Here is a 41,136-nt window from a genome sequence, read left to right on the forward strand (position 1 = left end):
GAAGGGGGTGCGGAACTCCGCCATCCAGGCGCGGTAGAGCCGTTCGGGCTGCGCCGACAGGATGTCCTGCCGGAAGAGCCGCAGGTAGCGCCAGAGCGAGACGCGCTCGGCGCGCGCAGGCGGCTTGGGCGGGATCATGCGGCGCGGCTGGTGTATTTCGACAGCGGCCGCTCGATGCGCGAGCGCGAGGGCGCGCGCCCGGCAAAGCGCGCGGCCAGGGTGCGGGGGCCGGCCGTGACGCGGAAGTAGTCGTAGTCGCCGGGCCGGTCGAAGGCGCAGAGATACTGGAAATGCAGCCGGAAGAAGCGCCAGCGCAGCGCGCGCCAGCGCTCCGGGCTCAGCGTCTGCGTGAAAGCGGCCGAGATCACCAGCGGCCAGCGCTTGGCCGGCCCCGCCACGCCCGATACGGCGACCGGATCGCAGAGCGCAAAGGCGCAGCCGTCGCCGGGGGCGGTCACGTCGACCCAGGTGAGCGCATCGCTTTCGGACAGGAAGGCCAGGTCGGCGCGCAGCCGCTGCGCCCGTGGCAGGAAGGACATCATCGGCACGACCTGCCCCAGCGAGAGGAACCCCAGCGCCGGACCGTCGGCGGGCACGCGGCCCGTGCGGACCAGGTCGGCCAGCACCGAGACGGCCAGATGCGCACCCGAGGAATGGCCGACCACCAGCACCTCGTCCCAGTCCTCGGCCAGCGCCTCGGCGATACGGTCCGTGAACTCGGCCAGCCGGCGTTCCAGCGCGGGCGGGTTCGCGCCCCGCCAGTGCGCCGAGAACGCGTAGTCGTGCATCAGGTAATGGGCATAGACGCGACCGTCCTGCCGCTTGAACCATGCAAGGATCGGCCAGACGACGGCGAGGCCCGCCCAGGCGGCCAGAGGGTGGACGAGCCGCGCAAGCAGGCTGCCGAGCGCCCAGGCCGCGAGGAGGGCAAGGCCGAGTTGCCCCAGCAGCATCGCGACCGGGTAGAAGGCCGCGATGACCGGCCCCTTGCGCAGCCGCATCAGCCGCCAGAGCGCGCCGGTGGCGCCGTAGATCCACGCCGTGCGCACGAGCTGGCCGTAGGTCGCCGGCACCCCCTGCGCCATGCTGCCGCGCACGATGTCCGACCAGACGAGCACCTCGAATTCGGCGTGCACCTCCGCGCCGTCGATCCGCGCGTCGACGCCCCAGCCGGCGCCGCGCCGCGCCTCGCGCGGGGCGAGGGCGATCTCGTGGCCTGAGAGCGCCGCCTGTTCGGCCGCCTCGCGGCGGTAGAGCTCGCGGTAGCGCCGCGGCGGAAAGGGGTCGTAGCCGGGAATGTAGAACACCCGGCGCCGCGCCACCTGTCTGTCCGTGCTTCCGCCCATGCCCTTGGCCTCTTGCGTGGCGAAAAGCCTAGCGTGGTAATCGGGCGAGAGTAAGGCTTGCCGCGCGCGTCGCCCGTGCGGCAGCGGAGGGCGGCGCGGCAAGCCTGCGCCGCGGTAAGCCGCTTGCAAGCGGCTTCCGCCGCCAGGGGATGGCAGATGCCGGGATCGGGGCGCGGCTCAGCCGAGCGCCGCGAGGGCCGGAAACGTCTCGAGCAGCCAGAAGGAGAAGGCCGAGAAGCCCCCCGTCAGCATCAGCAGCCCGATGGTCCAGAGCAGCAGGCCCATCGCCGTCTCGATCCGGTCCATGTGCCGCTTCATCCAGCCCATCAGACCGCCCAGCCGCGGCAGGAAGGCCGCAACCAGCAGGAAGGGCACGCCAAGCCCCACCGCGTAGACGCCCAGAAGGGTGGTGCCGCGCGCCATGTCGGCCTCGGTCGCGGCCAGCGAGAGGATCGCGCCCAGCTGCGGGCCGATGCAGGGCGTCCAGCCGAAGGCGAAGGCAAGGCCCAGCACATAGGCGCCGAAGGCGCTGCCGCTGCGGTCGCCCGCGTCGAGCCGTGCCTCGCGGTCGAGAAACCCGATCCTGTAGAGACCCACGAAATGCGCGCCAAAGCCCATCACGATCAGGCCTGCGATCGTGTTGAACCAGCCCTGATAGGCCAGAAAGGCCCGTCCCGCCGCCGACGCCGCGAAGCCCAGGAACAGGAACACCGTCGACAGGCCCAGAACGAAGAAGAAGGCAGGCAGAAGCGCGCGCGACCGCCCCCGCTCCTCCGACAACTCGCCCAGCGAGACACCGGACATGTAGGCGAGATAGGGCGGCACGATCGGCAGAACGCAGGGCGACAGGAACGAGATCACGCCGGCCAGCAGCGCCACGGTCATTGCGGGGATCAGCCCCGCGTCGATGATCTCGATCCCGAACATGATTCCCGCTTAGCGCCCTTCTCCGGTCGCGTCACGCGGCGCGCGCTCACATCTTCGCGCGCCGCGTTGCCGGTCCGGCGTGCCGCGCCCGCGCCTCAGCGCGGACCCAGCATCCACCAGCCGCGTTTCTTCGGCTTGTCGTCGGGCCTCTCCTCGCCTTCGGAGGCGCCGACGGGTTCGGGAACCTTGTCCGGAGTGTCCGTTCCGGTCTTCGGGGCCGGCCTTTCGCTCTTGCGCGCAGGGGCTGCTTCGGAGCGGGGCGCGGTCTCTTCGCTCTCTGCCTCCACAACCTCTGCCTCCACGACGGGCGCTTCTGCCTCCGCCGAGGCTGGGGGGGCCGCATCGGCCGGCTCCGCGGCCGCATCGGACGCGGCTTCCGCCGGTCCGGCCTCTTGCGATTCGGCGTCCCGCGGCGGCTGTGCCCCCGTCGTCGCAGGGGCCTCGCTCGCGGCAGCTGCATCCGGCGCGGCCTCGGCCGGCTTCGGCGGGCTCTTCTTCGAGCTTCCGCCGCGCTTTCGGCTGCGCGCGGGCTTCGCGGCTGGGGCCTCCGCCTGCGTCGCGGCCTCTTCCGCAGCAGGCTCGGCGTGCGCCGGTTCCGACTCGGCCGCGGGTGTCTCCGCGTCCCGATCCGGCGCATCGGCCTCCAGAGGTTCGCCCGCCTCGGCCGGACTTTGCGCCCCGGCAGCTTCCGACAGCGATTCGTCGCGTTGATCGTCTCCGCCCGAGGGCTTCTTGCGGCGGCGGCGGCGGCGCTTCTTCTTCGGCCTGGGCTCTCCCTCGCCGTCGGCCTGTGCGGGCGCCGGCGGCGCCTCTGTCGCGTCCGGTTCGGGCGCGGCCTCCTCTTCGTCTTCCGCCGTGGCGGCGGAGACGCTGAGCGAGACGACGGGCACCGCGGGCTCGGGCACCGCGCGTGTCGCCTGCTTGAACTTCTCCAGCACAAAGTCGGGGCTGACCAGCATCGGGTCGCCCTCGACCCGCACGGCCAGGCCATAGCGCGCCTCGATCACCGCGATGTGCTCGCGCTTCTGGTTCATCAGGTAGTTGGCGATGGCCACCGGCGCCTTGACCAGCACCTCGCCCGAGCGGCCGCGCACCCCCTCTTCCTCGATCTGGCGCAGGATGGCGAGCGCAAGGTTGTCGTCCGAGCGGATAAGGCCCGTGCCGTGGCAGGCCGCGCAGGGCTGGGTCGTGGCCTCGATCATGCCGGGGCGCAGGCGCTGGCGGCTCATCTCCAGCAGGCCGAAGCCCGAGATGCGGCCCACCTGGATGCGCGCGCGGTCGGTCTTGAGCTTGTCCTTGAGCTTCTTCTCGACGGCGGTGTTGTTCTTGCGCTCGTCCATGTCGATGAAATCGATCACGATCAGCCCGGCAAGGTCGCGCAGCCGCAGCTGGCGCGCGATCTCTTCGGCGGCCTCGAGGTTGGTCTTGAGGGCTGTTTCCTCGATCGAGCCTTCCTTGGTCGCGCGGCCCGAGTTCACGTCGATCGCCACCAGCGCCTCGGTCACGCCGATCACGATGTAACCGCCGGACTTGAGCTGCACCGTCGGGTTGAACATCGAGCCCAGGTAGCTTTCGACCTGGAAGCGCGCGAAGAGCGGAAGCGTGTCCTGGTAATGCTTCACGTTCTTGGCGTGGGACGGCATGATCATCTTCATGAAGTCCTTGGCATTGCGGTAGCCCGCCTCGCCCTCGACCAGGACTTCGTCGATCTCGCGGTTGTAGAGGTCGCGGATCGAGCGCTTGATCAGGTCGCCCTCCTCGTAGATCTTCGCGGGCGCGATCGACTTCAGGGTCAGTTCGCGGATCTGCTCCCACAGCCGCTGCAGATATTCGTAGTCGCGCTTGATCTCGGCCTTGGTGCGGTTGGCGCCGGCCGTGCGGATGATGAGGCCCGCACCGCGCGGCACGTCGAGTTCGCCCGCGATCTCCTTGAGCTTCTTGCGGTCGGCGGCGTTGGTGATCTTGCGGCTGATGCCGCCGCCGCGCGCGGTGTTGGGCATCAGCACGCAGTAGCGGCCGGCGAGCGAGAGATAGGTTGTCAGCGCGGCGCCCTTGTTGCCGCGCTCTTCCTTGACGACCTGGACCAGCATGATCTGCCGGACCTTGATCACCTCCTGGATCTTGTACTTGCGCGGCCGCGGCTTGCGCGGCGGGCGGATGTCCTCCTGGTCGTCGATCTCGGAGACCGCCTCGATGGTCTCGTCCCGCTCGGCGGCGTGGTCGGCGGCGACGAAGGGCTGTTCCTCGTCGTCCTCGCTGCCTGACGTGTTGCCGTTTTCCTCGGGTTCCTCGACGGGGGTGTCGCCCACGCGCTCCATCGGAGAGACGCCTTCGTCCTCGTCGCCAAGGTCGATGGTCTCCATCCCCTCGATGGTAGCGGTCGTCGTCTCCGCCCTGGCCACCGCGTCGTCGCTTTCCGTCTTCGCGGCTTTGGACCGGCTGCGCGAGCGGGTCGAGCGGCGGGGCTTCTTCGGCTCCTCCTCGTCCTCGTCGCGGGCGCGCTGCGCTTCGGCATAGGCGCGCTCTTCCTCCATCAGCGCCTCGCGGTCGGCGACGGGGATCTGGTAGTAGTCCGGATGGATTTCCGAGAAGGCGAGAAAGCCGTGGCGGTTGCCGCCATAGTCGACGAAGGCCGCCTGCAGCGACGGCTCCACGCGCGTGACCTTTGCGAGATAGATGTTGCCGGCTAGCTGACGCTTGTTGACCGACTCGAAATCGAATTCCTCGACCTTGTTTCCGTCCACCACCACGACGCGGGTTTCTTCCGCGTGGGTGGCGTCGATGAGCATTTTCTTTGCCATGTCGTCCGTTTGCACGGGGACCGCCGGCGCGCGCCTGTCTCGCGCTGCGCCGGGCGCCCGTGACTTGTCTGTGCGATTGCTGTGGTGCGGCAGAGCGCGGGATTTCCCGGTGACCTGTCGTCTCGATCAAGTCCTCTGCGCGTCATCGCGGTTTCACTCCGACACCCCCTTTCGGGAGCATCCGCTGGGGGCCCTCCGCGGGTGCGGTCCGGGCAATCTTGCCGGCACGAGGCCGGGACGGTCTGTTCCGGATCGTCGGGCCGGCAGGGCCGGGAGCGTCTGAAACAGAGAAACTTAGGGGCGAAGCCGGCCGTGGCGGCCGGACGCCTGCAGGGCACCATAAAGGCAGCCGCACGGCGAATACAATGGCAAAATCGTTAACATGACAAGAAGCGCGGCGCAGTCCGCTCATCAGCGCTGGCGCGCCTCTTCGCAGCGATGACGCCCGAGAGGGCGGAAGAGCGGCCCGTGACGCGCGTGCCTCACAGGTAGTCGGCGCGCTGCAGGCCATATTTCGCCATCTTCTCGTTCAGCGTGCGGCGCGGCAGCGACAACTCGTCCATCACCGCCGCGATCGAGCCCTTGTGCCGGCGCATGGTGTTGTCGAGCAGCATCCGCTCGAAGGCCTCGACGTATTCCTTCAGCGGCTTGCCCTCGGTCGTCATCACCGGGCGCATCTCGTCGTGGTCGTTCATCAGCAGCGATGCGATCGAGCCCTGTCCGCGGCGCGCCTGCAGCACCGCCCGTTCGGCCAGGTTGATCAGCTGGCGCACGTTGCCGGGCCATGGCGCCTGCAGGAGCTGTGCGGCCTCCTGCGCGCTGACGTTCGGTGTCTCGCAGCCGTATTCCTCCGCGAACTGCTCGGTCAGGCGGGCGAACAGCGTCAGGATGTCCTCGCCACGCGCCCGAAGCGGCGGCACCACGATCCGGAGCGCGGCGAGACGGTAGTACAGATCGGGGCGCAGCATCGTCTCGCAGGTCTTGCCCTCGTCCTGCAGGTTCGAAATCGCGACGATCCGCGTCTCGGGCGGCGTGCCCTCGTCGTTGATGACCGACAGCAGCCGCGCCTGGCCGGTCTCCGACAGCGTCTCGATGTCCTCCAGTACCAGTGTCCCGCCGCGCGCCTCCTCGATCGCCGGCAGGCGGCTGTCGTCGGGCTGGACCGGGCCGAACAGCCGCCGCATCAGCGCGCTTTCCTCGAAGGCGCCGCAGGACACCAGCACGAAGCGTCGGCCGGCGCGGCTGCCCACCGCGTGCAGCGCGTGGGCCACCAGCGTCTTGCCGGTGCCGGTCTCGCCCTCGATCAGCACGTGCCCGTCGGCCTGACCCAGGTCCAGGATATCCTCGCGCAGCCTCTCCATCGCCGGGCTGGAGCCCATCAGCTTGTTCATGATCTGCCCGCCCTCGGCCAGTTCCCGGCGCAGCGCGCGGGTATCCAGCGTCAGGCGCCGGGCATTCGACGCGCGCTTGGCAAGTTCCGTCATCCGGTCCGGGTTGAACGGCTTTTCCAGGAAGTCGAAGGCGCCCAGGCGCATCGCCTCGACCGCCATCGGCACGTCGCCATGCCCGGTGATCATGATGACCGGCAGCGCGCTGTCCATCCCCATCAGCTTGCGCAGGAACTGCATCCCGTCCAGCCCGGGCATCCGGATGTCGGTGATCACGATGCCGGGATAGTCGGGACCCACCGCCTTCAGCGCCTCCTCGGCGCAGGGGAAGGCCTCCGTGTCGAAGCCCGACAGCGCCAGCCACTGGCTGATCGACTGACGCATGTCGCGCTCGTCGTCCACGATGGCGATCTTCATTGCCTTGGCCATGAATGGCTACTCCGCTGCTCTTGTCTCTTCGGCGAGGACGGGCAACTGCATCTCGAAGACCGCGCCCCCGCCCGTGGCGTTGCGCGCGGTCAGCCGCCCGCCCAGGTCCGTAACGATGCCGGACGAGATGGCAAGGCCCAGGCCCACGCCCTCGCCCGGCTGCTTCGTGGTGTAGAAGGGTTCGAAGAGCGCATCGAGGTCCTCGATCCCGTCGCCGTTGTCGCGCACGGTCAGCACCGCCGTCTCGCCGCGGGCAAGGATGATGTCGATCTCGGGGCTGGCCACGCTCTTGACGGCGTCGAAGGCGTTGCGGATCAGGTTCACCATCACCTGTTCGATCCGAACCCGGTCGCCCATCACCGTGACGGGTCCTTCGGGCAGGACCCGGTTGATCCGCACCTGCCGTTCCCGCAGCTGCGGCTCCATCATCGACAGCGCAGAGGTCAGCGCCTCGGCAAGATCGACGGGCGCGAGCTGCTCCGCCCCCTTGCTCGCGTAGGACTTGAGCTGCCGCGTGATCGCGCCCATCCGCTCGATCAGCCCGTCGATGCGGTGAAAGGCGGTCAACGCCTCGTCGGGCCTGTTGCGCTGCAACAGCAGGCGCGCGCCGGCCAGATAGGTCTTCATCGCCGCGAGCGGCTGATTCAGCTCGTGGCTGACGGCGGCCGACATCTCGCCCAGCACGGCGAGCTTGGAGCTTTGGGCAAGGCTCTGCTCGGCCACGGCCAGCGTCTGCTGCATGCGCTCGCGCTCGGCGATCTCGCGCTGCAGGCGGGCGTTCAGGTCGCGCAGCTCGGCCGATTCGCGCTGGAAAAGCGCCATGCGCACCGCGGTCTTGCGGTTCAGAAGATAGAAGGCCCCCGCCAGAAGGATCGCGAAGCCCATGATCTCCAGCGCCAGGACCGCGTTCACCTGGTCGCGGACGCTGGCATATGTGGTGAAGCTGGCCATGCGCCACCCGCGGAACGGAATGCGCGTCTCCATCCGCATCACCGCTTGTCCTTCCAGGTAGGCGTCGGCAGGGATCGTCGCCCAGTCCACCGCCTCCTGAAGGGCGCGTGCGATGGCGGTCATCGGCGGCTCTCGCTCCAGCGCCCCGGCTTCGGTCAGGCCACGCCAGCGGGGTTCCGTGGACAGGATGATCGTTCCTTCGCTGTCGGTGACCAGCACCGCATCCGAGATCCCTGCCCAGGCCCGCTCGAACTTGGCGAGGTCCACTTCCACCACGATCACGCCAAGCGCGCCGGACAGCCCGTCGATCCGACGCGAATAGGTGAAGCGGTAGCCGCCCTCTTCGCGCGGGAGCGAGGTGAAGACCGTGCCGGAGGAGCGGAGCGCCTCGACGAAGTAGGGCTCCGACCGATGGGTGGAGCCCAGCCGGTTGCGATTGGTCGCCGCTACCGCGCGCGCCTCCCGGTCGAGCAGCATCAGCGAGGCTGCGCCGATTTCGTCCACGAAGCCCATCAGGCGCTGGGTGGACTGGGAATAATCGGACGAGTTCAGCGCCGCGATCAGCGCCGGGTCGCGCGCCAGAAGCTGCGGCACGATGGCGTTGCGTCGAAGTTCGGAGACGAGGTTGCCGGAATAGAGCGCCAGCCGCACCTCGGCACGGTTGCGGGTGGTCTCCGTGAAGCGCTCGGTGAGAAACGCGTTGGTGAACCAGACGATCGCGACCGCAAGGCCGACCAGCGCAACCAGCGCCAGCCGAACAGGCCACCCGGGCGGTGCGCTGCGCCGCCGCTCCGTCCGTGTGATCACGAGATCCCGCATGGCAGGAGGATAAGGCCCACCCGCGGACGGCTCAAGTCAGGCAATCGCCAGCGCGCCCACGAGCGAGCGGAAGAGCGCTACACCGTCCGTGCCGCCATGCACCGGGTCCACCGCACGCTCGGGGTGTGGCATCAGGCCCAGCACGCGCCGGTTCTCCGACAGGATGCCCGCGATGTCGCGGGCCGATCCGTTGGGGTTGTTCGCATAGGTGAAGGCCACGCGCCCCTCGCCTTCGAGCCGGTCAAGCTCTTCCTCCGTGGCGGTGTAGTTGCCGTCGTGGTGGGCGATGGGAAAGACCACCTCCTGACCCTCGGAATAGCCGGCCGTGAAGTCCGAGCCGGTGCTGCGCACCATCAGCGTCTCGGGCCGGCAGAGGAAGGTGAGGCCCGCGTTTCGCATCAGCACGCCCGGCAGCAGCCGCATCTCGGTCAGCACCTGGAACCCGTTGCAGATGCCAAGGACATGCCCGCCGCGCGCCGCGTGGTCCGCAACCGCGCGGCAGACCGGCGATTGCGCCGCGATCGCCCCGCAGCGCAGGTAGTCGCCATAGGAAAAGCCGCCCGGCACGGCGACGAGGTCCGTCCGATCGGGCAGCGCGGTTTCCTTGTGCCAGACCATCTCGACCTGCGCGCCCGCCGCGCGCAGCGCCACCGCCAGGTCGCGGTCGCAGTTGGAGCCGGGAAAGACGAGAACGGCGGCGCGCATGATAGGGTCTCCGGTCTGTTGAGGCATGCCGGGGGACCGGTTGCCGCAGTCGTCAGATAAGACGATCCGTAGTCTTTCGCCAGTCCTCTCCGAACAGTCGTGCCAGTGCTGGTTCGCTCTTTCGCCGGCCCACAATAGCAAACCGCGAGAGATGCGGCAGCCGGATCAACCGGAGATCCGCGCCCTCCCAAACACCAGCGGTGACGTCTCCCCACTCCACGCGCTCCTCGCGGGCCAGCCGAAGACCGAGTTCGCCCGCGAGGGTGTCGCCAGCGGTGCGGCCCAGAACGATCACGAGACGCGGGCGCGCACTGTCAAGAATGTCCCGCCACAGCGCCACGCCAAAGCGCGTCGCCCCGGACTTGTCGCGCAGCGCCGACCAACTCGGCGAGCGAAACGGTATCAGGTTGCCCGCAAGAACATGCTCCGGTTGCACCCCAAGTGCATCGAAGAGCGCGCTTACTTGCTGCTGCAGCGGACTCTTTCCCGCCGGATCGTTCGACCAGCTCTCGGTCAAGTAGGCGCTGCCGGAGGGCATCGCGAACTCTGCATGCCCAGGCGGCGCATGATCGCCGCCGGGGTTCAGTCCGACGAAGGCCACCTCCGCCCCGTCCAGCACCGCCTCGGGACTGTAGAGCAGGCGCCAGCCCAGCCGGTCGCCGCGTGCCGCATACTCGGCCTCGATCCTTGCGCGAAGACTGTCCCGGTCCAGACGGCGTGCCATGATCGAATGCTAGACCGGAGTGTCGCGCAGGTCACCCCGCGAAATCGGTCACCACCGCGACCCCCGGCGGCGCTGGCGCGTCGAAGGCGGCGAGTTCCTCCGTGACCTGCGAGAGCCCGATCCGCCGCGTGACCAGCGGCGAGAGGTCTACCCGCCCCGCGGCGATCAGGTCCAGCAGCGGCGGATAACGCCAGGCCGGCATCCCGCGCGTGCCGTAGACGGCGAGCTGGCCGGAATAGACCGTGTCCCAGGGCAGGGTCATCGCCGCGTGATCGCCCGCGGGCATCCCCACCTGCACCATGCGGCCCAGCTTGCGCAGCGATTTCAGTGCCGTGGCCGTCGTCTCCGCCACGCCCAGCGCCTCGACGGCCACATGCGCGCCGCCTCCGGTCAGGTCGCGCACCGCCTGCGCCGCGTCGCCTTTGGCCGCGTTCACCACCGCGTCGGCCCCGAGGCTTCGGGCGAAGGCAAGCTTCTCCTCGACCACGTCCACCACGACCACCCGCGCCCCCAGCGCCCGGCCGAGGATCAGCGCGGCCACCCCCACCCCGCCGCCGCCGATCACGGCAAGCCATTCGCCCGCCGCCAGCGCCGCGCGCCCCGTCAGCGCATGCCAGGCCGTCGTCACCCGGCAGCCCAGCGCCGCGGCAAGCTCGGGCGCCACCGCCTCCGGCAGGCGCGTCAGGTTGGCGTCGGCGTGGGGCACCGCGACGAGTTCCGCGAAGGCCCCCGGCGCGGTGAACCCCGGCAGCACCTGCCGCGCGCAGATCGTCTGGTGGCCCGCCGCGCAGTCCGGGCAGGCGCCGCAGGCAAGGATGAAGGGCGCGATCACCCGGTCGCCCTCGCGCCAGCGGCTGACGCCCGTGCCCACGGCCACCACCTCGCCGCAGAACTCGTGGCCGGGGATATGCGGCAGCGACACGTCAGGGTCCGCGCCGGTCCAGACGTGCCAGTCGGAGCGGCAGACGCCGCAGGCCAGCACGCGCAGCACCACGCCGCCGGCCGCGGGCGCGGGATCGGACGCCGCGATCAGCTCCAGCGGCGCGCGCCAGGCCGTCAGCCGGGCGGCCCGCATCAGGCCAGCTCGATCTCGTAGCGTTCGATCACGGTGTTGGCGAGCAGCGCCTCGCACATGCGCTCGACCTCGTCGCGGCCCATGCCCTCGGCCAGGTCGAGCTCGATCACCTTGCCCTGGCGCACCCCCGCGACGCCGGCGAACCCGAGCGCGCCCAGCGCATGGCGCACCGCCTCGCCCTGCGGGTCCAGAACGCCGTCCTTCAGCATCACCGTGACCCGTGCCTTCATCGCGCGTCCCGTCCTTTCAATGGTCCGAAAATACCCATGCCGCCGCTGCAGCCGGCGCCGCGCCTCAGTTGATGAGATGCGGCTTCGTCATACCGGTCGCGTTCTTGGGCATGACGCCCAGTCGCCGCGCCACCTCCGTATAGGCGTCGCTCAGGTTGCCCAGGTCGCGGCGGAAGACGTCCTTGTCCAGCCGCTGGCCGGTCTGCACGTCCCACAGCCGGCAGGAGTCGGGGCTGATCTCGTCGGCCACGATCAGGCGCTGGAAATCGCCGTCGTAGACCCGCCCGACCTCGATCTTGAAGTCGACCAGCCGGATGCCGACCGCCATCATCACGCCGGAGAGGAAGTCGTTGACGCGCAGGGCAAGGCTCACGACGTCGTCCATGTCCTGCTGGCTGGCCCAGCCGAAGGCGGCGATATGCTCTTCGGTCACCATCGGGTCGCCCAGCTTGTCGTCCTTGTAGTAGTATTCGACGATCGGGCGGGGCAGGGGCGTGCCCTCCTCGATGCCCAGGCGCTTGGCCATCGAGCCTGCGGCGAAATTGCGCACCACCACCTCGAGCGGGATGATCTCGCAGGCGCGCACGAGCTGCTCGCGCATGTTGAGGCGGCGGATGAAGTGGGTGGGCACGCCGATGTTGTTGAGCCCGGTCATGAAGAACTCGGACAGCCGGTTGTTCAGCACGCCCTTGCCGTCGATCACCTCGTGCTTCTCGGCGTTGAAGGCGGTCGCGTCGTCCTTGAAGTACTGCACCAGCGTGCCGGGCTCGGGGCCTTCGTACAGGATCTTGGCCTTGCCCTCGTAGATCTTCTTGCGCCGCGCCATCGGGACTCCATCGAAAAAAGCGCCGGAGACCCGCTCCGACGGCTTGCGCCGACATAAGCGATGCAGCCCCCTGCCGCAAGCGCGGCCGCCCCGTGCCAGGCCCGCTTCCCCTTGCGGCGCGCGGCCGGCGCGGGCATATCTGTGCACGACATGCGGGCCGGCCCCGCGCAGCCTTCCTGAGGGACCGAGCGATGAGCACCTTCGAAGACCGCGAGCACGCCTTCGAGGCGAAGTTCGCCCACGACGCCGAGATGCAGTTCAAGGCCGAGGCGCGGCGCAACAAGCTTCTGGGCCTCTGGGCCGCGGACAAGCTGGGCAAGACCGGCGATGACGCCCAGGCCTACGCGCGAGAAGTGGTCAAGGCCGACTTCGAGGAGGCCGGGCACGAGGACGTGGTGCGCAAGGTCGCGGGCGATCTTGGCAACCTGTCCAGCCCCGAGGAGATCCGCGCCAAGATGGCCGAGCTTCTGGCCGAGGCCAAGGGCCAGCTGTTGCAGGAGAACTGATCCGCCGGAGCGGCGCGGATCGCCTTTGTGCGGCGCGTCGTCGCGAGCGAATGGCGCCGTGTCGTCCCCGTTTCGGCGCCGGAGCGCATTTTCATGTCCGACCCTCTGACCCGCCTTCTGGATCAGCGCGAGTGGCTTCTGGCCGACGGCGCCACCGGCACCACGCTCTTCAACATGGGGCTGATGTCCGGCGACGCGCCGGAGCTCTGGAACGTCGATCACCCCGACCGGATCCGTGCCCTCTATCGCGGGGCGGTGAAGGCGGGCAGCGACCTGTTCCTCACGAACTCCTTCGGCGGCAACGCCTCGCGGCTCAAGCTGCACGCGGCGCAGGACCGGGTGTTCGAGCTCAACCGCGCCGCCGCCGAACTGGGCCGCGAGGTGGCCGATGCGGCGGGCCGTCCCGTCGTGGTGGCGGGCTCCGTCGGCCCCACGGGCGACATCATGGAACCGGTGGGCAGCCTGAGCCACGCCGAGGCGGTCGAGATGTTCCACGAGCAGGCAGAGGGGCTGAAGGCGGGTGGCGTGGATATCCTGTGGCTGGAGACGATCTCGGCGCCCGAGGAATACCGCGCGGCGGCAGAGGCCTTCGCGCGGGCAGCGATGCCGTGGTGTGGGACGATGAGCTTCGACACCGCCGGGCGCACGATGATGGGCGTCACCGCGCCGGCGATGGCGGAGCTGGTCGAGAGCCTGCCCAATCCGCCCATCGCCTTCGGCGCGAACTGCGGCACCGGCGCGGCCGACCTGTTGCGCACCGTGCTGGGTTTCGCCGAGGCGGGCCCGACGCGCCCGCTGATCGCCAAGGGCAACGCCGGCATCCCGAAATACGTGGACGGGCATATCCACTACGACGGGACGCCCGCCCTGATGGCCGATTATGCCGTGCTCGCGCGCGACGCGGGCGCGCGGATCATCGGCGGCTGCTGCGGCACCCAGCCCGAACACCTCAGGCGGATGCGCGAGGCGCTGGAGACCCGGCCAAAGGGGCCGCGCCCGACGCTCGAGCAGATCGTGGCGGCGCTGGGCGACTTTTCCTCCGTCTCCGACGGCACGGGCGCGGACGCGGGGACCGAGCGCCGCAGCCGCCGCCGGCGCCGCGGCTGACCCTCAGAACAGCCGCAACTGGTCCGGCCCGCCGGTGAGCGGCGCGAAACGGTCGGTCCGCAGCGGCGGCAGGGGCCCTGCCAGCCCCACGCGCTTCGCGGCACGCGCGAATCGCTGCGCGATCATCTGCGCGTGCAGTCCTTCGCCCCGCATCCGGTGCCCCCACTGCGGGTCGTAGTCGCGCCCGCCGTGCATCTCGCGCAGGCGGGCCATCACACGCGCCGCGCGGTCAGGCCGGTGTTCGGCCAGCCACTCCTGCCAGAGCTCCGAGACCTCGCGCGGCAGGCGCAGCATCACCCAGCTTGCCGCCACCGCGCCGGCCTTCGCCGCCTCCGACAGGATCTTTTCGACCTCGTGATCGGTCAGGCCCGGCACGATCGGCGAGACCATGACGCGCACCGGCACGCCCGCGTCCGACAGCCGCCGGATCGCCGCCAGCCGCCGCGCGGGCGAGGGCGCGCGCGGCTCCATCCGCCGGGCAAGGTCGGGGTCCAGCGTGGTGACCGAGAACCCCACCCGCGCGATCCCCTGCGCCGCCATCCGCGACAGGATGTCTGTGTCGCGCTCCACCAGCGCGCCCTTGGTCACCACGCCCACAGGGTGGGCCGCCGCCTCCAGCACCTCGAGGCAGGCGCGGGTCAGCCGCCGTTCGCGCTCCACCGGCTGATAGGGGTCGGTCGCGGTGCCCAGCGCCAGGGCCGCGGGCCGGTAGCGCGGGTTGCCCAGTTCCTTCGTCAGCACCTCGGCGATGTTGGGCCGGGCCACCAGCCGCGTCTCGAAATCCAGCCCCGGCGACAGGCCCAGATAGGCATGAGTGGGCCGCGCGAAGCAGTAGATGCAGCCATGCTCGCAGCCCCGGTAGGGATTGAGCGAGCGGTCGAAGGGCACGTCGGGCGAGGTGTTGCGCGCAATCGCGCTTTGCACCCGTTCTTCCGTGACCTGTGTGCGGAGCGGAGGCAGGGGGTCGTCCAGCGTGCCCCAGCCGTCGTCAACGATCTCGCGCGACGGCTCGAAGCGGCCGGGCCGTGCGCTGATGGCGCCGCGTCCGCGGCGGCGGCCCGGATCGATCCGGTCGGATGAGGCCGTGTTGCACGCGCGGGTCATTTCCGAAGACTGGAACATAACACGAACAAATGCAATCGCTGCGACAGCTCGCCCGCACTGCGTCACAATTTCGCACCGCGTCGGCTTCGGCAGCGCGAGTGTCGCGAAACGCCAAGAGCATCTTTCGCATTTCTCCCAAACACGCCCGGACAGGCGCCCGCGGCAGAGGCGGCGGGTGCGACCCAGGGAAGCGCGCCATGGCCGAAGACGAAGACGACATCATCCTTTCCGAACTGGACGACGAAGAGCTTGTCCAGCAGATGTTCGACGATCTCTACGACGGTCTCCGGGAAGAGATCGAGGAAGGCGTCAACATCCTTCTCGAGCGCGGGTGGGAGCCCTACGCCATCCTGACCGAGGCGCTGGTGGGCGGCATGACCATCGTCGGCAAGGACTTTCGCGACGGCATCCTCTTCGTGCCCGAGGTTCTGCTGGCCGCCAACGCGATGAAGGCCGGCATGTCGATCCTGAAGCCGCTTCTGGCCGAGACCGGCGCGCCGCGCGTGGGCAAGATGGTGATCGGCACGGTCAAGGGCGACATCCACGACATCGGCAAGAACCTTGTCTCGATGATGATGGAGGGCGCGGGCTTCGAGGTGGTGGACCTCGGGATCAACAACCCTGTCGAGAACTATCTCGAGGCGCTGGAGACCGAACAGCCCGACATCCTGGGCATGTCCGCGCTGCTGACCACGACGATGCCCTACATGAAGGTCGTGATCGACACGATGGTCGAGCAGGGCATCCGCGACGATTACATCGTGCTCGTGGGCGGTGCGCCCCTGAACGAGGAATTCGGCCGCGCGATCGGCGCCGACGCCTACTGCCGCGATGCTGCCGTGGCGGTCGAGACCGCCAAGACCCTCGTCGCGCGCAAGCACAACCAGATGGTAGCGGGCTGAACGCCGCCGCAAGGCCGCAAGGGATGAATGCGAACGCACCCGACGACCAGATCCTGACGCAGGCGGGTCTCCCGCCCGCCCGCATGGGGCGCATCCTGCTGATCGCCTGTGGCGCGCTGGCCCGAGAGATCCTTGCCCTGCGCGATGCGAACGGCTGGACACACCTGGATCTGCACTGTCTTCCGGCGATCCTGCACAATCACCCCGAGCGCATACCCGAGGCCGTGCGCGCGGCGGTGACGCAGCACGCGCCGGATTACGACCAGGTCCATGTCGTCTATGCCGACTGCGGCACCGGCGGCCGTCTGCAGGAGCTGTGCAACGACCTTGGCGTGGGCATGGTCGCCGGGCCGCACTGCTACGCCTTTTTCGAGGGCGTGGAGGCCTTCGCGCGACGGGCGGAGGAGGAGTTCACTGCCTTCTACCTGACCGATTTCCTCGTCCGGCAGTTCGACGCCTTCGTCTGGAAGCCTCTCGGTCTCGACCGGCATCCGGACCTGCGCGACGTCTATTTCGGCCACTACGAGAAGCTCGTCTATCAGGCGCAGACCGACGATCCCGCATTGACCGAAAAGGCGCGCGACTGCGCCGCGCGGCTGGGGCTGGCCTTCGAGCGGCGCGTCACGGGTTACGGGGATCTTGCGACCGCGCTTCGGACCTGGGCGGCGCGCTGAGGCGGCGGATCGCCGGAGCGCGGTGGGCGCCCGCCCTGCGCCCGTCGCGATCTGTCCTTCCTGCAAGGTGCAGCAGGGGAAGCCCGCGGGCCCCCCTGCCGGAAGATCAGGCGCTGGCCTTGGCCTCGGCGGCGTATTGGCGGATGCGCTCGATCATCGCGCGCAATCCGTTCGACCGCTGCGCCGAGAGATGATCGTGCAGCGCGAGCCGGCCCAGTTCGGCGCGCGCATCGACGGACAGCACCTCGTCGAGCGTGAGCCCGTCATAGAGCCGGTGCAGGAGCGCGATCAGCCCGCGCACGATCATCGCGTCGCTGTCGCCCTCGAAATGAAACCGCCCGCCTTCGATCCGGGGGTGCAGCCAGACCTGGCTGGCGCAGCCCTCGACCTTGGTCGCGGGCACCTTGAGCGCGTCGTCCAGCGGCGCCATCGCCTTGCCTTCCTCGATCACCAGGCGATAGCGATCCTCCCAGTCGTCGAGGAACCCGAAATCCTCCACGATCTCTTCGAAGGCTTCGTTTGCCATGCCCGTGCCGCTCCTGTCGTTCGTGCTGCCGCATCTGCCTTGTCATGGCAGACCTAGGCGCCACGGCGCACCGAATCCAGCCCGGCTTGACGCTTTTCAAGGGCCGGGCGATGCGGTAACCCGATAGGCGACCGGGCAAGGGGGACGGGCCATGCGCGCATCGGTGACGGGGCTTCTGGCGGTGACCCTCGTGGTCGCGGGTTGCGCGACGATCCGCGACTCCCGTCTCAATCCCGGCAACTGGTTCGGCCCGAGCCGGGAGGTGGTCGTGACCGAACCCGATGGCAATCCGCTGATCCCGCGGCGCAGCGCGCTTTCCCGGCCCGAGCAGGCCTACGAGGGGCGGCCGATCGACCGGATCACCGATCTGACGATCGAGCCTCTGCCGGGCGGTGCCGTGCTGCGTGCCTCCGGGGTGGCCGCCCGGCAGGGGCCCTACGCGGTGCAGCTCACCCCTGTGGAAGAGGCCTCCACCGACGAAGTGCTCGTCTTCACCTTCGACCGTCTGCTGCCGGGCAGGAACACGCCCGTCGGCCCCGAACGGACGCGCGTGGCGGAGGTGGCCACCCGTCTGAGCGACCTCGATCTTGAAGGTGTGCGCATGATCCGTGTGGAGGCCGCGCGCAACGCCAGGGAACTCAGGCGCTGAACCGCGCTCAGTCGATCGGCACGACCTCGACATTGCGCCCCTTGGCGGCGAGCGCGATCCGCCCCTCGCACAGCCTGAGCGCATCCTCGCCAAAGACCTCCCGCCGCCAGCCCGTCAGCGCCGGCAGATCGCGTTCGCCCGCGGCGATGGCATCCAGATCGGCGGCCTGCGCGATGAGCTTCGAGGCGACGCCTGCGCTTTCGGTCTTTGCCTTGAGAAGCACACGCAGCAGATCCGCGAGCGCAGGGTTGGGCTGACCCCTGTCGCGCGCCCGCTCGACGCGCGGCAGATCCTCCTCGGGGCAGTCGAGTCCGGCCTTGACGGCGGCCAGGATGCCTTCGGCGATGTCGCCCTTGCGCGCCTCGCGCAACAGCAGGCGCGAGCGCGAGAGCTCCGACATGTCGCGCGGCCTGGTGGAGGCCAGTTCGAGCAGCGCATCGTCCTTGAAGACGCGGTTGCGCGGGATGTCACGCGCCTGCGCATAAGATTCGCGGAAGCGCGCGAGTTCGCGCACGATGGCGAGAAACCGGGGCTGATCGTTGCGCGTGCGGATACGCTTCCAGGCGTCCTCGGGGTGTGACTCGTAGGTTTCGGGCGCGGTGAGCGCCGCGATTTCCTCGGCGACCCAGCGATCGCGCCCCGTCTCGGCCAGCCGCGCCGCGAGATGCTCGTAGATGTCGCGCAGATGCGTGACATCGGCCAGGGCATAGGCTTTCTGGGCCTCCGACAGCGGTCGGCGCGACCAGTCGGTGAAGCGCGATGTCTTGTCGAGGCCGGCCTTCGCGATCCGCTTGACCAGCGTCTCGTAGCCCACCTGTTCGCCGAAGCCGCAGACCATCGCCGCCACCTGCGTGTCGAAGAGCGGCGTCGGGATCACGCCGGCATCAACATAGAAGATCTCGAGATCCTGCCGGGCGGCGTGAAAGACCTTTACGGTGCTTTCGTCGCGGAAGAGGTCGTAGAGCGGCGCAAGGTCCAGATCGCCCTCGATCGGATCGACCAGAACCGCAGTGTCCTCGCCACTCCCCGGGATCGCCATCTGCAGCAGGCAGAGTTTCGAATAGTAGCTGCGCTCGCGCATGAACTCGGTGTCGACCGTGACGTAGGGCGCTGCCTGCGCGCGGCGGCAAAAGGCGGCCAACGCCTGGGTGTCGGTGATCACCGGGATGGAAACGGCTTCGCCGGAAGAACGGGACCTCATGCCGCGGGGAGATAGGCAAGACGGGCAGGAAAGGAAAGGGAAATCGCCGCGAATTGGAATGGTCACCGGAGTCGCCGTTTCCGATGTAGCCTGCCGGCTGCCCGGTGTCTTCCAGCACCGTCAGGCGCGTGCGGTGGGCATGGCGCGCGGCAAGGACCCACGGGGAGGCAAGGCTGACAACCGGGTCATGGGCGCCATGCACCAGATGCACCGCCACTCCCGATCCTTCCACCAGCGCCGGCCCGTCGCGCACCCTCCGGTGGCCCCTTTGGTCTTGCACGCGGCGTGTCCCGGTCGGAGATGCGGATGGCCGAGATCCCGGGAGCCTGCGCCGGGCCGGGCCGATGCTCTGCCGTGACCCGCATCGGGGCAGGCCACAGCCGGACCAGCGCGGCCTGCCCCCGCAGCGCGTCGCGGCAAGAATCGCCCTGATCTGGGTTCACACGGTCGCAACCGACAAAGACAGCCCGGCAGACAGCCGCGAGGCGCTTGTGACCCTTGCGCATACGGTCAACGCGATCACAGGTTGAAACGACCTGCTGACCGTCGCAGCGAAGCTGCCCGAGGGGCGCGCGGGCCTGGAGCGAGCCCTGACCGCGGACAGGCCACAGCGACGCGGATCAGGTCGCGCGTGCCGACGCGGGCGCGCGCAGACCGCCGAGGTCGCGCAGGATGGCCACCGCGTCCGCCGCCCCCTCACCGTTGCGCAGGGCGGCAAAGACCGTGGGGCGGCCCTCGCGCGTCTCGGCCGCGTCCCGGCGCATCATGTCGAGATCGACGCCGACGTAGGGGGCGAGATCGGTCTTGTTGATCACCAGCAGGTCGGACTTGCGCAGTGCCGGCCCCTTCTTGCGCGGGATGTCCTGCCCCATGGCCACGTCGATCATGTAGATCGTCAGGTCGGCAAGTTCCGGGCTGAAACTGGCGGCGAGGTTGTCGCCGCCCGATTCGATCAGCACCACCTCGATCCCGGGGTGCCGGCGTTCCAGTTCCGCCACGGCGGCAAGGTTGATCGAGGCGTCCTCGCGGATCGCGGTGTGCGGGCAGCCGCCGGTCTCGACCCCGATCACCCGGCTTTCGGGCAGGATCTGCTGGCGCAGCAGCGCCTCGGCGTCCTCGCGGGTGTAGATGTCGTTGGTGATCACGCCGATGGAATGATCGGGCGCGAGCGCGCGGGCGAGCGCGGCGGTCAGCGTGGTCTTGCCGGCGCCGACGGGGCCGCCGATGCCGATCCGAAGGGGGCCGTTCATCATGAGCGAAAGAGCCTCGGTTGCAGGGTTTCATGGCGCATGGCGGCGATGTCGGCCGCCCATGCGGCGGAGGACAGGTCGTCCCGCGCAAGCGCCTGTGCATCGTCGGCCAGGCGCGCGCAGAGCGGTGCCAGCCGGGCGACCGCGCCCTGCGCCTCGGTCTGGCCCAGCGGCACCAGGCGCTGCGCGGCGGAGGCGAGACTGGCCGCGACCGCGTGGAGGTAGAGCGCAAGCGTGTCGCAAAGCGGCAGGCCCGTGAGTGCCGCGGCACGGCCCACCGCGACCGGGTGGGCGAGCGGCGGAAGGTCGAGGCCCCAGACGGCGGCGGTGGTGCGGGCGAAGGCCGCGCCCTGCTCCACCGTCTCGGCCTGACGTTCGGCCGAGGGGGCGAAGGCGCGCGCCTCGGTGTCGAGCGCGGCGATCTCGTCCGCAGACCCGGCGCGCCAGGCTTCGGCCAGCAGCACCGCGTCGGCACGGGCGAGGCCGTGTTCGAGGACGTCCGCCAGCCAGACGGCGAAGCTTTCCGCGTCGGTCACGCGCCCCTCGGCCACCTCGGTCTCCAGCCCGTGCGACCAGGCGAAGCCGCCGGTCGGATAGGCAGGCGACAGCCATTGCGCGAGCGTCAGGCGGGCGTCAGTGGCTGTGGTCATGGGTGCGTCCGTGGCCATAGGCGCCGCCCTCGGGGGTGAAGGGGGCCTCCACCTCGTGCAGGTCGGCCCCAAGCTTCTGCAGCATCTCCTGCAGGACATGGTCGCGGCGGATCAGCAGGCGGTCGGGCTCGACCTGACAGGGGGTGTGGCGGTTGCCGATGTGCCAGGCCAGCCGCGGCAGGTCGCCGCGGACCTCGCAGAGCGGCTCGGGCGCGGCGATCACCTCGATCAGCCGGCCGTCCGCCAGTTCCAGCGCATCGCCATGATCGAGCGAGACGGTCTGCGGCAGATCGACGAGGAAGGGGGCTCCCGCCCCGGTCTCCAGCCGCTTGCGGCGCAGGAAGCGCGCCTCGTAATCCAGCCGCACCCAGTCGGCGGGGCCGTGCCAGTGGCCCTTGCGGTGCAGGGTCTGCGCGATGGGAAGCTCGGTCATCTTTCGCCCTCAGAACAGGAAATAGCGTTGCGCCATGGGGACCACCTCCACCGGCGCGCAGGTCAGAAGCTCGCCGTCGGCGCGCACCTCGTAGGTCTCGGGGTGCACCTCCATCGCGGGCAGCGCATCGTTCAGGATCAGGTCGCGCTTGGTGACACCGCGGATGCCGCGCACCGCGGCCGTGTCCTTGGCAAGGCCCAGCGCGTCGCGGATGCCCGCGGCCTGCGCCGCCTGGCTCACGAAGGTCACGGCGCTGCGTTCGACCGAGCGGCCATAGGCGCCCCACATCGGCCGGGTATAGACCGGCTGCGGCGTGGGGATGGAGGCGTTGGGGTCCCCCATCTGCGCGCAGACGATGGTTCCGCCGATCAGCACGAGGTCCGGTTTCACCCCGAAGAAGGCGGGCTGCCACAGCACCAGATCGGCGCGCTTGCCCTCCTCGATCGAGCCGATCTCATGCGCGATGCCATGCGCGATCGCCGGGTTGATGGTGTATTTCGCCACGTAGCGGCGGACGCGGAAGTTGTCGTTCTCGCCCGTCTCCTCGGGCAGGCGGCCGCGCTGGCGCTTCATCTTGTCGGCGGTCTGCCAGGTGCGGATGATGACCTCTCCCACGCGGCCCATCGCCTGGCTGTCGCTCGCGATGATGCTGAAGGCGCCCATGTCGTGCAGGATGTCCTCTGCCGCGATGGTCTCGCGCCGGATGCGGCTTTCGGCAAAGGCCACGTCCTCGGGGATCGACTTGTCGAGGTGGTGGCAGACCATGAGCATGTCGAGATGCTCTTCGACGGTGTTCACCGTGAAGGGCCGCGTCGGGTTGGTGGAGGAGGGCAGGACGAACTCCTCTCCGCAGATCTTGATGATGTCCGGGGCGTGCCCGCCGCCTGCTCCTTCCGTGTGGAAGGCGTGGATTGTGCGCCCCTTCATCGCCGCGACGGTGTTCTCGACGAAACCGCTCTCGTTCAGCGTGTCGGTGTGGATCATCACCTGAATGTCGTGATCGTCGGCGACCGACAGGCAGCAGTCGATGGCGGCGGGGGTCGTCCCCCAGTCCTCGTGCAGCTTGAGCGCGCAGGCGCCGGCCTCCACCTGTTCGACCAGCGCCTGGGGGAGCGAGGCGTTGCCCTTGCCCGCGAAGGCAAGGTTCATCGGAAAGGCGTCGGCCGCCTGCAGCATCCGCCCGATGTGCCACGGCCCCGGCGTGCAGGTGGTGGCCATGGTGCCGGTGGCCGGGCCGGTGCCGCCGCCGAGCATGGTGGTGATGCCGGAGTGCAGCGCGTCCTCCACCTGCTGCGGGCAGATGAAGTGGATGTGACTGTCGAAGCCGCCGGCGGTCAGGATCCTGCCCTCGCCCGCGATGGCCTCTGTCCCGGGGCCCACGACGATGTCGACGCCCGGCTGCACGTCCGGGTTGCCGGCCTTGCCGATCTTCGCGATGCGCCCGTCCTTCAACCCGACGTCGGCCTTGTAGATGCCGGTGGCGTCCACGATCAGCGCGTTGGTGATGACGGTGTCCACCGCCCCTTCGGCGCGGGTGGCCTGGCACTGGCCCATGCCGTCGCGGATCACCTTGCCGCCGCCGAACTTCACCTCCTCCCCGTAGGTGGTCAGGTCGCGCTCGACCTCGATGAAAAGCTCGGTGTCGGCCAGGCGCACGCGGTCGCCGGTGGTGGGGCCGAACATCGCGGCGTAGTCGGATCGCGGAATGCGTGCGGGCATGAACGCTCCCTTTCTGGTGCGCGCCGCCCCGGCGGGGCGGCGCCGCGGTTTCAGTTCACCTCGCCGAAGAGGCGCAGATCCTCTGTCCGCTGCCGCGTCAGGCGCTCGCGGCAGGCGTAGACGAGCATCGGCATCATGCTGCCGCCCCAGGCCATGTGGCTTTCCGCGGCGCAGGCAAGATCGCGGAACTCGATCCAGACCCGCTGGGCGCGGCGCAGATCCTCCTCGATGTCCACGGGCGCGTCGGCGGGCAGCGCCGACTGGATCGCCCGCGCCTCGTCGATGGCCAGCCTCCAGGCGAGGTTGAGGTCCTCGTCGGCCGCGCGCCAGGCCTGTTCCGCGCAATAGGTCATCTCGATCTGTGTCACCGTCTCGGCGCAGTTCACGTCCTGCGCCGCGGCAGGCGCGGCCAGCAGAAAAAGGGCAAGCGCGGCCTCAGACCTTGAAGGCATCGTCCACCTCGACTTGCATCGCGGTCACCAGCCCGTTGGTCTGCATGGCCATGCCGATCACGGCCAGAAGCTCGGCGTGCATCTCCTCGGTCATGCCCTTCGCCTTTGCCGCGGCAGTGTGGGAGTGGATGCAGTAGCTGCAGGAATTGGCGGTGGAGACGGCCAGATAGACCATCTCCTTCACCATCGGATCGAGCGCGCCGGGCGCCATCACCGTCTTCAGACGGTCCCAGGTCGCGCGCAGCTGCGCCGGATCGTGCGCCAGCGCGCGCCAGAAGTTGTTGACGTAGTCGGTCCCCCGCGCGGCGCGGATCTCCTCGAAGACCTCCACCGCCTCCGCCGTTAGCTCGTCGTCGGCCATCAGACGCACGGTCGCCATCAGACGAGCCCCATGATCCGTGCCGGGCCGCCGGTGCCGTTCCTGACCTTGGGCGCACCGACCATGAGCGTCGCGCCGGTCTCGGGCATCCGGTCGAGCCCGGCGAGGCATTCGATCCCGTAGCGCCCCGCGGGGAGCCACGCATAATGCACCGCGAAGTCGGGCGACGGCCCGTGATCGAGCGACAGCGTGTCCACCGCGATCGCCGCCGCGTTCGTCTCGTCCAGCAGCATCTGCGCCGCTTCCACGTGGAAGCCGGGGAAATGCATCGTGCCGGGGCGCGCCGAATCGGCGTTGCGGAAACCGTCGGTGCCCACCTTGTCCGCCCAGCCAGAGTTCATCGCCACGCAGGCCCCGTCGGGGATATCGCCATTGCGCCCGATCCACGCCTGAAGGTCGTCGGGCGTGACCTGCGCGTCCGGGTTCTCGGCGGCCTTCGCGCGAATGTCGATCACGCAGAGCGGGCAGGCAAGATCCTCCACCGGGATCTCGGCCACCGAGCGTCCGTCGGCGCTGAAGTGCAGCGGCGCGTCGATGTGGGTGCCGGTGTGCTCGTTGATCGAGAGAACGTAGAGGTTGTAGCCGTCGCCCTCGAAATCGAACTGCTTGTCATAGCTGATGCCCGGCGAGCCGCCGAAGGTCGGAAACTCGGCCGACAGCTCGTGCGTCATGTCCACCACCTGTCGCGCGGGCTGCGCCAGAACCGGCCGGGGCGCGGCGCTCATGCCCGCAGCCGCGGCCGTCGCCGCCGCGCCGGCGAAAAAGCCGCGCCGGCTGAGCATCTTTTCCTTCACCGAGTTGACCACGCAAATGTCGCACATCGGGTATCCCTCCCTGTTGCAATGGCTGCTCAGAGGTCGCCCATCACCTGCCCGTTGAAGCCGTAGACGCGCCGCGCTCCTGCATAGGGGATCAGCGTCACTTCCCGCGTCTGGCCCGGCTCGAAGCGTACGGCGGAGCCGGCGGCGATGTCGAGACGTTTGCCGCGCGCCGCCGCGCGGTCGAACGCCAGCGCCGGATTCGCCTCGGCGAAGTGATAGTGGCTGCCCACCTGCACCGGCCGGTCGCCGGTATTGGCGACCTGCAGGCGCGTGACCTCGCGGCCCGCGTTGAGTTCGATCTCGCCCTCGGGCGTCTGCAGCTCTCCGGGGATCATGGCTCAGACCCCCCTGGCGGGCGCGGCGCCCGCCGCGGCCACCAGCCCGCCGGCCAGGCGCGGGGCCGAGCGCCCGGCGCGCGCCAGCGCGTGGCCCGGCAGCAATCCGACCCCGTGCAGCGCGGCCGTGGCCAGCGCGAAGCCCGCCAGATAGGGCAGCGCGCCCGCCACCCACATCTCGGTCCCGTGGGCGTGCCCGTGGAACAGCGCGAAGGCGCCGACCAGCGCGGCACCCGCCGCGACGGGCAGCCGCAGGCCCAGCGCGACGACGAGGCCCAGCACCACGACGGAGGCAAGGATCGCCGGCTCGACCAGCGGCAGTGCCAGACCGCCCAGCGCCAGCGCGAAACCCAGCACCATCAAGCCCACGAAGGCCGCCGGCACCGCCCAGACCGCGCGCTCGCCCAGCATTCCGGCCCAGAGGCCCACCGCCACCATGGCCAGCACGTGATCGGCCCCGAAGATCGGGTGGGTCGCCCCGGCCAGGAAGGAATTGTGCTCAAGCGGTGCGACATGGGCCAGCGCGGGGCCGGCGGCCAGCACCATCGGCACGGCGGCGATCAGGCGTCTCATCGGCAGTCTCCTCTCAGCGGATCGGGTTGTGGACGGTGACAAGCTTGGTGCCGTCGGGAAAGGTGGCCTCGACCTGCACCTCGGCGATCATCTCCGGCACGCCCTCCATGCACATCTCGCGGGTGACGACCTGCGCACCCGCCTCCATCATCTCGGCCACCGACCGGCCGTCGCGCGCGCCCTCGACGACGGCATCGGTGATCAGGGCGATCGCCTCGGGGTGGTTCAGCTTCACGCCTCGGGACAGGCGCCGGCGCGCCACCTCGGCCGCCATGGCGACCATCAGCTTGTCCTTCTCGCGGGGGGTCAGCATCATCGGGTCACAGTCTCCATGCCTTGGGAAGCGCGCCGCCCGTCAGCCGGTCAAGCACCGGCAGCAGGGTGGCGCGCAGCGCCTGACCGTCGCGCGCCAGAAGCCGCAGGACAAGCAGATCAGGCGAGAGCAGGCTCGCCCCGCCCGTCGCCGGCAGCAGGGCGCGCACCGGCGCAAGCTCCGCCTCGGCCTCCGGCCCGACCAGCACCAGGCTCGCCATGGCACCCGCGCCACCGGCCACGCCGGGGCGCGCCAGCGTGGTCGCGATGTCGCCCGCCAGCGTCACGCCGTCGCGGTAGAGCGGCCGCCCCCCGCGCGTTACGGCAATCCGGTCGCGAAAGCGGCCGCTGGTGAGCGTTTCGCCCATGGCCCTGCGCCCGAAGATCAGCGGCTCGACCATCAGCAGTCGCGCGCCGGGGGCAAGGTCGATCTCCAGCCGCCGGTCGAGCGACGCGCCGTCGTAGAGGATCGTTTCCTGCGGCAGCCAGTCGAGACGCGCCTCCGGCCCGGCAGCAAGCCGCACCGCCAGTCGCCCGGTCGATCCCGGCGGCGCGCGGTAGGCCCGTTCGCAGGCCTGCGTCGAAAGCGTCAGCGCCGCGCCCGCCTCGGCCCGGGCCTCGACCTCGAACCGGTCGCCGCCGGTGATCCCGCCGGCGGTATTGACAAGGATCGCCTCCACCCCCGCGCCCGGCCGGGGACGCGGAAACACCGCGCGCAGCGAGCCCTGGTGCCGGAACGCGGAGAGCGCGCTGCCACCCCGCGCCGCACGCACGGACAGGCGCACCGCGCCGCGGGCGCGCGGTTGCGCCGGCACCTCCTGCCTGCGCGCCTCCGACATCGACGCCGTCTGGAGAATCGGCCCCTCCGTTCCTTGCCGCCGCGGATGCGCGGCATCGCGACGGCCGCCCGCGCGGCGCTTGCCGGCACAGGCGGTCTCCTCGCATTCCGGACGGATCAGAGGCGCCACCCGCGGGCGTGTCCAGCGCAATGACCCCGGGCGCGCTGAAACCGACAGGACTCGCGCCCGTTTTTGCGCCGACTTGCCCAAAACTTCGGCAACATGTTTGATGATGACACCCGCGGCGCGCTGAAGCACGATTCTCTCGTGACGACCCCGCGCCGGACAAGCGAGTTGGGCGAGAGCCACAGACAGACCAGCAGGAGAGATGCCCAAGTGTTCTACCGTGCGATCCTGACCGCCGCTGCCGCCACGCTCGCCGCGAGCGCCGCCGCGGCACAGACAGAGATGCCCTTCGCCCTCGACTGGAAGTTCGAGGGGCCGGCCGCGCCCTATTTCGTCGCCATCGACAAGGGCTACTTCGCCGATGCCGGGCTGGAGGTCGAGGTCACCGCCGGGCAGGGCTCGCTCGACGCGATCCCGAAGGTCGCGACCGGCGCCTTCCCGGTGGGCTTTGCCGACATCAACAGCCTGATCAAGTTCCTCGACCAGAACCCGGGTGCGCCGGTGACGGCGGTGATGATGGTCTACGACAAGCCGCCCTTCGCGGTGGTGGGCCGCAAGAGCCAGGGCGTCGAGGCGCCCAAGGATCTCGAAGGCCGCGTGCTGGGCGCGCCGCCGCCCGACGGCGCATGGGCGCAGTTCCCGATCTTCGCCGCCGAGAACGACCTCGACATGGACGCGATCACCGTGGACCCCGTGGGCTTTCCCACGCGCGAGCCGATGCTGGCCGAGGGCGAGGTGGACGCGGTGACGGGATTTTCCTTCTCGTCCTTCCTGAACCTAGTGCGCCTCGGCGTTGACGAGGACGACATCTCGACGATCCTGATGGCGGATCATGGCGTGCAACTCTATGGCAACGCGGTCATCGTGAACACGGCGTTTGCCGAGGAGAACCCCGAACTGGTCTCGGGCTTCCTGTCGGCCGTGGCGCAGGGCTGGACCGATGCCATCGCCGATCCGGCAGCGGCGATCGAGAGCCTGATCGAGCGCAACCCGGCCGCCGATGCGGATCTCGAACAGCGCCGCCTGCAGCTCGCCATCGACGCCAACGTGGTCACGGACTGGACCCGGGCCAACGGCATGGGCATCATCGACCCCGCGCGCATGGCGGAGGCGCTGGAGCAGATCAAGCTCACCTACGAGTTCGAAAATGCCCCGGACGCGGCGCTCTACTTCACCGACGCCTACCTGCCCGAGGGCGGCTTCCCGCTGCAATGACGACCCGCCGCGGGCGGACTCCGCCCGCGGCCAGCGCCCCGGAGGACGCTTGGAAAACCTCATCGATATCCGCGGCGTGTGCCACACCTTCCGCACCCGCACAGGGCCATTGCCCGTCCTCGACGGGCTGGAGGTTGCCGTGGACGAGGGCGGCTTCACCGCCGTCGTCGGGCCATCCGGCTGCGGCAAGTCCACCCTGACGCGGCTGATCGCCGGCCTTCTGATCCCCGACGCGGGCGAGGTCCGCGTTCACGGCGAACGCGTCACCGGCCCGCGCGCGAACGTCGGCATGGCCTTCCAGAACCCCGTGCTGCTGGAATGGCGCACGATCCTCAGGAACGTGCTCCTGCCGCTCGAGATCGTGCCCACGAAGCTGCCGAAGAGGGATCAGGAGGCCCGCGCGCGCCGACTTCTGTCGCTCGTGGGGCTCGAGGGGTTCGAGGACAAGCGCCCCTCGGAACTCTCGGGGGGGATGCGCCAGCGTGCCTCGCTCTGCCGGGCGCTCATCCACCAGCCGGAGGTGCTGATCCTGGACGAACCCTTCGGCGCGCTCGACGCCTTCACGCGCGAGGACCTGTGGCAGACCATGCACGAGGTCAAGCGCAACGAGCCTTTTACCGGCGTGCTGATCACCCACGACCTGCGCGAGGCGATCTTTCTCGCCGACCGGGTGGTCGTCCTGTCGGGGCGGCCTGCGCGCACGCAATACGTCCTCGACGTGCCCGACACCGGCCCGCGCGACCTCGACCACCTCTACACCCCCGAGGCGACCGAGATGCTCAACATCCTGCGCCACCAGATCGAGATCGCGCAGGGCCGCGCCGCAGAGGAACCGGCGACCGCGCATCCCGCCCCGCCCCCCGGCGCGGCCGCCCGCGGCATGCACTGAGACAGGAGACCGGGTTGACCGACACCACCACCGCGCCCACCCCCGTCACCCGGCCCGAAGAGGCCGCACGCCCCTCGCTCGGCCGCCGCGTCGCCAGGGCGATGAGCAACCGCGCCGTGCTCGCCCCCGTGATCGCCACCCTCGTGCTGATCGCGCTCTGGGAGGCGCTCGTCTGGGTCAACGGCTGGCCCGACTACGTCATGGCCTCGCCCTCGGACCTCGTGCCGGCCTACGCGCAGTACTGGGACCGCTTCATCGTCATGGGCTGGCAGACGCTCTGGCGCACGGTGCTGGGCCTGCTGCTCGCTGTGATCGTGGGCGTGGCGCTCGGCATGGTCATGGGCTTCTCGCGCACCATGCGCGACGCGCTCTATCCCCTTCTGGTGGGCTTCAACGCGATCCCCAAGGCGACCGTGGTGCCCATCGTCGCGCTTATGTTCGTGGGCGCACACGACTTCAACACCGTGCTCATCGCCTTCATGATCTCCTTCTTCCCGATCGCCGTCTCGGTCTCGATCGGCCTCTCGACGCTCGAGCCCGAGTACCGCGACATCCTGCGCAGCCTCGGCGCCTCGCAATCCACAATCTTCTGGAAGATCGCGCTGCCCAAGACGCTGCCGGAGTTCTTCGGCGCGCTGAAGGTCGCCGTGACGCTCGCCTTCATCGGCACCAACCTGATGGAGATCGTCTCGCCCCACGGCCGCGGGCTGGGCGCGCTCTTCGATTCGGGCAAGACGAATTCCGACTATCCGCTGATGTTCGCCGTGCTCATCGCGCTCGCGCTGCTCGGCATCCTGCTCTATTATGTCGTCATCGTGCTGGAAAAGACCTTCGCCGGCTGGGCAGATCGCAGCCCCGGGTGAAGGCACCGGGCCCCGCGGCACCCCGCCTCTTGCCAAAGCGGCGGCGGAAATGCAGGATTTCAGGCGGCGCCCGAACTGCCGGCCCCTTCTACGCCGCCTCGAAGGGGAGCGCCCCGGCCAACGGGTATCGCGGCGATGCTGACCTGACATGCGCACAGCCTTCCTGCTCAACGGCACCCCCGTCGAGACACGCACCGCTCCGACCGAAACCCTGCTCGACTGGCTGCGCGACGCCCGCGGCCTCACCGGCACCAAGGAGGGCTGCAACGAGGGCGACTGCGGCGCCTGCACCGTCGTCGTCACCGACGCAGAGCACGGCGCGCGCGCGCTCAACGCCTGCATCCTTTTCATGCCCCAGCTACACGGTCGCGCGGTGCGCACCGTCGAGGGCCTGGGCGATGCGGGCGCCCCCCACCCCGCGCAGGACGCCATGGTCGCCCATCACGGCAGCCAGTGCGGCTTCTGCACGCCCGGCATCATGGCCGCCATGGCCGCCGCGCACGCGCAGGGCCGCACGGACCACACCGATGCGCTCGCAGGCAACCTTTGCCGCTGCACGGGCTACGCGCCGATCCTGAAGGCCGCGCAAGCCATCGAAACCGCGCCCCGGCCTGCATGGGTCGCGGCCGACCGCGCCGCGCTCGACACCCACCGGTCCTTCCTCTTGCCCGAAATACCCTCGGGGGGTGAGGCGGCGCAGCCGCCGAGGGGGGCAGACAGCCCCCCTGGCCCCGCCTGCATCCTGCCCGAGAGCTCCGATCAGCTCGCCGCGTGGTACGCCGCGCACCCCGACGCCACGCTGATCGGCGGCGCCACGGACGTCGGGCTCTGGGTGACGAAGGACCTGCGACGGCTCGGGCCGGTGGCCTTCCTGCACCGCTGCCGCGACCTGCAGAAGATCGAGGTGGGCGCGCGCGAGATCCGCATCGGCGCCGCCGTCACCCTCGACCGGGTCCGCGCGCTGATGGCAGAGCATCACCCCTCCTTCGCCGAGCTTCTCCGGCGCTACGGCTCGGCGCAGGTGCGCGCGGCGGCGACACTCGGGGGCAACATCGCCAACGGCTCGCCCATCGGCGACAGCCCGCCGCCGCTCATCGCGCTGGGCGCCCAGCTTCACCTGCGCCATGCCAGGACCCGGCGCAGCCTGCCGCTCGAGGACTTCTTCCTCGATTACGGCCGGCAGGACCGCGCGCCCGGCGAATTCGTCGAGGCGGTGACGATCCCGCGGCAGCCCGACCGGCTGCGCGTCTGGAAGGTCTCCAAGCGCTTCGACCAGGACATCTCGGCGGTCTGCGGCGCCTTCGACCTGACGGTCGAGGACGGCCGCATCGTCGCGGCGCGCATCGCCTTCGGCGGCATGGCCGCCACGCCGAAGCGCGCCCGCGCGGTGGAGGCCGCGCTCGTCGGCCGCCCTCTCACGTCCGAGGGCGTCGCCGCCGCCGATGCCGCCTGGACGGAGGACTTCCGCCCGATCTCGGACATGCGCGCCTCGGCGGACTACCGGCTGCAGGTCGCCCGCAACCTGCTCATCCGCTACGCGCTCGACCACGCCGGGGCGCTGACCAGCGTGCTGGAGGTGCGCCCGTGACCGTCGCGAAGCCCGTGCCCCACGACGCAGCCCACCGCCATGTCGACGGCACCGCGCGCTACGTCGACGACATTCCGGTGCCCGCGGGCACGCTGCACCTGTGCTTCGGCACGAGCACGGTGGCGAGGGGCCGCGTGACCGCCATGGACCTCGGCCCGGTGCGTGCCGCCGAGGGCGTGGTCGCCGTGCTGTCGGCCGACGATCTGCCCTTCGACAGTGACGTGGCCCCCGTCGCCCATGACGAGCCGCTCCTCTCGGACGGCACGGTGCACTACGCCGGTCAGCCCCTCTTTATCGTCGTGGCCGAGAGCCACCTTCAGGCACGCAAGGCCGCGCGGCTGGGGCAGGTGAGCTACGAAGAGGAGCCCCCGATCCTCACGGTCGAGCAGGCGCTCGCCGCCGGGTCGCGCTTCGAGGAGGGGCCGCGCGTCTACGGTCGCGGCGACGTGGAGGCCGCGCTCGCCGCCGCGCCGCATTTCACCGAGGGCGAGATCGAGATCGGCGGGCAGGAGCACTTCTACCTCGAGGGGCAGGCGGCGCTGGCGCTGCCGCAGGAAGGCGGCGACATGATCGTGCACGCCTCGTCCCAGCATCCGACCGAGATCCAGCACAAGGTCGCCGACGCGCTCGGCCTGCCGATGCATGCCGTCCGCGTCGAGGTGCGGCGCATGGGCGGCGGCTTTGGCGGCAAGGAGAGCCAGGGCAACGCGCTTGCGGTGGCCTGCGCACTGGCCGCTCGCGCCACGGGGCGCCCCTGCAAGATGCGCTACGATCGCGACGACGACTTCATCATCACCGGCAAGCGCCATCCCTTCGTCATCCGCTACCGCGCGGGCCACGACGCCGAAGGCCGTCTGCTGGCGGTGGATTTCGTGCAATACGCGCTCTGCGGCTGGTCGCAGGACCTGAGCCTCGCGGTTGCGGACCGGGCTATGCTGCACGCCGACAACGCCTATTTCATCCCGGCCGTGCGGATCGAGAGCCACCGGCTGCGCACCAATCACCAGTCGCATACCGCCTTCCGCGGCTTCGGCGGGCCGCAGGGCATGGTGGGCATCGAGCGGGTGCTGGATCACGTCGCCCACCGGGTGGGCCGCGACCCGGTCGCGGTGCGCCGGCTGAATTACTACGCGGAGGCGGAGGAAGGGGGGCCGTCGGCCCCCCTCGGCGGCTTTGCCGCCTCACCCCCCGAGGGTATTTCAGGCAAGAGGAAGGACCTGCGGGAGCGCCGCGTGACGCCCTACGGGCAGGTCGTGGAGGATTTCATCCTGGGCGCGATGACGGAGCGCCTGCTGGAGACCAGCGGGTATGCGGCGCGGCGGGCAGCGGTCGCGGCGTGGAATGCGGAAAACACGGTGATCCGGCGGGGGCTTGCCATGACGCCGGTGAAGTTCGGCATCTCCTTCACGCTGACCCATCTCAACCAGGCGGGTGCGCTGGTGCATGTCTACCAGGACGGCTCGGTCTCTCTGAACCACGGCGGGACCGAGATGGGGCAGGGCCTGTTCCAGAAGGTGGCGCAGGTGGCCGCCCAGGTCTTCGGCCTGCCGATGGCGGCGGTGCGGATCACCGCGACGGACACGGCCAAGGTGCCCAACACCTCTGCCACCGCGGCATCCTCCGGGTCGGACCTGAACGGCATGGCGGTGCGGCTGGCCTGCGAGGAGATCGCGGGGCGGATGGCCGGATTCCTTGCCGAGCGGCATCAGGCGAAGCCCGCCGAGGTGCGGTTTCGCGACGGGCGCGTCGAGGTGGGCGCGGAGAGCTACACCTTCGCCGAGGCGGCGAAGGCCTGCTGGATGGGGCGCGTGAGCCTGTCGGCCACGGGCTACTACCGCACGCCGGGCATCTCCTGGGACCGGATCAAGGGCGAGGGGCGGCCCTTCTTCTACTTCGCATATGGTGCGGCGGTGAGCGAGGTGGCCGTGGACACGCTGACCGGCGAATACCGTATCCTGCGTGCCGACATCCTGCACGATGCGGGCGCCAGCCTGAACCCGGCGATCGACCGCGGGCAGGTCGAGGGCGGCTATGTGCAGGGAGCGGGCTGGCTCACGACGGAGGAGCTCGTCTGGGACGGGGAGGGGCGGCTCCGGACACATGCGCCCTCGACCTACAAGATTCCCGCCGCCTCGGATGCGCCTGCCGTGTTCAACGTGGATTTCTGGAAAGGAGAAAACCGGGCGGAGACGATCCATCGCTCGAAGGCGGTGGGCGAGCCGCCGCTGATGCTTGGGATTTCCGTGCTGATGGCGCTGTCGGACGCTGTGGCGTCCTGCGGGCCGGGCTATCCCGCGCTTGACGCCCCTGCCACGCCCGAGCGGGTCCTGGCCGCCATCGCGCGGGTTCGGGCGGGATGAGCGGGGCGGCCGGCGGCGCGGCGCGGTCCCTGCCCTTCGACCGCGCGGCGCTTGCCCGCGCCGTGGCGCGGAAGGGGCGGGTCGTGCGCGTGGCAGTGATCCAGACGCGCGGGTCGGTCCCGCGCGAGGCCGGCGCGGCGATGCTGGTCTGGGACGGCGGACAGGAGGGGACCATCGGCGGCGGCGCGCTGGAATGGGAGGCGGCCGCTCGGGCGCGCGAGTGCCTTGGCCGCGGACGCGATGCGGTGGGGGCGATGCCGCTCGGCCCGGCGCTGGGTCAGTGCTGCGGCGGGGCCGTGCGGCTGCTGTGGGAGGTCTATGACGCCGACCGCCTTGCGCAGGTGCCTGAACGGGGCCGCTACGCGCGCCCGCTGCCCGGCACAGATGGCGCCACCCTTGTCGAGGAGGTCACGCCGGAGGGCCGCGCGCTCTGGATCTGGGGCGCGGGGCATGTGGGCCGCGCGCTGATCGGGGTGCTGGCGCCGCTGCCGGGCCTTTCGCTCACCTGGGCGGACACGGATGCGGCACGGTTTCCTCAGACGGTGCCGGATGGCGTTCGCGTCGTGCCGGCGCGCGATCTGCCGCATCTTGCGGGCCATGCGCCGGAGGCGGCGGAGCACCTGATCCTGACCTACAGCCACGACATTGACCTTGCGCTCTGCGATGCGCTTTTGCGGAGGGGCTTCATCGCCTGCGGAGTGATCGGCTCCGCCACGAAACGGGCACGCTTCCGCTCTCGTCTTCTGAAGATGGGCCACGCGGAAGCCGCGGTGTCGCGACTCCGCTGCCCGATCGGGGATCCGGGCCTTGGCAAGCACCCGCAGGCCATCGCGGTGGGCGTTGCGGCTGAGATTCTGCGCGGCTCGGGATAGCCCCGGGGTCGGCGGACGAAGCCCGCGCCCGATGGCGCGGCGGGCCGGCCTGTCCGGGTTTCCGCCGCGCGTGGCACGGGGGGCGGCAGATTCGATGCAGCCGCGCGCGAATCGGGGTGACGGCGACGTTCCTTTTCCCCCAGTGCGTTCCGGATGGTCGGCAAGGCACTGCTGCGCAGGCCCCATGCGTGAGGCCGCGGCCTCTGCCGCCAGGCTGGGGCACGGCCCGTGTCCTGCGCCCCTGCCTGCTGGCCACGCTCCGGGCGCTCTTGCCCGCCCTGGGTGCGCCGGGATCGCGGCCCGGCACGGCTTCTGCGTCCGCCCGCCGGATGTGCTGGCACAGGAGCTGCTCGACTGGATCGAGCGTGCGACCGAGCGCCATGTGAGCCGGACGCGGAGCGAGCCGCCGCTGATCCCGGTCTGCGGCAAGGGCGACGCGCCGGAGTGCCCCCGCGCGGCACGCGGATCCAGCCGGGCGCGGGCGGGCTTTGCGACGGCGAGGCGCGGGTGATCTGCCTGGTCGCGCCGTGGACCGCCAGAGAGGTCTGGCAGCGCTCCAACCTGCCCGAGGAGTCGGCGATGTGCAGTTGCCGAACCGCCCCCGGGAGTGCCGCTTCCCCGGCGAGTGGACTGCGCCTGCACCTTTCACGACGCCCGGCTGCAGGAGCAGCACGCACGACTGCGACTGGCTGGCGATCCGCTTCTGGTCGGAATGCGGGAACGGGCCGCATCCGTGACCGCGTGCGCCTGCGCGCTAGACTGACTGTCATGCGAATCCTCTTCGCCCTTACCGTCGCAGCGCTTGTGATCCTGGGGCACGTCGGGCTCTGGACCTCGGACCGTGTGCCGGCGGAGCTCAAGGCCGACCTCACCCGGATCAATGCCACCGCCTGGGCCGTCGTGCTGCTGCCCGCGGGGGCAGTCGCGCTCTGGCTGCGTGCGCAGCGCCGCCGAGGGCGCGAACGCCGGGAAACCGACGGCAGGGAGTGAGGCATGCACCTCTCCAGGCGCCCGACCCGCCAAGGGACCGCTCGCACGCGAAGATCCTGGTGCGCCGGGAGGTGGCCCGTGCTTTCGTGGATTTCGCCGCCGCGCGCTGCGTCACGGTCGGCTCGGTCCTGTTCTTCTGGTACAGCAGCGGGACGGCGGCGATCCGGATCATGACCGTGGGCCCGGTGTGCTTCATGGCCAAGCCCACCATCCGCGCGGTGCGCGAGCTGCACGAGCCGGCGATCGGCGACGCGGCCGACCTCGCACAGCGCCTGAGCGGCGCTTGACCCGCCCCGCGCGCTCCGTCTAGGGGCGGCGCGTGCCGACCGGAGACGCCGATGCCGCAGAGCCTGACCCTTGCCGCCGCGCAGTTCGCGAGCCACATCGGCGATCTCGACGCCAATTTCGAGACGCATCACGCCTGGGTGACAGAGGCCCAGGCGTCGGGTGCCGACGTGCTGGTATTCCCGGAACTCAGCCTTGTGGGCCACTACGGGGCCGAGCGTCTGCTCGACGTCACGATGAAGCGCAACGACCCGCGGCTGCTGGCGCTGTCGCGAGCGGCGGGCGAGACGATCCTGATCGTGGGCTTCATCGAGGAAGGGCCGGCGGCGCAATTCTACAACGCCGCCGGCGTCTACAAGGCCGGGCGCTGCATCTACCTGCACCGCAAGATCAACCTGCCCTCCTACGGCAAGCTGATCGAGACGAAATACTACGCGCAGGGCCGCTTCGTGGACACCCACGCCATCGCCGAGGACTGGCGCCTCGGACTCCTGATCTGCGCCGACCTGTGGAACCCGGCGCTGGTGCACCTGGCCTTCTTGCATGGCGCGACGCTGCTGGTCTCGCCGATCTCCTCGGGGGTCGAGGCGGTAGGCGACGGCTTCGACAACCCCGCGGGCTGGGCGGCGACGATGCATTTCTACTCGATGATGTACGGCGCTCCCTCGGTCATGGTGAACCGCGTGGGGCCGGAGCAGGACCTGAGCTTCTGGGGCGGCTCGCGCATCCTGGGCCCTTTCGGAGAGCCGCTGGCGGTGGCAGGCACGGAGCCCGAGCTGATCGCGGCGTCGGTGGACTATGCCGCGGTGCGGCGGGCGCGGGCCCTGCTGCCCACCGTGCGCGACAGCAACATCGGGCTGGTGGAGCGCGAGATGAACCGGCTGGTCGACCGGCTGGGCGTGCCCGACATGATCCGCGACGACGGTTGAGGCCTGCGCGCGGGCGATTTTTCGATCGAAAAATCGCCGCCCCGTCAACACGCTCCCGCATCCTGTTGCCGCGGCCCGAAAATTCTTCGATCGAAGAATTTTCCGGGCTGGCCGGCCCGCCGGGGGCGGCCTCTTCCCCCCGCGGGCGCGATCGGCTATCCCGCGCGCGATCCGAGGCCCAAGGAACGCGCAAGATGAAATTCACCCTCTCCTGGCTCAGGGACCATCTGGACACGATCGCCACGGTCGACGAGATCGCCGAGGCGCTGACCGATCTGGGCCTCGAGGTCGAGGAGGTCTTCGACCCCGCGAAGCGGCTTGCGGGCTTCACCCTGGGCAAGGTCCTTCGGGCCGATCCGCACCCCGACGCCGACCGCCTGCGCGTCTGCCGCGTCGAGACCGACCAGGGCGAGAAGCAGATCATCTGCGGCGCGCCCAATGCGCGCGAGGGGATCATCGCGGTGATCGCGCATCCGGGAGCCTACATCCCCGGCCTCGACACGACGATCCAGGTGGGCAGGATCCGCGGCGTCGAGAGCCAGGGCATGATGTGCTCCGAGCGCGAGATGGAACTGTCGGACGAACACGACGGCATCATCGAGCTGCCCTCCGGTGAGGTTGGCGAACGCTTCGTCGACTGGCTGGCCGCACACGACCCGGCCAAGGTCGATCCGGTGATCGAGATCGCGATTACCCCGAACCGGCCCGACGCGCTGGGCGTGCGCGGCATCGCGCGCGACCTCGCCGCCCGCGGCCTCGGCACGCTGAAGCCGCAGGAGTCGACGCCGGTTCCCGGCGCCTTTCCCAGCCCCATCGACGTGGCCATCGACGCCGACACGCGCGACGGCTGCCCGGTCTTTGCCGGCCGGGTGATCCGGGGCGTCACCAACGGCCCCTCGCCGCAATGGCTACAGGACCGGCTGCGCGCCATCGGGCTGCGCCCGATCTCGGTGCTGGTGGACATCACCAACTATTTCACCTTCGACCGGAACCGCCCGCTGCATGTCTTCGACGCGGGCAAGGTGGCAGGCAACCTGCGCATTCATCGCGCCGCGGGCGGCGAGGAGCTGCTGGCGCTGGATGAAAAGACCTATCGCTTCCCGAAGGGCGCCATCGTCATCTCCGACGACACCGGTCCCGAAAGCATCGCGGGCATCATGGGCGGCGATCCCACGGGCGTCACCGAGGCAACGACCGAGGTTTTCCTCGAAAGCGCCTACTGGGACACCGTGCAGATCGCGCTGACCGGCCGCGCGCTCAAAATCAACTCTGACGCCCGCTACCGGTTCGAGCGCGGTGTCGACCCCGCCTATACCGTCAATGGGCTCGAGGACGCGACGCGCATGATCCTGGACCTCTGCGGCGGCGAACCGTCGGAGATCGTCGTCGCAGGTGGCGTGCCCGACCATTCCCGTGCCTACCGGCTGGACCCGGCGCGCGTCCGTTCGCTGGTGGGCATGGATCTGCCCGAGTGGCAGCAGCGCCAGACCCTGACCGCGCTGGGCTTCCGCCTCGACGGCGACATGGCGCATGTCCCGTCCTGGCGGCCCGACGTGATGGGGGAGGCGGACCTGGTGGAGGAAGTGGCGCGCATCGCCAGCCTCACGAAACTGCAGGGCAGGCCGCTGCCACGGCCGACCAAGGGCGTGACCGGCCCGGTGCTGACGCCGCTGCAGCGCCGCGAACAGGCCGCGCGCCGGGCGCTGGCCGCCTCCGGCTTCAACGAGTGCGTCACATACAGCTTCGTCGCCGGCCCCGCGGCCGCGCTTTTCGGCGGCGACGACCGGCTTTTGCTGGAGAACCCGATCAGCTCCGAGATGACGCACATGCGCCCCGACGTGCTGCCGGGCCTCCTGCAGGCGGCGGCCCGCAACCAGGCGCGCGGCTTCCCGGACCTCGCCCTCTTCGAGATCGGGCCGGCGTTCCACGGCCCCGAGCCCGGCGAGCAGCACCTGCAGGTTGCGGGCCTCATGGTGGGCCGCGCGGTGCCGCGCAACGTGCACGGGCCGGCGCGCGACGCCGACGCCTTCGACGCGAAGGCCGCGGCCGAGGCGGTGCTCGCCGCGCTGGGCGCGCCCGCGGGCGTGCAGGTCCTGCGCGGCGGGGCGGAGTGGTGGCACCCGGGCCGGCACGGTCGATTCTGCCTCGGGCCGAAAAAAACGCTGGGCACTTTCGGCGAGCTGCACCCGCGCGTGCTGCAGGCGCTCGACGTGAAGGGGCCGGCGGTGGCCTTCACGCTCTGGCCCGAGGAAATTCCGGCGCCGCGCCGCGCGGGCGCCGCGCGCCCGGCGCTGGCAGCCTCCGACCTGCAGGTGGTGGAACGCGATTTCGCCTTCGTGGTTGACGCGGAGGTGGAAGCCGCCGCCCTCGTCAATGCCGCGCGGGGCGCCGACAAGGCGTTGATCGACACGGTCGAAGTGTTCGACGAGTTCTCCGGCAGCAGCCTGGGCGAGGGGCGCAAGTCGCTGGCGCTGGCCGTGCGGCTGCAGCCGCGCGACAAGACCCTGACGGAGGCCGAGATCGAGGCCGTGTCGGGCCGGATCGTCGACAAGGTCCGCGCGGCGACGGGCGCCGAACTCCGGGGCTGACAGCCCGCGTCCTTGCGCCCGGTCAAGGTGCGGGTCTGCCGCCCGTGCCATGGTGCATGGTGTGGCGGGGCGACGATGGAGGAACGGATGTTCGAGGATCGCGAGCAGGCAGGCGAGCAACTGGCCGATCGCGTCGTGGCAGAGCGCCCGGCGCGCCCTGTGGTGCTTGCCCTGCCGCGGGGCGGCGTGCCGGTCGCGGCGGTCGTGGCACAAAGGCTGGGCGCGCCGCTCGACCTTCTGCTGGTGCGCAAACTGGGCTTGCCGGGGCACGAGGAGCTTGCCGCCGGCGCCCTGGTGGACGGCGACCCGCCGCAGGCGGTCTACAACCCCGAAGTGCTGGCGATGGCCGGCCTCGACGAACGCGACTTCGCCGGCCAGATCGTCGACAAGACGCGCGAGATCGCGGAGCGCCGCGACCGCTGGATGTCGGGCCGCCCGCCGGTGGAACTCGCCGGGCGCACGGCCATCGTGGTGGACGACGGCATCGCCACGGGCGCCACGATGCGGGCGGCCCTGCGCGGGCTCCGCGCGCGCAGCCCGGAAGCGGTGTGGCTTGCCGTGCCGGTGGCGCCGCCCGACACGCTGGCGCGCCTCGCGCACGAGGCCGACAACGTCATCTGCCTGTCACGGCCGCAGGCCTTCCAGGCCGTGGGCTTCCACTATCGCCGCTTCGACCAGGTGAGCGAGGCGGAGGTGTCGCGGATACTCGCCCGTTTCGACGACCCCGACAGGAGACCCGAATGAGCCTGACAGTCTATCTCGCCGGAGAGATCCATTCCGACTGGCGCGACGATGTGGAGCGAGCCGCCGATGGCCTCGGCCTGCGCTTCACCGCGCCGGTCACCGATCACGCCGCCAGCGACGACTGCGGCGTGGCGATCCTGGGCGCGGAAGAGGACAAGTTCTGGCACGACCGCAAGGGCGCGCTGCTCAACGCCATCCGCACCCGCACCGCGCTCGAGGAGGCGGATGTCGTCGTCGTGCGCTTCGGGGAAAAATACAAGCAATGGAACGCGGCCTTCGACGCGGGCTACGCCGCGGCGCTGGGCCGTCCGCTGATCACCCTGCACCCGCCCGAGCACGACCACGCCCTCAAGGAGGTGGACGCCGCCGCAAACGCCGTCGCCCGCACGCCTGAAGAGGTCGCGCGGATCCTGCGATACGTCGTCGATGGCCGCCTGCCGTGACGTGACGCCGGGCTGCCCCCCCTTTCAATGGTCCCGAAATACCCCGGGGGTGAGGCCCGGAACGGGCCGAGGGGGCAGCGCCCCCTCCGCCGGTCCTTCACCCCTCGCGCGGCGGGATGTTCAACGCCCGTTGCACCGCGGGACGCGCGAGGAAACGGTTCAGGTAGCTCATCGTGCGGGGATGATCCTGCCAGCCGACCATCTCCTTCGCGCCGTAGAAGTCGAGCGCGCGCAGCCATGGCGCCAGCGCCATGTCGGCGATGGAATAGTCGCCGGCGATCCAGTCGCGCCCGTCGCCCAGCGCGGTCTCGACCACGCCCAGCAGGCGCTTCGTCTCGCCGATGTAGCGCGCGCGCGGGATCGGGTCCGCGACTTCGGAGCCCTTGAACTTCACGAAGAAGCCGAGTTGTCCGAACATCGGCCCCGGACCGCCCATCTGGAACATCAGCCACTGCAGCGCCTCGTATCGGGGCGCGCCGCCCGCGGGCAGGAACTGCCCGGTCTTGTCCGCAAGGTAGATCAGGATCGCGCCGGATTCGAAGAGACCGAGGGGCCGCCCGCCCGGCCCGTCGGGGTCGACGATCGCGGGGA

43 protein-coding genes (1 of these 43 cut by a window edge) are annotated in these 41,136 nt (G+C 70.2%); 17 read left to right on the plus strand and 26 right to left on the minus strand.

The window, feature by feature from the left end:
• The 11 genes from ACLFOB_RS00250 to purC all read right to left on the minus strand — a co-directional run.
• On the minus strand, positions 1-138 hold the 5' end (the start) of the coding sequence (locus ACLFOB_RS00250; RefSeq protein ID WP_410924246.1) for a cytochrome P450. 1,224 nt of this gene lie to the left of the window's left edge; the window shows 138 of its 1,362 coding nt (coding positions 1-138); the start codon lies at positions 136-138; the stop codon falls past the left edge of the window.
• Positions 135-1,346, minus strand: coding sequence for a hypothetical protein (locus tag ACLFOB_RS00255; RefSeq protein ID WP_410924248.1), 1,212 nt, complete (start codon positions 1,344-1,346; stop codon positions 135-137). The genes ACLFOB_RS00250 and ACLFOB_RS00255 overlap by 4 nt, the downstream gene beginning before the upstream one ends.
• 177 nt (positions 1,347-1,523) lie before the next feature.
• Positions 1,524-2,273, minus strand: coding sequence for a cytochrome c biogenesis CcdA family protein (locus ACLFOB_RS00260; protein WP_410916121.1), 750 nt, complete (start codon positions 2,271-2,273; stop codon positions 1,524-1,526).
• Positions 2,274-2,368: 95 nt separating this feature from the next.
• Positions 2,369-5,074: an Rne/Rng family ribonuclease gene (locus ACLFOB_RS00265; protein ID WP_410924250.1), complete on the minus strand. Its 2,706-nt coding sequence runs from the start codon at positions 5,072-5,074 to the stop codon at positions 2,369-2,371.
• Positions 5,075-5,556: 482 nt separating this feature from the next.
• Positions 5,557-6,891, minus strand: a complete 1,335-nt coding sequence (locus tag ACLFOB_RS00270) for a sigma-54-dependent transcriptional regulator (protein WP_410918439.1) — start codon at positions 6,889-6,891, stop codon at positions 5,557-5,559.
• 6 nt (positions 6,892-6,897) lie between these two features.
• Entirely contained in the window at positions 6,898-8,661 is a 1,764-nt protein-coding gene (locus tag ACLFOB_RS00275; protein ID WP_410924251.1) for an ATP-binding protein, read from the minus strand.
• Positions 8,662-8,697: 36 nt separating this feature from the next.
• The gene (gene purQ / locus ACLFOB_RS00280; protein WP_410916617.1) at positions 8,698-9,366 is read right to left on the minus strand and encodes a phosphoribosylformylglycinamidine synthase subunit PurQ; all 669 of its coding nucleotides are present in this window, start codon (positions 9,364-9,366) and stop codon (positions 8,698-8,700) included.
• Positions 9,367-9,418: 52 nt separating this feature from the next.
• Positions 9,419-10,090: a uracil-DNA glycosylase family protein gene (locus ACLFOB_RS00285; protein ID WP_410916616.1), complete on the minus strand. Its 672-nt coding sequence runs from the start codon at positions 10,088-10,090 to the stop codon at positions 9,419-9,421.
• Between the two features lie 31 nt (positions 10,091-10,121).
• Complete coding sequence (locus ACLFOB_RS00290) at positions 10,122-11,165, minus strand: alcohol dehydrogenase catalytic domain-containing protein (RefSeq protein WP_410924253.1); 1,044 nt, start codon at positions 11,163-11,165, stop codon at positions 10,122-10,124.
• Positions 11,165-11,395 carry a phosphoribosylformylglycinamidine synthase subunit PurS gene (purS, locus tag ACLFOB_RS00295; RefSeq protein ID WP_410916613.1) on the minus strand — a complete coding sequence of 77 codons (231 nt, stop codon included), beginning with the start codon at positions 11,393-11,395 and terminating at the stop codon, positions 11,165-11,167. The genes ACLFOB_RS00290 and purS overlap by 1 nt, the downstream gene beginning before the upstream one ends.
• A 64-nt stretch (positions 11,396-11,459) precedes the next feature.
• Positions 11,460-12,221, minus strand: a complete 762-nt coding sequence (gene purC / locus ACLFOB_RS00300; protein WP_410916611.1) for a phosphoribosylaminoimidazolesuccinocarboxamide synthase — start codon at positions 12,219-12,221, stop codon at positions 11,460-11,462.
• Between the two features lie 191 nt (positions 12,222-12,412).
• On the opposite strand from purC, the gene ACLFOB_RS00305 reads away from it, so the two are divergent.
• Together ACLFOB_RS00305 and bmt are read left to right on the plus strand one after the other, a co-directional pair.
• Positions 12,413-12,727: a DUF1476 domain-containing protein gene (locus ACLFOB_RS00305; protein WP_410916610.1), complete on the plus strand. Its 315-nt coding sequence runs from the start codon at positions 12,413-12,415 to the stop codon at positions 12,725-12,727.
• A 93-nt stretch (positions 12,728-12,820) separates the two neighbouring features.
• Positions 12,821-13,834 carry a betaine--homocysteine S-methyltransferase gene (gene bmt, locus ACLFOB_RS00310; protein ID WP_410924254.1) on the plus strand — a complete coding sequence of 338 codons (1,014 nt, stop codon included), beginning with the start codon at positions 12,821-12,823 and terminating at the stop codon, positions 13,832-13,834.
• A gap of 3 nt (positions 13,835-13,837) precedes the next feature.
• On the opposite strand, the gene ACLFOB_RS00315 is transcribed toward bmt, so the two are convergent.
• A complete protein-coding gene (locus ACLFOB_RS00315; protein ID WP_410924255.1) occupies positions 13,838-14,938 on the minus strand; it encodes a PA0069 family radical SAM protein in 1,101 nt (366 codons plus the stop codon).
• Positions 14,939-15,135: 197 nt separating this feature from the next.
• Here ACLFOB_RS00315 and ACLFOB_RS00320 point away from each other — a divergent pair, with 197 nt between their 5' ends.
• Positions 15,136-15,840, plus strand: coding sequence for a corrinoid protein (locus ACLFOB_RS00320; RefSeq protein WP_410924256.1), 705 nt, complete (start codon positions 15,136-15,138; stop codon positions 15,838-15,840).
• A 23-nt stretch (positions 15,841-15,863) separates the two neighbouring features.
• Positions 15,864-16,514: a DUF1638 domain-containing protein gene (locus ACLFOB_RS00325; RefSeq protein WP_410924258.1), complete on the plus strand. Its 651-nt coding sequence runs from the start codon at positions 15,864-15,866 to the stop codon at positions 16,512-16,514.
• A 106-nt stretch (positions 16,515-16,620) separates the two neighbouring features.
• Here the strand turns inward: ACLFOB_RS00325 and ACLFOB_RS00330 are convergent, their stop codons facing one another.
• A complete protein-coding gene (locus ACLFOB_RS00330; protein WP_410916605.1) occupies positions 16,621-17,040 on the minus strand; it encodes a SufE family protein in 420 nt (139 codons plus the stop codon).
• Positions 17,041-17,191: 151 nt separating this feature from the next.
• Here ACLFOB_RS00330 and ACLFOB_RS00335 point away from each other — a divergent pair, with 151 nt between their 5' ends.
• The gene (locus ACLFOB_RS00335; protein ID WP_410916604.1) at positions 17,192-17,689 is read left to right on the plus strand and encodes a hypothetical protein; all 498 of its coding nucleotides are present in this window, start codon (positions 17,192-17,194) and stop codon (positions 17,687-17,689) included.
• Between the two features lie 7 nt (positions 17,690-17,696).
• Here ACLFOB_RS00335 and rnd read toward each other — a convergent pair whose 3' ends face one another.
• The 12 genes from rnd to ACLFOB_RS00395 all read right to left on the minus strand — a co-directional run bounded on the left by rnd (position 17,697) and on the right by ACLFOB_RS00395 (position 26,653).
• Positions 17,697-18,857, minus strand: coding sequence for a ribonuclease D (rnd, locus tag ACLFOB_RS00340; protein WP_410916622.1), 1,161 nt, complete (start codon positions 18,855-18,857; stop codon positions 17,697-17,699).
• 653 nt (positions 18,858-19,510) lie between these two features.
• Positions 19,511-20,140 (minus strand): urease accessory protein UreG, encoded by a 630-nt coding sequence (ureG, locus tag ACLFOB_RS00345; RefSeq protein ID WP_410916620.1) that lies wholly within the window; start codon positions 20,138-20,140, stop codon positions 19,511-19,513.
• Positions 20,140-20,790 (minus strand): urease accessory protein UreF, encoded by a 651-nt coding sequence (locus ACLFOB_RS00350; RefSeq protein ID WP_410924260.1) that lies wholly within the window; start codon positions 20,788-20,790, stop codon positions 20,140-20,142. Before ACLFOB_RS00350 ends, ureG begins: the two co-directional genes overlap by 1 nt.
• The gene (gene ureE / locus ACLFOB_RS00355) at positions 20,774-21,223 is read right to left on the minus strand and encodes an urease accessory protein UreE (protein ID WP_410924262.1); all 450 of its coding nucleotides are present in this window, start codon (positions 21,221-21,223) and stop codon (positions 20,774-20,776) included. The genes ACLFOB_RS00350 and ureE overlap by 17 nt, the downstream gene beginning before the upstream one ends.
• A 9-nt stretch (positions 21,224-21,232) precedes the next feature.
• Complete coding sequence (gene ureC / locus ACLFOB_RS00360) at positions 21,233-22,942, minus strand: urease subunit alpha (RefSeq protein WP_410924264.1); 1,710 nt, start codon at positions 22,940-22,942, stop codon at positions 21,233-21,235.
• Between the two features lie 50 nt (positions 22,943-22,992).
• A complete protein-coding gene (locus ACLFOB_RS00365) occupies positions 22,993-23,394 on the minus strand; it encodes a lysozyme inhibitor LprI family protein (protein WP_410924265.1) in 402 nt (133 codons plus the stop codon).
• Positions 23,378-23,773, minus strand: coding sequence for a carboxymuconolactone decarboxylase family protein (locus tag ACLFOB_RS00370; RefSeq protein WP_410924267.1), 396 nt, complete (start codon positions 23,771-23,773; stop codon positions 23,378-23,380). The genes ACLFOB_RS00365 and ACLFOB_RS00370 overlap by 17 nt, the downstream gene beginning before the upstream one ends.
• The gene (locus ACLFOB_RS00375) at positions 23,773-24,594 is read right to left on the minus strand and encodes a cyclase family protein (protein ID WP_410924268.1); all 822 of its coding nucleotides are present in this window, start codon (positions 24,592-24,594) and stop codon (positions 23,773-23,775) included. Before ACLFOB_RS00375 ends, ACLFOB_RS00370 begins: the two co-directional genes overlap by 1 nt.
• Before the next feature lie 29 nt (positions 24,595-24,623).
• Complete coding sequence (locus tag ACLFOB_RS00380) at positions 24,624-24,929, minus strand: urease subunit beta (protein WP_410924270.1); 306 nt, start codon at positions 24,927-24,929, stop codon at positions 24,624-24,626.
• A 3-nt stretch (positions 24,930-24,932) separates the two neighbouring features.
• Positions 24,933-25,502, minus strand: a complete 570-nt coding sequence (locus ACLFOB_RS00385; protein WP_410924272.1) for a HupE/UreJ family protein — start codon at positions 25,500-25,502, stop codon at positions 24,933-24,935.
• A 13-nt stretch (positions 25,503-25,515) separates the two neighbouring features.
• Positions 25,516-25,818 carry an urease subunit gamma gene (locus tag ACLFOB_RS00390; RefSeq protein WP_410924274.1) on the minus strand — a complete coding sequence of 101 codons (303 nt, stop codon included), beginning with the start codon at positions 25,816-25,818 and terminating at the stop codon, positions 25,516-25,518.
• Between the two features lie 4 nt (positions 25,819-25,822).
• Positions 25,823-26,653, minus strand: a complete 831-nt coding sequence (locus ACLFOB_RS00395; RefSeq protein ID WP_410924275.1) for an urease accessory protein UreD — start codon at positions 26,651-26,653, stop codon at positions 25,823-25,825.
• A 336-nt stretch (positions 26,654-26,989) separates the two neighbouring features.
• Between ACLFOB_RS00395 and ACLFOB_RS00400 the strand changes: the two genes are divergently transcribed.
• The 12 genes from ACLFOB_RS00400 to ACLFOB_RS00455 all read left to right on the plus strand — a co-directional run bounded on the left by ACLFOB_RS00400 (position 26,990) and on the right by ACLFOB_RS00455 (position 40,545).
• Positions 26,990-27,994 carry an ABC transporter substrate-binding protein gene (locus ACLFOB_RS00400; protein WP_410924288.1) on the plus strand — a complete coding sequence of 335 codons (1,005 nt, stop codon included), beginning with the start codon at positions 26,990-26,992 and terminating at the stop codon, positions 27,992-27,994.
• Entirely contained in the window at positions 27,927-28,883 is a 957-nt protein-coding gene (locus tag ACLFOB_RS00405; protein ID WP_410918298.1) for an ABC transporter ATP-binding protein, read from the plus strand. The genes ACLFOB_RS00400 and ACLFOB_RS00405 overlap by 68 nt, the downstream gene beginning before the upstream one ends.
• A 101-nt stretch (positions 28,884-28,984) precedes the next feature.
• Positions 28,985-29,746 (plus strand): ABC transporter permease, encoded by a 762-nt coding sequence (locus ACLFOB_RS00410; protein WP_410918300.1) that lies wholly within the window; start codon positions 28,985-28,987, stop codon positions 29,744-29,746.
• Positions 29,747-29,894: 148 nt separating this feature from the next.
• Positions 29,895-31,334, plus strand: coding sequence for a xanthine dehydrogenase small subunit (gene xdhA / locus ACLFOB_RS00415; RefSeq protein ID WP_410924277.1), 1,440 nt, complete (start codon positions 29,895-29,897; stop codon positions 31,332-31,334).
• Complete coding sequence (gene xdhB / locus ACLFOB_RS00420; protein ID WP_410924278.1) at positions 31,331-33,694, plus strand: xanthine dehydrogenase molybdopterin binding subunit; 2,364 nt, start codon at positions 31,331-31,333, stop codon at positions 33,692-33,694. Before xdhA ends, xdhB begins: the two co-directional genes overlap by 4 nt.
• A gap of 29 nt (positions 33,695-33,723) precedes the next feature.
• Positions 33,724-34,566 carry a xanthine dehydrogenase accessory protein XdhC gene (xdhC, locus tag ACLFOB_RS00425; protein WP_410918510.1) on the plus strand — a complete coding sequence of 281 codons (843 nt, stop codon included), beginning with the start codon at positions 33,724-33,726 and terminating at the stop codon, positions 34,564-34,566.
• A gap of 768 nt (positions 34,567-35,334) precedes the next feature.
• A complete protein-coding gene (locus tag ACLFOB_RS00430; RefSeq protein ID WP_410924280.1) occupies positions 35,335-35,556 on the plus strand; it encodes a phenylalanyl-tRNA synthetase subunit beta in 222 nt (73 codons plus the stop codon).
• A gap of 71 nt (positions 35,557-35,627) precedes the next feature.
• Positions 35,628-35,843, plus strand: a complete 216-nt coding sequence (locus ACLFOB_RS00435) for a YrhK family protein (protein ID WP_410924281.1) — start codon at positions 35,628-35,630, stop codon at positions 35,841-35,843.
• A 51-nt stretch (positions 35,844-35,894) separates the two neighbouring features.
• On the plus strand, positions 35,895-36,770 hold the full coding sequence (locus tag ACLFOB_RS00440; protein ID WP_410924283.1) for a nitrilase-related carbon-nitrogen hydrolase: 876 nt from the start codon (positions 35,895-35,897) through the stop codon (positions 36,768-36,770).
• 194 nt (positions 36,771-36,964) lie between these two features.
• Positions 36,965-39,358, plus strand: coding sequence for a phenylalanine--tRNA ligase subunit beta (gene pheT, locus ACLFOB_RS00445; RefSeq protein WP_410924284.1), 2,394 nt, complete (start codon positions 36,965-36,967; stop codon positions 39,356-39,358).
• A gap of 87 nt (positions 39,359-39,445) precedes the next feature.
• Positions 39,446-40,102 (plus strand): phosphoribosyltransferase, encoded by a 657-nt coding sequence (locus ACLFOB_RS00450; protein WP_410915976.1) that lies wholly within the window; start codon positions 39,446-39,448, stop codon positions 40,100-40,102.
• Complete coding sequence (locus ACLFOB_RS00455; RefSeq protein WP_410915974.1) at positions 40,099-40,545, plus strand: YtoQ family protein; 447 nt, start codon at positions 40,099-40,101, stop codon at positions 40,543-40,545. Before ACLFOB_RS00450 ends, ACLFOB_RS00455 begins: the two co-directional genes overlap by 4 nt.
• Before the next feature lie 97 nt (positions 40,546-40,642).
• Here ACLFOB_RS00455 and ACLFOB_RS00460 read toward each other — a convergent pair.
• Positions 40,643-41,136: glutathione S-transferase C-terminal domain-containing protein (locus ACLFOB_RS00460; protein ID WP_410924286.1), on the minus strand; the 494-nt coding region annotated here is incomplete at its 5' end.

The organism is Rhodosalinus sp., from assembly GCF_046542825.1.
Classification (GTDB): domain Bacteria; phylum Pseudomonadota; class Alphaproteobacteria; order Rhodobacterales; family Rhodobacteraceae; genus Rhodosalinus.

Excerpts from the sequence above, each read along its gene's own strand:
- ACLFOB_RS00255 (WP_410924248.1), bottom strand. The coding sequence starts at position 1,346 with ATGGGCGGAAGCACGGACAGACAGGTGGCGCGGCGCCGGGTGTTCTAC.
- ACLFOB_RS00260 (WP_410916121.1), bottom strand. The coding sequence starts at position 2,273 with ATGTTCGGGATCGAGATCATCGACGCGGGGCTGATCCCCGCAATGACC.
- ACLFOB_RS00265 (WP_410924250.1), bottom strand. The coding sequence starts at position 5,074 with ATGGCAAAGAAAATGCTCATCGACGCCACCCACGCGGAAGAAACCCGC.
- ACLFOB_RS00270 (WP_410918439.1), bottom strand. The coding sequence starts at position 6,891 with ATGGCCAAGGCAATGAAGATCGCCATCGTGGACGACGAGCGCGACATG.
- ACLFOB_RS00275 (WP_410924251.1), bottom strand. The coding sequence starts at position 8,661 with ATGCGGGATCTCGTGATCACACGGACGGAGCGGCGGCGCAGCGCACCG.
- purQ (WP_410916617.1), bottom strand. The coding sequence starts at position 9,366 with ATGCGCGCCGCCGTTCTCGTCTTTCCCGGCTCCAACTGCGACCGCGAC.
- ACLFOB_RS00285 (WP_410916616.1), bottom strand. The coding sequence starts at position 10,090 with ATGGCACGCCGTCTGGACCGGGACAGTCTTCGCGCAAGGATCGAGGCC.
- ACLFOB_RS00290 (WP_410924253.1), bottom strand. The coding sequence starts at position 11,165 with ATGCGGGCCGCCCGGCTGACGGCCTGGCGCGCGCCGCTGGAGCTGATC.
- purS (WP_410916613.1), bottom strand. The coding sequence starts at position 11,395 with ATGAAGGCACGGGTCACGGTGATGCTGAAGGACGGCGTTCTGGACCCG.
- purC (WP_410916611.1), bottom strand. The coding sequence starts at position 12,221 with ATGGCGCGGCGCAAGAAGATCTACGAGGGCAAGGCCAAGATCCTGTAC.
- ACLFOB_RS00305 (WP_410916610.1), top strand. The coding sequence starts at position 12,413 with ATGAGCACCTTCGAAGACCGCGAGCACGCCTTCGAGGCGAAGTTCGCC.
- bmt (WP_410924254.1), top strand. The coding sequence starts at position 12,821 with ATGTCCGACCCTCTGACCCGCCTTCTGGATCAGCGCGAGTGGCTTCTG.
- ACLFOB_RS00315 (WP_410924255.1), bottom strand. The coding sequence starts at position 14,938 with ATGACCCGCGCGTGCAACACGGCCTCATCCGACCGGATCGATCCGGGC.
- ACLFOB_RS00320 (WP_410924256.1), top strand. The coding sequence starts at position 15,136 with ATGGCCGAAGACGAAGACGACATCATCCTTTCCGAACTGGACGACGAA.
- ACLFOB_RS00325 (WP_410924258.1), top strand. The coding sequence starts at position 15,864 with ATGAATGCGAACGCACCCGACGACCAGATCCTGACGCAGGCGGGTCTC.
- ACLFOB_RS00330 (WP_410916605.1), bottom strand. The coding sequence starts at position 17,040 with ATGGCAAACGAAGCCTTCGAAGAGATCGTGGAGGATTTCGGGTTCCTC.
- ACLFOB_RS00335 (WP_410916604.1), top strand. The coding sequence starts at position 17,192 with ATGCGCGCATCGGTGACGGGGCTTCTGGCGGTGACCCTCGTGGTCGCG.
- ureG (WP_410916620.1), bottom strand. The coding sequence starts at position 20,140 with ATGAACGGCCCCCTTCGGATCGGCATCGGCGGCCCCGTCGGCGCCGGC.
- ACLFOB_RS00350 (WP_410924260.1), bottom strand. The coding sequence starts at position 20,790 with ATGACCACAGCCACTGACGCCCGCCTGACGCTCGCGCAATGGCTGTCG.
- ureE (WP_410924262.1), bottom strand. The coding sequence starts at position 21,223 with ATGACCGAGCTTCCCATCGCGCAGACCCTGCACCGCAAGGGCCACTGG.
- ureC (WP_410924264.1), bottom strand. The coding sequence starts at position 22,942 with ATGCCCGCACGCATTCCGCGATCCGACTACGCCGCGATGTTCGGCCCC.
- ACLFOB_RS00365 (WP_410924265.1), bottom strand. The coding sequence starts at position 23,394 with ATGCCTTCAAGGTCTGAGGCCGCGCTTGCCCTTTTTCTGCTGGCCGCG.
- ACLFOB_RS00370 (WP_410924267.1), bottom strand. The coding sequence starts at position 23,773 with ATGGCGACCGTGCGTCTGATGGCCGACGACGAGCTAACGGCGGAGGCG.
- ACLFOB_RS00375 (WP_410924268.1), bottom strand. The coding sequence starts at position 24,594 with ATGTGCGACATTTGCGTGGTCAACTCGGTGAAGGAAAAGATGCTCAGC.
- ACLFOB_RS00380 (WP_410924270.1), bottom strand. The coding sequence starts at position 24,929 with ATGATCCCCGGAGAGCTGCAGACGCCCGAGGGCGAGATCGAACTCAAC.
- ACLFOB_RS00385 (WP_410924272.1), bottom strand. The coding sequence starts at position 25,502 with ATGAGACGCCTGATCGCCGCCGTGCCGATGGTGCTGGCCGCCGGCCCC.
- ACLFOB_RS00390 (WP_410924274.1), bottom strand. The coding sequence starts at position 25,818 with ATGATGCTGACCCCCCGCGAGAAGGACAAGCTGATGGTCGCCATGGCG.
- ACLFOB_RS00395 (WP_410924275.1), bottom strand. The coding sequence starts at position 26,653 with ATGTCGGAGGCGCGCAGGCAGGAGGTGCCGGCGCAACCGCGCGCCCGC.
- ACLFOB_RS00405 (WP_410918298.1), top strand. The coding sequence starts at position 27,927 with ATGCCCCGGACGCGGCGCTCTACTTCACCGACGCCTACCTGCCCGAGG.
- ACLFOB_RS00410 (WP_410918300.1), top strand. The coding sequence starts at position 28,985 with ATGAGCAACCGCGCCGTGCTCGCCCCCGTGATCGCCACCCTCGTGCTG.
- xdhA (WP_410924277.1), top strand. The coding sequence starts at position 29,895 with ATGCGCACAGCCTTCCTGCTCAACGGCACCCCCGTCGAGACACGCACC.
- ACLFOB_RS00430 (WP_410924280.1), top strand. The coding sequence starts at position 35,335 with ATGCGAATCCTCTTCGCCCTTACCGTCGCAGCGCTTGTGATCCTGGGG.
- ACLFOB_RS00440 (WP_410924283.1), top strand. The coding sequence starts at position 35,895 with ATGCCGCAGAGCCTGACCCTTGCCGCCGCGCAGTTCGCGAGCCACATC.
- pheT (WP_410924284.1), top strand. The coding sequence starts at position 36,965 with ATGAAATTCACCCTCTCCTGGCTCAGGGACCATCTGGACACGATCGCC.
- ACLFOB_RS00450 (WP_410915976.1), top strand. The coding sequence starts at position 39,446 with ATGTTCGAGGATCGCGAGCAGGCAGGCGAGCAACTGGCCGATCGCGTC.
- ACLFOB_RS00455 (WP_410915974.1), top strand. The coding sequence starts at position 40,099 with ATGAGCCTGACAGTCTATCTCGCCGGAGAGATCCATTCCGACTGGCGC.